General features: G+C 39.1%; 49 protein-coding genes (2 of these 49 running past the window's edge). 33 read left to right on the forward strand and 16 right to left on the reverse strand.

Annotated features, from left to right (window positions below):
* Window positions 1-185, reverse strand: the beginning of a protein-coding gene (locus CC99x_RS00725) for a YqgE/AlgH family protein (RefSeq protein WP_057625318.1). The gene continues 385 nt to the left of window position 1, outside the view; only the first 185 of its 570 coding nucleotides appear in the window; it begins with the start codon at window positions 183-185; its stop codon lies beyond the left edge, outside the window.
* Window positions 186-344: 159 nt separating this feature from the next.
* The gene (locus CC99x_RS00730; protein WP_057625319.1) at window positions 345-1,106 is read right to left on the reverse strand and encodes an energy transducer TonB; all 762 of its coding nucleotides are present in this window, start codon (window positions 1,104-1,106) and stop codon (window positions 345-347) included.
* 95 nt (window positions 1,107-1,201) lie between these two features.
* Here CC99x_RS00730 and CC99x_RS00735 point away from each other — a divergent pair, with 95 nt between their 5' ends.
* From CC99x_RS00735 to CC99x_RS00750, 4 genes are read left to right on the forward strand one after another with little or no spacing between them, the layout of a single operon-like run.
* Entirely contained in the window at window positions 1,202-1,831 is a 630-nt protein-coding gene (locus tag CC99x_RS00735; RefSeq protein WP_057625320.1) for a chemotaxis protein CheW, read from the forward strand.
* A gap of 5 nt (window positions 1,832-1,836) precedes the next feature.
* Window positions 1,837-3,141, forward strand: a complete 1,305-nt coding sequence (locus CC99x_RS00740) for a methyl-accepting chemotaxis protein (protein WP_057625321.1) — start codon at window positions 1,837-1,839, stop codon at window positions 3,139-3,141.
* A gap of 3 nt (window positions 3,142-3,144) precedes the next feature.
* Complete coding sequence (locus CC99x_RS00745; protein WP_057625322.1) at window positions 3,145-4,959, forward strand: chemotaxis protein CheA; 1,815 nt, start codon at window positions 3,145-3,147, stop codon at window positions 4,957-4,959.
* Window positions 4,956-5,354 carry a hypothetical protein gene (locus CC99x_RS00750; RefSeq protein WP_057625323.1) on the forward strand — a complete coding sequence of 133 codons (399 nt, stop codon included), beginning with the start codon at window positions 4,956-4,958 and terminating at the stop codon, window positions 5,352-5,354. Before CC99x_RS00745 ends, CC99x_RS00750 begins: the two co-directional genes overlap by 4 nt.
* Before the next feature lie 68 nt (window positions 5,355-5,422).
* Here the strand turns inward: CC99x_RS00750 and CC99x_RS00755 are convergent, their stop codons facing one another.
* The 4 genes from CC99x_RS00755 to metK all read right to left on the reverse strand — a co-directional run bounded on the left by CC99x_RS00755 (window position 5,423) and on the right by metK (window position 9,928).
* Window positions 5,423-6,145: a 16S rRNA (uracil(1498)-N(3))-methyltransferase gene (locus CC99x_RS00755; protein ID WP_057625324.1), complete on the reverse strand. Its 723-nt coding sequence runs from the start codon at window positions 6,143-6,145 to the stop codon at window positions 5,423-5,425.
* Window positions 6,146-6,192: 47 nt separating this feature from the next.
* Window positions 6,193-7,026: a methylenetetrahydrofolate reductase [NAD(P)H] gene (metF, locus tag CC99x_RS00760; RefSeq protein WP_057625325.1), complete on the reverse strand. Its 834-nt coding sequence runs from the start codon at window positions 7,024-7,026 to the stop codon at window positions 6,193-6,195.
* Window positions 7,027-7,422: 396 nt separating this feature from the next.
* Window positions 7,423-8,736 (reverse strand): adenosylhomocysteinase, encoded by a 1,314-nt coding sequence (gene ahcY, locus CC99x_RS00765; protein WP_235528095.1) that lies wholly within the window; start codon window positions 8,734-8,736, stop codon window positions 7,423-7,425.
* Between the two features lie 25 nt (window positions 8,737-8,761).
* Window positions 8,762-9,928, reverse strand: coding sequence for a methionine adenosyltransferase (metK, locus tag CC99x_RS00770; RefSeq protein WP_057625327.1), 1,167 nt, complete (start codon window positions 9,926-9,928; stop codon window positions 8,762-8,764).
* Window positions 9,929-10,053: 125 nt separating this feature from the next.
* Here metK and CC99x_RS00775 point away from each other — a divergent pair, with 125 nt between their 5' ends.
* The 6 genes from CC99x_RS00775 (at window position 10,054) to fba (ending at window position 17,650) form a co-directional block, all read left to right on the forward strand.
* Window positions 10,054-10,608, forward strand: coding sequence for a thioredoxin family protein (locus tag CC99x_RS00775; protein WP_057625328.1), 555 nt, complete (start codon window positions 10,054-10,056; stop codon window positions 10,606-10,608).
* Between the two features lie 283 nt (window positions 10,609-10,891).
* Entirely contained in the window at window positions 10,892-12,895 is a 2,004-nt protein-coding gene (gene tkt / locus CC99x_RS00780) for a transketolase (RefSeq protein WP_057625329.1), read from the forward strand.
* A gap of 15 nt (window positions 12,896-12,910) precedes the next feature.
* Window positions 12,911-13,924, forward strand: a complete 1,014-nt coding sequence (gene gap / locus CC99x_RS00785; RefSeq protein WP_057625330.1) for a type I glyceraldehyde-3-phosphate dehydrogenase — start codon at window positions 12,911-12,913, stop codon at window positions 13,922-13,924.
* A 15-nt stretch (window positions 13,925-13,939) separates the two neighbouring features.
* Window positions 13,940-15,130: a phosphoglycerate kinase gene (locus CC99x_RS00790; RefSeq protein ID WP_057625331.1), complete on the forward strand. Its 1,191-nt coding sequence runs from the start codon at window positions 13,940-13,942 to the stop codon at window positions 15,128-15,130.
* A 3-nt stretch (window positions 15,131-15,133) separates the two neighbouring features.
* On the forward strand, window positions 15,134-16,567 hold the full coding sequence (pyk, locus tag CC99x_RS00795) for a pyruvate kinase (RefSeq protein WP_057625332.1): 1,434 nt from the start codon (window positions 15,134-15,136) through the stop codon (window positions 16,565-16,567).
* Between the two features lie 18 nt (window positions 16,568-16,585).
* Window positions 16,586-17,650, forward strand: a complete 1,065-nt coding sequence (gene fba, locus CC99x_RS00800; RefSeq protein WP_057625333.1) for a class II fructose-bisphosphate aldolase — start codon at window positions 16,586-16,588, stop codon at window positions 17,648-17,650.
* A 305-nt stretch (window positions 17,651-17,955) separates the two neighbouring features.
* Here fba and CC99x_RS00805 read toward each other — a convergent pair whose 3' ends face one another.
* From CC99x_RS00805 to CC99x_RS00815, 3 genes are all read right to left on the reverse strand, one after another.
* Complete coding sequence (locus tag CC99x_RS00805) at window positions 17,956-18,444, reverse strand: hypothetical protein (protein WP_057625334.1); 489 nt, start codon at window positions 18,442-18,444, stop codon at window positions 17,956-17,958.
* Between the two features lie 208 nt (window positions 18,445-18,652).
* Window positions 18,653-23,719, reverse strand: a complete 5,067-nt coding sequence (locus CC99x_RS00810; RefSeq protein WP_259596538.1) for a hypothetical protein — start codon at window positions 23,717-23,719, stop codon at window positions 18,653-18,655.
* 161 nt (window positions 23,720-23,880) lie between these two features.
* A complete protein-coding gene (locus CC99x_RS00815; RefSeq protein ID WP_200953408.1) occupies window positions 23,881-24,549 on the reverse strand; it encodes an arylesterase in 669 nt (222 codons plus the stop codon).
* Between CC99x_RS00815 and CC99x_RS00820 the strand changes: the two genes are divergently transcribed.
* From CC99x_RS00820 to deoC, 8 genes are all read left to right on the forward strand, one after another.
* A complete protein-coding gene (locus CC99x_RS00820) occupies window positions 24,542-25,210 on the forward strand; it encodes an ABC transporter ATP-binding protein (protein ID WP_057623245.1) in 669 nt (222 codons plus the stop codon). The genes CC99x_RS00815 and CC99x_RS00820 overlap by 8 nt on opposite strands.
* A gap of 15 nt (window positions 25,211-25,225) precedes the next feature.
* Complete coding sequence (locus CC99x_RS00825; RefSeq protein ID WP_057623248.1) at window positions 25,226-27,697, forward strand: ABC transporter permease; 2,472 nt, start codon at window positions 25,226-25,228, stop codon at window positions 27,695-27,697.
* 4 nt (window positions 27,698-27,701) lie between these two features.
* On the forward strand, window positions 27,702-28,694 hold the full coding sequence (locus CC99x_RS00830) for a hypothetical protein (RefSeq protein ID WP_057623250.1): 993 nt from the start codon (window positions 27,702-27,704) through the stop codon (window positions 28,692-28,694).
* Window positions 28,691-29,284 (forward strand): DUF502 domain-containing protein, encoded by a 594-nt coding sequence (locus CC99x_RS00835; protein WP_057623251.1) that lies wholly within the window; start codon window positions 28,691-28,693, stop codon window positions 29,282-29,284. The genes CC99x_RS00830 and CC99x_RS00835 overlap by 4 nt, the downstream gene beginning before the upstream one ends.
* A 106-nt stretch (window positions 29,285-29,390) precedes the next feature.
* A complete protein-coding gene (coaBC, locus tag CC99x_RS00840) occupies window positions 29,391-30,605 on the forward strand; it encodes a bifunctional phosphopantothenoylcysteine decarboxylase/phosphopantothenate--cysteine ligase CoaBC (protein WP_057623253.1) in 1,215 nt (404 codons plus the stop codon).
* The gene (dut, locus tag CC99x_RS00845; RefSeq protein ID WP_057623255.1) at window positions 30,593-31,048 is read left to right on the forward strand and encodes a dUTP diphosphatase; all 456 of its coding nucleotides are present in this window, start codon (window positions 30,593-30,595) and stop codon (window positions 31,046-31,048) included. Before coaBC ends, dut begins: the two co-directional genes overlap by 13 nt.
* Window positions 31,049-31,237: 189 nt before the next feature.
* A complete protein-coding gene (locus tag CC99x_RS00850; protein WP_077065333.1) occupies window positions 31,238-32,653 on the forward strand; it encodes a phosphomannomutase/phosphoglucomutase in 1,416 nt (471 codons plus the stop codon).
* Between the two features lie 170 nt (window positions 32,654-32,823).
* Window positions 32,824-33,555 carry a deoxyribose-phosphate aldolase gene (gene deoC, locus CC99x_RS00855; protein ID WP_057623256.1) on the forward strand — a complete coding sequence of 244 codons (732 nt, stop codon included), beginning with the start codon at window positions 32,824-32,826 and terminating at the stop codon, window positions 33,553-33,555.
* A gap of 89 nt (window positions 33,556-33,644) precedes the next feature.
* Here the strand turns inward: deoC and CC99x_RS00860 are convergent, their stop codons facing one another.
* From CC99x_RS00860 to pyrE, 3 genes are all read right to left on the reverse strand, one after another.
* Window positions 33,645-33,884, reverse strand: coding sequence for a hypothetical protein (locus CC99x_RS00860; protein WP_057623259.1), 240 nt, complete (start codon window positions 33,882-33,884; stop codon window positions 33,645-33,647).
* A gap of 184 nt (window positions 33,885-34,068) precedes the next feature.
* Window positions 34,069-34,716 (reverse strand): hypothetical protein, encoded by a 648-nt coding sequence (locus tag CC99x_RS00865; protein WP_057623261.1) that lies wholly within the window; start codon window positions 34,714-34,716, stop codon window positions 34,069-34,071.
* Window positions 34,717-34,880: 164 nt separating this feature from the next.
* A complete protein-coding gene (gene pyrE / locus CC99x_RS00870) occupies window positions 34,881-35,531 on the reverse strand; it encodes an orotate phosphoribosyltransferase (RefSeq protein WP_057623263.1) in 651 nt (216 codons plus the stop codon).
* A gap of 150 nt (window positions 35,532-35,681) precedes the next feature.
* Between pyrE and CC99x_RS00875 the strand changes: the two genes are divergently transcribed.
* Window positions 35,682-36,458, forward strand: a complete 777-nt coding sequence (locus CC99x_RS00875; RefSeq protein ID WP_057623738.1) for an exodeoxyribonuclease III — start codon at window positions 35,682-35,684, stop codon at window positions 36,456-36,458.
* A gap of 391 nt (window positions 36,459-36,849) precedes the next feature.
* Here the strand turns inward: CC99x_RS00875 and rph are convergent, their stop codons facing one another.
* Window positions 36,850-37,566: a ribonuclease PH gene (rph, locus tag CC99x_RS00880; protein WP_057623264.1), complete on the reverse strand. Its 717-nt coding sequence runs from the start codon at window positions 37,564-37,566 to the stop codon at window positions 36,850-36,852.
* A gap of 231 nt (window positions 37,567-37,797) precedes the next feature.
* Between rph and CC99x_RS00885 the strand changes: the two genes are divergently transcribed.
* From CC99x_RS00885 to ubiA, 9 genes are all read left to right on the forward strand, one after another.
* On the forward strand, window positions 37,798-38,664 hold the full coding sequence (locus tag CC99x_RS00885; protein WP_057623265.1) for a YicC/YloC family endoribonuclease: 867 nt from the start codon (window positions 37,798-37,800) through the stop codon (window positions 38,662-38,664).
* A 3-nt stretch (window positions 38,665-38,667) separates the two neighbouring features.
* Window positions 38,668-39,279 carry a guanylate kinase gene (gene gmk, locus CC99x_RS00890; RefSeq protein ID WP_057623267.1) on the forward strand — a complete coding sequence of 204 codons (612 nt, stop codon included), beginning with the start codon at window positions 38,668-38,670 and terminating at the stop codon, window positions 39,277-39,279.
* Window positions 39,280-39,305: 26 nt separating this feature from the next.
* Window positions 39,306-39,515, forward strand: a complete 210-nt coding sequence (gene rpoZ, locus CC99x_RS00895; protein WP_057623269.1) for a DNA-directed RNA polymerase subunit omega — start codon at window positions 39,306-39,308, stop codon at window positions 39,513-39,515.
* 8 nt (window positions 39,516-39,523) lie between these two features.
* The gene (locus CC99x_RS00900) at window positions 39,524-41,641 is read left to right on the forward strand and encodes a RelA/SpoT family protein (RefSeq protein WP_057623271.1); all 2,118 of its coding nucleotides are present in this window, start codon (window positions 39,524-39,526) and stop codon (window positions 41,639-41,641) included.
* Window positions 41,641-43,746 (forward strand): ATP-dependent DNA helicase RecG, encoded by a 2,106-nt coding sequence (gene recG, locus CC99x_RS00905; RefSeq protein ID WP_057623273.1) that lies wholly within the window; start codon window positions 41,641-41,643, stop codon window positions 43,744-43,746. The genes CC99x_RS00900 and recG overlap by 1 nt, the downstream gene beginning before the upstream one ends.
* A 63-nt stretch (window positions 43,747-43,809) precedes the next feature.
* Window positions 43,810-44,712, forward strand: coding sequence for an arginase (locus tag CC99x_RS00910; protein WP_057623275.1), 903 nt, complete (start codon window positions 43,810-43,812; stop codon window positions 44,710-44,712).
* Window positions 44,713-44,729: 17 nt separating this feature from the next.
* Complete coding sequence (gene rocD / locus CC99x_RS00915; protein WP_057623277.1) at window positions 44,730-45,938, forward strand: ornithine--oxo-acid transaminase; 1,209 nt, start codon at window positions 44,730-44,732, stop codon at window positions 45,936-45,938.
* 88 nt (window positions 45,939-46,026) lie between these two features.
* On the forward strand, window positions 46,027-46,968 hold the full coding sequence (locus CC99x_RS00920; protein ID WP_158003187.1) for an EamA family transporter: 942 nt from the start codon (window positions 46,027-46,029) through the stop codon (window positions 46,966-46,968).
* Between the two features lies 1 nt (window position 46,969).
* Window positions 46,970-47,821, forward strand: a complete 852-nt coding sequence (ubiA, locus tag CC99x_RS00925) for a 4-hydroxybenzoate octaprenyltransferase (RefSeq protein WP_057623281.1) — start codon at window positions 46,970-46,972, stop codon at window positions 47,819-47,821.
* A 30-nt stretch (window positions 47,822-47,851) separates the two neighbouring features.
* Here ubiA and CC99x_RS00930 read toward each other — a convergent pair whose 3' ends face one another.
* Both CC99x_RS00930 and CC99x_RS00935 read right to left on the reverse strand, forming a co-directional pair.
* Window positions 47,852-49,591: a hypothetical protein gene (locus CC99x_RS00930; RefSeq protein WP_057623283.1), complete on the reverse strand. Its 1,740-nt coding sequence runs from the start codon at window positions 49,589-49,591 to the stop codon at window positions 47,852-47,854.
* A gap of 430 nt (window positions 49,592-50,021) precedes the next feature.
* Entirely contained in the window at window positions 50,022-50,999 is a 978-nt protein-coding gene (locus CC99x_RS00935) for a zinc ABC transporter substrate-binding protein (RefSeq protein WP_057623285.1), read from the reverse strand.
* Between the two features lie 78 nt (window positions 51,000-51,077).
* Here CC99x_RS00935 and CC99x_RS00940 point away from each other — a divergent pair, with 78 nt between their 5' ends.
* The 5 genes from CC99x_RS00940 (at window position 51,078) to CC99x_RS00960 (ending at window position 56,048) form a co-directional block, all read left to right on the forward strand.
* Window positions 51,078-51,839 carry an ATP-binding cassette domain-containing protein gene (locus tag CC99x_RS00940; protein ID WP_057623741.1) on the forward strand — a complete coding sequence of 254 codons (762 nt, stop codon included), beginning with the start codon at window positions 51,078-51,080 and terminating at the stop codon, window positions 51,837-51,839.
* Window positions 51,829-52,644: a metal ABC transporter permease gene (locus tag CC99x_RS00945; RefSeq protein ID WP_057623287.1), complete on the forward strand. Its 816-nt coding sequence runs from the start codon at window positions 51,829-51,831 to the stop codon at window positions 52,642-52,644. The genes CC99x_RS00940 and CC99x_RS00945 overlap by 11 nt, the downstream gene beginning before the upstream one ends.
* A 177-nt stretch (window positions 52,645-52,821) precedes the next feature.
* A complete protein-coding gene (locus CC99x_RS00950) occupies window positions 52,822-54,231 on the forward strand; it encodes a hypothetical protein (RefSeq protein WP_057623289.1) in 1,410 nt (469 codons plus the stop codon).
* Between the two features lie 439 nt (window positions 54,232-54,670).
* Window positions 54,671-55,396 (forward strand): hypothetical protein, encoded by a 726-nt coding sequence (locus CC99x_RS00955; protein ID WP_141651868.1) that lies wholly within the window; start codon window positions 54,671-54,673, stop codon window positions 55,394-55,396.
* 49 nt (window positions 55,397-55,445) lie between these two features.
* The gene (locus CC99x_RS00960) at window positions 55,446-56,048 is read left to right on the forward strand and encodes a synaptobrevin family protein (RefSeq protein ID WP_158003188.1); all 603 of its coding nucleotides are present in this window, start codon (window positions 55,446-55,448) and stop codon (window positions 56,046-56,048) included.
* Here the strand turns inward: CC99x_RS00960 and CC99x_RS00965 are convergent.
* Window positions 56,031-57,671, reverse strand: partial view of a coiled-coil domain-containing protein gene (locus CC99x_RS00965; RefSeq protein WP_057623295.1) — the 3' portion only. Its footprint extends 1,575 nt past the window's final position; 1,641 of the gene's 3,216 nt are visible here — the last part of the coding sequence; its start codon lies off the right edge, out of view — the gene reads right to left on this strand; it ends in the stop codon at window positions 56,031-56,033. The genes CC99x_RS00960 and CC99x_RS00965 overlap by 18 nt on opposite strands.

Here is a 57,671-nt window from a genome sequence, read left to right on the forward strand (position 1 = left end):
GTGCGAATGTTCATATTATCGAGCACATCGCCTAATTCTAAATGCAGCGGTGTATTGATAATGATACCCATTGCGCCTTCTGGAGAGTGTTCACAAATGTAGATCACTGTATGAGCAAAATTAGGATCTTGCATGGAAGGCATAGCAATGAGAAAGTGATTTTGAAGTGACGTATATACACCCATGCAATACTCATAATTTTTAATTAACTTATAATGTCATATTACTATGTTCTTGAACTAAGTTATAGAGGAAATATACTCATTAAGTGCCAATTATGCTTGGCTCACATTCTTTAGGTACTGTTAGGATAGGCATCATGCTAATTTTGGACTCTTTTCTCATTAGCTTGGTATTTTTAGGCTGCCTCTAAAATCCCAGGTTCGAATAATCTCTACTCTGTCATGTTCTTGCAACATGCTAATAGGAATTGGTTCAAAAGGTTGTGCTTTTTTGACGATTGCAAGTGCGGCAGCATCCAGTAATGTACTACCAGAAGATTGGCGCACTACCACTTCTTGTACCTGCCCTTCTTTATTTAATGCAACTAATAAGCGTACTTTGCCAGTAATATTTTTTTGTAATGCTTCTTGTGGATAGAATTCACTGCCTACGGCTTCTATGTATTGCTGCCAACGATATAAGTAAGCCGCATCTTCGTGTTGATGAGCTGCTGCAGATATTATTTTTCTGCGCAGCATATGTGGCTGCATAGGAGTGGCTTTATCTGTTTGAGTATAAGATAAGGTGAAGTCATCTCCTTGGAGTGCAATAATTTTATCCGTGTTTTCTATTGAGTACTTTACAACGGGTGTAAAAAAAAAGGTATGACTGCCTTGTGGCTCTGTATCCAGAGAGCCTGCATGATCAAAGAGACCTAAATAATTTGCATGTGTGGGTGGCGCGCTTTTTTCTAAACTGATACTGACTGCACGTTGAGAATGTTCTTTGATGTGTTTTATGGCTTTTATGATAGGTGCAAAATCAACCGTTAATAAAATGAAAACGTGCAACAAAGCAGCCACAATGAGTAAATAAATCAGTCTACGGCCTGGGTAATATAATATTGCTTCACTGTTACTTAAAGATAAAAGATGCTGATTCATGTGTAGTACTACGTTTTCCTTGTCTAGCTGACATTGTCCCTTGCTGGTAAAAATCATGTGCTGTGACTATGGCATGATTAGAACATGCTAAAATTATGTTAGATAGTTATACTAAAATGGTTGTGCCATGCACAAATATATCCAGTATGGGTAATCATTGTACCGCATTTGAATATTTACAGTCTCTAGCCGTCCCCATGATGACGGAGGTTAAGGACAAAGTATTGCCAACACAAGAATGGTCGGGACTGGCTTTTTATTCAGATTCGATTCTGTTTGCAAGCAAGACAAGTTTTGTGGAGGCTGTTATTCCCTTTGAATATCTTTATCCCTTGCCAATGCATTTAGAGGGATTCATTGGTATGGGTAGCTATAGAGATAAAATTTTTGCGGTTTTAGATTTGAAAGCATTATTTTGGAAAAAAAGCAGTGTCTATAATGCAGATTCTAGAATTATCATTTGCCGTTACCAAGAACAGAGAATTGGGGTTTTAGTTTGTCGTTGTTTAGGTTTGAGAAGATTTAATTTAAGTACTAAGACGCAAGTTGAATTAAGCCAACAAGTGCCCTATCAACGTTTTGTAAAACATTTATTTTATGCAGAGGGTGAACGTTTTGCTGTATTGGATATGGCAAAACTGTTTGGAGAAATTCAAATTGGAAATCTTATAAAAAAAGAAAAAAATACTGTGACCAAAAACATAAAAAATTATGATAATGAGTGAGTAGTATGATCAAAAAGAAACGTTTTTCCTTCTATCATATGGCCTCTTTGGGAACCATTTTATTTGAAATCGCATTTTTTGGATCCTTATGGGTTGCTAGTACCGATTGGACACTTACACAACTCATCAGCCAAATTGAATCTTTTTGGATGTTCTTTGCCATTGGTAATTTCTTCTTATTTCTTGCGTTTTTGATTTATGTGATTATTTATAAATTTCAAAAAGTGAATAAAACATTAAATGAAACAGTAGAGCAAAATAAAATAAACTCCGAAGCAGTTTGGCAGCTCTTAGAAGAATTGTCTAAATTATCAGAGGGTGATTTAACCATTTATTTATCAGAAGGGAATGATCTAACAGGTGCGATAGCAAAAACAGTTAATTATGCTTTAAAAGCACTGCGAGAATTAGTGTTGACCATTTATCATGCAACTGAGAATGTAAATCAACAGACAGTAATTGCGCAAAAAGTAATTGAATTGAATGCGCTCAAAAGCGAGCTGCAGCGTAAAGAAAATTATTCTGCAATGCAGGCCATTAATCGTATTATCAAATCTATTAATGTTGTATCAGAAGGTGCGCTCAAAAGTAAAGAAGTGGCAGATAATTCTGTGGATATTGCCAAGTCAGGTGCAACCATTGTACAAAACTCAGTGCAAAGTATGGAGAAAATTAAAGAGCATATACAAGAAACTCAAAGCCAAATTAAAAAACTGGGATTGAGTACACAAGTGATTGGTGACACCATTAGCTTGATTGATGATATTACAGAGCAAACGAATATTTTGGCAATTAATGCCGCTATTCAAGCAGCAATGGCAGGAGAGGCGGGACGAGGCTTTGCCGTTGTTGCGGAAGAAGTGCAGCGTTTGGCAGAGCGTTCAAATCATGCGACACGACAAATTAAAGCGATTGTGAATACCATTAAAGAAGATACCTATGAGTCTATTCGTTTAATGGATCAGAGTAATCTTGAGGTTGGTCAAGGTGTAAGACTTGCGCACGATGCGGGGCTTGCGCTAGAGAAAATCGAAAATGTTTCTGTGGAACTCTTTAAACTTATTGAGGGTATTTCTTTAGAAGCAAAAGATCAAGCCAAAACTTCTGAGACGATCGCAGATAATATGAACAGAATTGATACAAATGCGGATGAAGTGCATTCAGGCACACAAAAAACACAAGAGACGATTGAGAGACTCATTGAATTAGCCGCAGATTTAAATAAATCGATTGCAGGATTTAAGTTGCCAGCTCAGCGTGTTGAAGCGCCTTTTTCATCATTGACTCGAAAAGCAGTTGGGTCAGAGTAAGCTATGTCATCACATGATAATTTGCAGTCAGAGGGGGGCAATACCATATTGCCTGCTGTCGATGCAAATCTTTTGGCTATTTTTCAAGACGAGGCAACAGACTTAGCTTCGAATATTCTCATCAATTTTCAACAATTTATTGTTACGCCTGAAGCAAAGAAGTTATTATCCATTACAAGAGACTTGCATACTTTAAAAGGATGTGCACAGCTTATTGCTTATACTGGCTTGGTTGAGATTGTACATTTGCTAGAATCTGTCTTTAAAGACAAAGATGTGCAGAGTATAAAATTGGATTCATATAGTATCAGCGCAGTTGAATCAGCCATTTTTTTTATGACAGATGTGATTAGTCAAATTCATACCAGAAATGCACCCTTCCCCTCTGACTCAATTATGATGCCGTTGACTCAACTTAAAGAGAAGACAAGGATTAGGGCACAATTCAACAAAGATAATGTTGAGCTGACATATAACAATCCTCAAGCAGTGATTGATACATCACTGTTTAAATTAACATTGCAAGATATGGATTATATTAGTCAGCAAGCACAAGATATTAAAAAAGGATATTCAGAGTTAAAATGGGAATATTTGAATATTATTCCTAAAATTGAATCGCTTAAAAATAATATAAAAAAATTAGATTTGGTCTTAAATAAAATTGCTAAAGATATTCCAACCGATGAGCAGTTATTAAGCAAAGAAGCATTAGAGGGCTTGCATATAGACATGACTGATTTGACAGTTCTCTTGCATAATATGGATTTTATGGGAAAACATCAAAGAAAAGCATTTCAGCATCTGGAAGAAAAGCTGATGAGCGTGCGCCTCATTAGTTTTAGTGGCTATGTTCCGCGATTGAAGAAAACAACGGCGCAAGTTGCTGAAAAATTAAATAAGAAGATAGAGTTTGTTGCTGAGCAAGTAGATGCTGAAGTAGATAAACGTATTCTAGAAAAATTAATGCCTGCTTTTGAACATTTGATTCGAAATGCCATTGATCATGGTATTGAACCTGAATCCGATAGAATCAAAGCAAATAAAAATGCAATAGGACATATCTATTTTTCGGTAAAACGAGAAGGTAGTAACATTGTTTTTATGATTATGGATGATGGTAAAGGCATCGATATTCCGGCAATTCAAAAAAAAGCTATTGAAAATAAAATGATTGAACCGAATACAGTGTTAGATAAGCGAACTGTCATTCATTTATTGTTGCAGCAAGGTTTCACGACACGCTCAATTATCTCTGATATTTCAGGTAGAGGAATTGGTATGGATGTGGTGGATCACATTGTTAAAAGTTTGGGGGGCAGAATGGAAATCGACTTTAAAGCCGGAAGCTTTACGGTGATGAAGTTATACGTTCCTGCAGTGCAAAGCCAACATTTAAGTGTGCTGTTCCAAATTAATGATATACGATATGCAATTTTTGCATTGAATCTCATTGGTGTGGTCAGAATCAAGACAACAGAAAATATGGCGGTACCGTCACACATTCGTTATGCTAACAAGACATATCCGTTATTTCATATGCATAGTATATTTGAGCTTGATATCGATTCAGAAGCAGTGCATACAGAAAAGAAAGAATTCTATTTTGCAGTGATTGTTGATCATCCTGAGCAGCCATTTGCGATTTTAGTAGATAGAATGTTAGGCGCAAGAGAAATTGTTGTTCATTCCTTGCAGCATATTGTGCGTGCTTTTGCCAAATTTCAAGGCGCTGCTATTTTGTCCAATGGACAACTTGTTTATTGCTTAGAACCCAATGAAATGTATATGGCATTATTAGCACAAGGCCTTTTATGAATAATCTTGCAAGAATATTGATTTTTCAGCACAATACAATCAAATTCATTACACCATTGAGCACTTTTGATAGCATTCTTCCAAACATGCAAATTCGCAAAGATGAGCATCGTTTTTATATTGTACACAAAGAAGAAAAAATTCCTTTTTTGACCTATTATAAAAATGAGTCCATAGAAGATAAATATGCGTTGATCGTCTTGTTAAGAATGAGAGTAGATCAGGAAATTAGAAAAATTGCACTTGGTATCGATGCGGTGCCGATCTTTGCTGAAATAGATTGTAATCATATTGTGTGGAAAACAGAATCTGAATTGTTGGTTACAATAATAGTAAATGATCAACCACCCGTATTGGCAAACTTATTAGATATTAAATTGTTAAAAGGCTTATAAACGCTGCTATTATCTACCTCCTAAACTCTATAAGCTAAGGAGAGTGCTCTAGGATGAGGCGCGTGTTCTTACAAATCGCCAAAGATCCCCTGTAAAAGGCTTACTGCGGTAACACTGGCTGTTTCCGTGCGCAGTATTCTTGGCCCCAGACTTAATGCAATAAAGCCATGGCTCTTTAAGCACTGCACTTCATCATCACTCCAGCCACTTTCTGGGCCTACTGCAATTCTGAAATGGCTGTGTGGTTTTAGGGATTTGATAGAGGTGCTGCTCTTGGGATCAAAAAAAACAGAAATCCCTTCAAAATTTTGGAGGGCCCATGCGTTTAGCGGTTGAGGTTGATGTACCAAGGGTATACTTGTTCTGCCACTCTGTTCGCAAGCAGAGATTGCTATGCGTTCCCAATGCGTTTGTCGTTTTTCTTTCCGAGCATTTTCAAGTTTAATCATGCTTCTTTGTGTTTCAAGAGGTGTAATCGTTGTGACGCCTAATTCAGATGTTTTCTGTATGACCCAGTCCATTTTGTCTGTACGTGCCAAGCCATGTCCTAAATGTATCTGTAAACTTGATTCTCGATTGATTAATTGATAATCAATTAACTGAACCATGATGCTTTTTTTGAGATGTTTAATTTGAGCTAAATATTCTCCACCTTCACCATTGAAGAGAAAGATTTGATCATTTTCTTTTAGACGCAAGACTTTGCCAACATAATGACTGGCTTCGCTATCTAAAGAGAGCACTTGGTTTTTAGAGAGAGAAGTCGGATAGTAAATTCTGGGTATAAACATCGTAATGATTCACGCCAAATAAAAAAATATCTATAAAACTAGGTATTTTAACCTAGCTTTAGTTTATTGCAAATTTCAACTGTCGATTCTGACTTATTTAAAGTATAAAAATGTAACCCGGGCGCACCGCCTTGTATCAAGGTGTCACATAAATGCGTGACTACATCGACACCAAAACTCAGAATGCTTTGAGGATCATCAGAGATAGATTCAAGGTGCTTACGTATCCATCGTGGTATTTCTGCGCCACAAATAGAGGAAAAACGCGCCAGTTGATTATAATTAGTAATTGGCATTATACCAGGAACGATGGGAATATTAATATTTTCTTTCTGGCAGTGCTCTACAAAATAAAAATAACTGTCTGGGTTGTAGAAATATTGTGTGATTGCTTCATCTGCACCTGCTTCAACCTTGGCTTTAAAATAATTGAAGTCTTTCTTTGCATCAAAAGATTGTGGGTGTACTTCTGGGTAGCATGCAATGGCAATATGGAAATAATCACCATATTCTTTGCGGATCCAGCTGACCAATTCATTCGCGTAGGCAAAATCGCCCATTGCGACCATACCTGAGGGTAAATCACCTCTTAATACGACGAGATGCTTAATCTGATGGATTTTATATTGATTGAGTAGGCTGCGAATACTTTCTTTTTCAGTACCCACACAAGAAATATGAGGAGAAATATTGGTTTTTGTGGTTTCTAAGAGTGCAAGACAAGTCTCTAGCGTGCGTTCCTGCGTTGAGCCACCTGCACCAAAAGTCACAGAATAATACTCAGGGTGAAGCTTATTTAAATCTTGGCTTGTTTGAATGAGTTTTTCTAAACCCTGTTTGCTGTGAGGAGGGAAATATTCGAAACTTAAAGGTAATGACATGTTTCATCCTTAAAAATACAATCCTTTCTAAGCCAAGTTTAGCTTAGTTTTTGTTTTTAACTTAACCCTTACCCACCTTTCGGGCCCTTAAATATATAGCTGACGCTTAGTTACTTTTTAACAGAATTCCCGATGAGCGCAGCGAATCATTTCTCTCACTTTGTAAAGGGAGACGCTCGGTAACAGCGTAGCTGTACTGAGCAGAGGGATTTAGCTGCTTGATCTTAAATCCTCAGCATCAATCCCCCTTGCGCACTTATCAGTGCGCATCCCCCTTCAAAAAGTGGGATTTTTTATTCGCTTCGCGAATATTAAAAATCAACTTTATAGTGTACTAGACATATTTGTGTAGAAGAGTCAGCCCAAACTCAGGAGAGGGCTTAGACATTAGCTCTATCAATACCGATAATGCTCTGGCTTGAAAGGCCCTTCCACTTTTACGCCAATATATTTTGCTTGCTCTGGTGTAAGTTGGGTGAGCTTCACGCCAATTTTCTCTAAATGCAATCTTGCCACTTGTTCATCGAGATGTTTAGGCAATGTGTAAACTTTATTCGCATATTTTTCATGGTGCTGCCAAAGCTCTATTTGTGCCAACACTTGATTGGTAAATGAATTAGACATCACAAAGCTAGGGTGACCTGTTGCACATCCTAAGTTAACCAAGCGACCTTCTGCTAATAAAATAATCTTCTTCCCATTAGGTAAAACAATATGATCAACTTGAGGTTTGATGTTATCCCATTTATATTTTTTTAAAGAGGCAACGTCGATTTCATTATCAAAATGACCAATATTGGCAATAATGGCTTGGTCTTTCATTTTAAGTATATGTTCATGCGTGATCACATGATAGTTGCCAGTTGCGCTCACAAAAATATTTGCTTCACTTGCAGCTTCATCCATTGTCACTACGCGAAAGCCTTCCATTGCTGCCTGTAAGGCGCAGATAGGATCAACTTCAGTGACCCATACGGTAGCCCCTAAACCTTTGAATGCTTGCGCGCAACCTTTACCGACATCACCATAACCCAGTACAACGGCAATTTTTCCTGCAATCATGACATCTGTTGCACGTTTGATACCATCAACCAATGATTCTCGACAGCCATATAGATTGTCAAATTTTGACTTTGTGACAGAGTCATTAACATTAAAGGCAGGGATCTTAAGTGCTTCTTTGGCAGCCATCTCATAGAGACGGTGTACGCCGGTGGTTGTTTCTTCTGAAACACCTTTTACATTTTCGAGTAGCTCGGGATATTTCTCATGCATAAGGAGTGTTAAATCGCCACCATCATCGAGTAGCATGTTAGGATACCAGCCTTTTTTTCCATGAATGGTTTGCTCAATACACCACCAATATTCTTCTTCTGTTTCACCTTTTTTTGCAAAAACAGGTACACCAATTTCAGCCATACGAGCAGCTGCATGATCTTGGGTAGAAAAAATATTACAAGAAGACCAGCGCACTTCTGCGCCCAATTCAATAAGTGTTTCAATGAGAACTGCTGTTTGAATGGTCATGTGCAAGCAGCCAACAATTCGAGCGCCTTGCAAAGGCTTGTCTTTAGCATATTTTTTGCGAAGCGCCATTAAACCTGGCATTTCGGTTTGAGCAATTTCAATTTCTTTTCTGCCCCATTCGGCCAAAGAAAGATCGTGTACCCAAAAGTCATTGTTTTGTTCAGATGTTTTTGCTTGCATCATAAATAGCCTTTTACCTTGTGAATGATTATTTAAAAGCTTCTTCTCGTAGCATTTCTACTTTGTCCGTTTTTTCCCAAGGAAGATTAAGATCTTCTCTGCCAAAATGTCCATAAGAAGCGGTTTTGAGATAGATGGGTTGTAGCAGTTCTAATCCTGTAATGATTGCTTTAGGTCTCAAATCAAAATGACGACTGACTAAATCAACAATTTTGTCTTCAGGAATTTTATGTGTGCCAAAAGTTTCTATTGCAATTGAGGTAGGCTTTGCAACACCAATTGCATAAGAGACTTGAATTTCCACTTTGTCTGCAAGACCTGCTGCAACAATATTTTTAGCAACATAGCGCGCAGCGTAGGCAGCAGAACGATCAACCTTAGAGGGATCTTTTCCTGACATTGCACCACCACCGTGTCGTGCCATACCGCCGTAAGTATCAACAATAATTTTTCTGCCAGTGAGTCCGCAATCTCCTTGGGGGCCACCAATCACAAATCGCCCTGTGGGATTAATGTGATACTGTGTATTTCTGTCTAACCAAGCAGCTGGGATGATGGGTTTTATAATTTCTTCCATCACAGCTTCAATCAGTTGGCTGTGTTGAATTTCAGGATCATGTTGTGTTGATAAAACAACACTGTCAATACGTTTGGGAATGCCTTTGTCATCATATTGAATAGTGATTTGAGACTTTGCATCAGGTCTTAACCAAGGTAGTTGTTTTGATTTGCGTACTTTTGCTTGTTGTCTCATGAGATGGTGCGCATAAAAAATAGGCGCTGGCATATAAGAGGCTGTCTCATTGGTTGCAAAACCAAACATATGCCCTTGATCGCCTGCACCCATTTCATGATTGTCTGTTTCATCCACGCCGATAGCAATATCAGCAGATTGTTTGCCAATTGCATTTAATACAGCACAGGAATTACCATCAAAACCAAATTCAGGGTTATCATAACCAATGTCACGAATAACTTGGCGAGTGATGGCTTCGATATCGACCCATGCATTTGTTCTTACTTCACCACCAATCAGGGCCATGCCGGTTTTAACAAGTGTTTCACAAGCAACACGTGCGTTTGGATCTTGTTTTAATATTTCGTCTAGTACAGCATCTGAAATTTGATCGGCTATTTTGTCAGGATGCCCTTCCGAGACAGACTCTGAGGTGAATTGGCGATAAGTATTTGTCATGTTATTCCCTTTATGAATAGATATCTCTTCAGTGCGAAGGGTATCAGAAGCACAGAATGGATGCTAGTTGCAGCTCAAAATTACCTTAGATTGCAAGAAATAAACGATAAAAATGGGAGAAAATGATGGCGAGAGTGGAGACACCTATATGTAAGTTTGATGAGCCAGCTAAGCCTTTTTATTTATTGGGAATAGATGGAAAGTATCATAGCTTAGAAAGTTGCAAGGCTGAGGCAGGTTTGTTGGTGATGTTTATTTGTAATCATTGCCCCTATGTGCAGGCCATTTTGCCAAGATTACTGGTTCAAGTAAAAGAATTGCAGCAAGAAGGGATTGGCGTGGTTGCCATTTGTTCCAACGATGCAAACACTTATCCGGAAGATAGTTTCGAAAATATGCAATTGTTGGGAGAAAAATGGCAGTTGTCATTTCCTTATTTATGGGATGAAACACAAGCCGTTGCGAAAGAATATGGCGCTGTTTGTACCCCGGATTTCTTTGGTTACAACAATAACTTATTATTGCAATATCGGGGTAGATTGGATGCCAGTGGCCGCGAGCCTGCGTCTTTAGATGCAAAACCAGAGTTGGTTTTAGCTATGCGACAGATTGCCATGTCTGGTAAAGGGCCATTTGAGCAGATCCCCAGCATGGGGTGTTCGATTAAGTGGAAGTCTTAAGCTTTTGCCTTGAATGAAGAAGAGTTGCTGTTCCCTCATGTTAGAAGAGGTTCAGTTGTAGGGGACGACCATTGTGTCGTCCCGATATCTGTTGAGCGTGTTTATATGTTATTTCGGGACGACACAATGGTCGTCCCCTACAATACCTCTAATCTCCTCATAAAATACGGCTGAAATAGTTAGAAGTTTCATCTAATACCTTAAGCCAAGGCGCAAGCGGTGTTATAATTGGCGGGCAATCGCAAAAAATATGTTATCTAATTGAATAATTTATGAGGTCCGAATGCCTACCCCATCTCGCCGCCAACTCGCCAATGCCATTCGCGCACTCAGTATGGATGCTGTGCAAAAAGCCAAATCAGGTCACCCTGGTGCCCCTATGGGTATGGCAGATATAGCCGAAGTTTTATGGAATGATTATTTACAACATAACCCCAAAGATCCATATTGGCTCAATCGTGATCGATTCGTGCTTTCCAATGGCCACGGCTCTATGTTGCTGTATTCATTGTTGCACCTTACGGGCTATGATTTGCCGATGGAAGAGCTGCAAGCTTTCCGTCAGTTACATTCTAAAACACCTGGGCACCCTGAATATGGTTGTACACCTGGCGTTGAAACAACCACAGGCCCTTTAGGCCAAGGTTTAGGTCATGCAGTGGGTATGGCGCTTGCCGAGCAAATGATTGCCAATACTTTTAATCGTGATGGATTTCCGATTGTCGATCATTTTACCTATGCTTTTTGCGGTGATGGTTGTTTGATGGAAGGTATTTCTCATGAGGTATGTTCTTTAGCTGGTACTTTGGGCTTAGGTAAACTCGTTGTATTCTATGATGACAATGGCATTTCTATTGATGGTCGCGTAGATACGTGGTTTACAGACGATACTCCGGCGCGCTTCCGATCTTATGGTTGGCAAGTCATTGAAAATGTAGATGGCCATGATGCCAAACAGATTGCGCAAGCCATCGATCTTGCAAGAAGTGATCTGAGCAAACCCTCTTTGATCATTTGCAAAACCGTGATTGGTTTTGGTTCACCCAATAAAGCTGGTGATGAGAGTTGCCACGGTGCACCGCTAGGTGATGCTGAAATTGAGTTAGTGCGTAAAAATATTGACTGGCCTTATCCACCGTTTGTGATTCCTGAAGATTACAGACAGCAGTGGAATGCCCAAGAAAAAGGACAGGCTTTACAAAATGAGTGGAGCACTTTGTATACCGAATACAAGAAGCAATTCCCTGAGCTAGCGTCTGAATTTGAACGTCGTTTTGCCAAGTTATTACCAGCAGATTTTAAAGAAACTGTGCATAAGTTGATCGATAAAGCGCAAGCGGCTATGGCGCCTGTTGCAACTCGAAAAGCATCTGAAAATGTATTAAATGAACTCATTAAAATATTACCAGAAATGCTGGGTGGGTCTGCAGATCTAACAGGTTCAAATCTCACTATTACTCAGCAAGCAGAGATAGTGAAAAAAGGACATTTGCAAGGAAACTATTTACATTTCGGTGTGCGTGAATTTGGTATGTTTACCATTTTAAATGGTATGGCACTTTATGGTGGTTTGATTCCTTATGGTGGAACATTCCTAACTTTTGCAGATTATGGCCGTAATGCAATTCGTTTAAGCGCTTTAATGAAACAGCGTTGTATTTATGTGTTTTCTCATGATTCTATTGGTTTAGGTGAAGACGGCCCTACGCACCAACCGATTGAGCATTTAACCATGTTAAGAGCCACCCCTAATTTATACAATTGGCGTCCTTGTGATGAAGTTGAAACGATTGTGGCGTGGAGTGATGCTTTATCTCGTAGAGCGCCCAGTGCATTGATGTTAACCAGGCAAGCAGTGCCTACACAAATGCGTAACAACGCGCAATTAGAAAATATCCATTGCGGTGGTTATGTTCTATATGAAACACAAAAAGCACCTGAAATTATTTTAATTTCAACGGGATCTGAAGTTTCAATTTGTATCGATGTTGCCAAGCAATTAGAAGCACAACAACGAGGGGTGCGTGTTGTTTCTATGCCATGTATGGAAGTATTTGAATCGCAAGATAAAGCTTATCAAGAAGCTGTATTACCAAGTACGATATCAAAACGTATTGCGGTTGAGGCCGGTTCAACCATGCCATGGTATCGTTGGGTGGGTAGTAATGGACTTGTGATTGGACTCGATCATTATGGGGAATCAGCGCCTTATCAAGAATTATACAAAGCATTTGGATTGGATGTTGTGAGTATTACTCAAGCAGCCGAAAACTTACTAAAAAGATAATGGGAGAGGATTGACATGGCTATACGTGTTGCAATTAATGGCTACGGTAGAATAGGAAGAAATATTTTAAGAGCCATCTATGAAGCTAATCGTCAAAAGGATATCCAGATTGTTGCTATTAACGATTTGGGAGATGCTTCGATCAATGCTCATTTAACGCAATATGATACGGCACATGGCCGATTTAACTTCAAAGTTTCTGCGGGAAATGATGGTAGTTTGATCGTAAATGGTGATGAAATACAGGGTTTTTCTGAGAGAAATCCTGCAAATTTACCATGGGAAAAGCTTGGTGTTGATGTTGTGTTAGAGTGCACTGGCATGTTTACAACACGAGAAAAAGCACAAGCACATATTGATGCTGGCGCAAAAAAAGTTTTAATTTCTGCACCAGCTGGAAGCGATGTGGATGCAACCATTGTGTATGGTGTGAATCACCAAATGCTCAAAGCAACAGATAAAATTGTGTCAAATGCATCGTGTACTACCAATTGTTTAGCGCCATTGGTAAAGCCATTACATGAAAAATTAGGCATTATCAGTGGGTTAATGACAACCGTGCATGCCTATACCAACGATCAGGTTCTCACTGATGTGTATCATCAAGATTTAAGACGTGCGCGTGCAGCGGGCTATTCTATGATCCCAACCAGTACAGGTGCTGCTAAAGCTGTTGGATTGGTATTGCCTGCTTTAAAAGGCAAATTGGATGGCTTTGCAATACGTGTTCCAACCATTAATGTTTCTGTGGTTGATTTAACGATTACCGTAGAACGTCAAACAACGGTAGAAGAAGTCAATCAAATTTTACATGCAGAATCAGAGACACAGTTAAAAGGCATTTTATCTTACTCAGATGCACCGCTTGTTTCAGTTGATTTTAACCATAACCCTGCATCGTCTATTTTTGATGCAACCCAGACACGTGTGATTGGTAATTTGGTAAAAGTGCTTTCTTGGTATGACAATGAATGGGGATTTTCAAATCGAATGATTGATACTGCCATTGCAATGATGCAAGCAAAATAAACAAGAGGGAATTGTATGATTACATTGGACAAGATTGACATCAAAAATAAAATTGTGCTGTTAAGAGAAGACTTGAATGTGCCTTTTGATGAAAAAGGTATTTTAAGTACAGCACGTATTGATGCTGCTTTAGAAACAGTAAGACTCTTGCAAGAAAAAGAGGCTAAAATAATTTTGATGTCACATCTTGGCCGTCCCAAAGGGCGTGATGAGCAATATACCTTACAGCCGATTGCTGACTACCTATCAGAGCAATTAAAGCAAAAAGTAACTTTATTTAATTTGGGTGATCCACTACCGTCCTTAAAGTCACGTTCAGTGGCCTTATTAGAAAATGTTCGTTTTTATGCAGGCGAAACAGAAAACAAAGAGGCCTTAGCAAAGCAATATGCCGAATTGTGTGATGTATTTGTGATTGATGCTTTTGGTGTGAGCCATCGTGCCCAAGCTTCTACGACAGGGGTGATTCAATTTGCGGATGAAGTTTGTATGGGACCTTTGCTTGCCAAAGAAATCACAATGTTGAATCAAGCTCTGGATAATCCTCGTCGACCTACAGTCGCCATTGTGGGAGGTGGGAAGGTATCTACTAAATTAGATGTACTCCTTAATTTAATAGAGAAAGTAGATGTGATGATTGTCGGTGGTGCACTTGCAAATACATTTCTGCTGGCTCAAGGCAAAAATGTAGGTGCTTCGCTGGTTGAACCAGAATTAGTACCTATGGCCACTCAAATTTTAAATCGAGCCACGCAATTAGGCAGAACACTTTGGTTACCAGAAGATGTGGTTGTGGCAGATAGTATTGACAGTCCAAGTGCTCAAGTTAAAAATTTAGCAGAACTCGCAAATACAGATAAAATATTTGATATTGGTGCGAAGGCAATAGTCTCTCTTGAGCAAATTTTATTGTCTGCCCAAACGATTTTGTGGAATGGGCCTTTAGGTGTTTTTGAGCGAGAAGCTTTTCAAGCAGGTACACGTGCGCTTGCGCAATTGATTGCAAAATCAAAAGCTTTTTCAATTGCTGGTGGTGGCGAAACCATTGCTGCGATTGAGCAATTTGGTGTTGAAAAGCAAATATCTTATATCTCAACGGGTGGCGGTGCGTTCTTAGAGGTATTGGAAGGAAAAGTATTACCTGTTATCACCGCTTTACAAGAACGTGAAGCACAAATAAACGATATTAATACAGTGAAGTTATAATATATGAAACCACGTCGCACTAAGATTGTTGCAACACTCGGTCCAGCAACAGACAGTAAATCAAAAATAACAGACTTAATATTAGCGGGTGCTAATATTTTACGTATCAATTTATCTCATGGTACTTTTGAACAACAGAAAGAAAAGATTCTGTTGGCAAAGGAATGTGCCACAGAGCTTAATAAGATCGTTGGTATTTTAGTTGATTTACAAGGCCCCAAAATTCGTATCCAGGCCTTAGAAGAAAGATATTTGAATTTGCAGGAAAACGACAGCATTGTTTTAGATCCTACAATTACTTATCCAGGAAACACCGATGGTGTCGGTGTAAATCATCCAGAATTGCCTAAAGAAGTGGTTGTTGGCGATGAGTTGTTATTGGATGATGGTAGGATCACCTTGTCTGTTAAGGATATTCAAGGTTCTCGTGTTATTTGCCAAGTCATATCAGGTGGTAAATTGCTACCATTTAAAGGTCTGAACAAAAAAGGCGGTGGTCTTTCATTGCCGAGTCTTACAGAGAAAGACAAGCAAGACATTCGTTCCATTACAGGGTTACCCATTGATTTTGTCGCACTTTCTTTCCCCAAGACAGCCGATGATATTCGTTATGCAAGATCATTATTAAAAGAACAAAATAACCCTGCACATATTGTTGCGAAAATAGAGAGAGCTGAAGCCATTGAAAATATTGATGAGATCATTGAAGCCTCAGATGCTGTAATGGTGGCAAGAGGGGATTTAGGTGTTGAAATAGGCTATGCTGAATTACCTGGTATTCAGAAATATATTATCAACAGAGCCTCTTTATCTGATAAAGCAGTTATCACTGCTACGCAGATGATGGAATCGATGATTACGAATCCTATCCCCACACGCGCAGAAGTATCCGACGTGGCAAATGCGATTTTAGATGGAACAGATGCAGTCATGTTATCGGCAGAAACAGCTTCAGGTGAATTTCCCATCAAAGTAGTTGCTATCTTGCATGAAATTTGTAAAGCAGCAGAACGTCAGAGATTTGCAAGAGCTGCACGTAATCGTGTTGAGAGTTTATGTGAAAGAAGTGATGAGTCCATTGCAATGGCTGCAATGTATATTGCGAATCATCTTAAAATAAAAGCAATTGTGGCACTGACAGAATCTGGTTCAACGCCCTTGTTGATGTCGCGTATCCGTTCAACAATCCCTATCTATGCGATGAGTCGACATGCAGAAACTTGTAGAAGAATGACGCTTTTTAAAGGCGTGCACCCCGTCTACTTTGATGTAACGCAGTTTAATGCCTGGGATATTTCAAAATACGCATTGGATAAATTGATTCAGATGAAGATTTTAAAAGAAGGGGATAATGTTATTTTAACAAAAGGGAATATCATTGGTATTGGTGGCAATACGAATACCTTAAAAATTTTAGAAGCAAAGAACGTCACTTAATATTGTTGGGAGAATACGATGGCATTAATTACTATGCGCCAATTACTTGATCACGCAGCAGAACACAACTACGGTGTGCCAGCTTTTAACGTGAACAATCTGGAACAAATGCGGGCAATTATGGAAGCTGCTCACGAAACAAACAGCCCTGTGATTGTTCAAGCATCTGCTGGTGCAAGAAAGTATGCAGGCCCTCGTTTTTTAAAGCATTTAATTGAAGCGGCAATTGAAGAATTTCCTACCATTCCAGTTTGTATGCATCAAGATCATGGTGCATCACCTGCTGTATGTCAGCGCTCTATTCAAATGGGTTTTTCTTCTGTCATGATGGATGGTTCTTTGAAAGAAGATATGAAAACACCTGCTAGCTTTGAATATAATGTTGAAATTACAAAGCGTGCGGTTGAAATGGCACATGCCTGTGGTGTATCTGTTGAGGGCGAGTTGGGCTGCTTAGGCTCATTGGAAACCAAAACTGCCGGCAAAGAAGACGGTAGTGGGGCAGAAGGCGTATTAACGCATGACATGTTACTCACCGATCCGGAAGAAGCTGCTCGCTTTGTAAAAGCAACAAAAGTAGATGCTTTGGCCATTGCAATTGGTACAAGCCATGGTGCCTATAAATTTAGCCGTCCTCCTACAGGCGATATTTTAGCAATTGATCGCATTAAAGCCATTCATGCGCTTATTCCCGATACACACTTAGTAATGCATGGTTCTTCTTCTGTACCCCAAGAATGGCTAAAAATCATTAATGAATATGGTGGTGATTTAGGTGAGACTTATGGCGTACCCGTTGAAGAGATTCAAGAAGGTATTAAACATGGTGTGCGCAAAGTAAATATTGATACAGATTTACGTTTAGCGGTGACTGGCACCTTAAGACGCTTTTTTGGCACCAACGCAGTAGAATTTGATCCACGTAAATACTTAAGCGAAGCAACCAAAGCAATGAAAGAAATTTGTATTGCACGTTACCAAGCATTTGGTACCAGTGGTTGGGCTGATAAAATTAAGCCTATTATGTTAGAGAAAATGGCTGAGCGTTACTTGAAGGGTGAATTAGATCCTAGAGTGAAGTAAGTCTGTCGTTTTATACTTCGAACAACAGATATGTGTTTTTTCATCATGCATATTTGTTGTTCGTGCTACAAAACTCTGTTGTTGAGCACCTAGCAAAATAATCTATTTTTATTACTGCTTGTGGATTGCTTCGTCGCTGTGCTTCTCGCAATGACGATTTCAGCGGATAAGCCCTCTAAGACTCGTCATTGCGAGCGTTTCGCGAAGCAATCTATCTGAAAACATGCTATGGGAAGCAGAAAATTTATTGCATAAAATGAATAGATCGTTTCATTGCTACGAATAGTACTAGAAAACGTGGCACTTTAAGAATGCATAGGTCTTGGTTTTTGATTCACCAGTATGAAGGGTACAGTATAATGTTCAGATTTTGTATCAACCTTCAGGACGGCATGCCAAATCATTTCATCATGCACGCAGGTAGGTAAGATTGTTTGTGCAGTATATAAGCCACTTTTCTTGAGTTGCAATGCATATTTAAATTCACCCATATCCATTTCTTTGCCTTTAAAATGAATATTCATTTTTTTTATAGGTAATTCTTGTGTTTTGACTTCAAGCATGACCGAGGTTAAAACAGGCATATTGGTTGGGGTAATTTTAAGAGATAGCATTTCACCATTTGGCAGGGTTGTAACACAAGGACCCGCACGTAAATCACAGTTTGTAACAGGCAAATTAACAAGCTTGATATTTTTCCAGTGGTGATAGCAATAGGCTATCAGTAGCAAGGTGCTTAAAGATACAAACCAAAATCCTATTTTAAAATAGTGTCGAAAATTTGTTTGTTGCATTGATTTAAAAGGTTAGTAGGCTTTCTATTTATTATTAATATCTATTTGCGGACAGTTTACCAACTACAATTTGCAAAGTACAGGTTTTACAAAAAACTCATAAATTATAGAGTACTCAAAAAAAAGCCCGATCAAAGATCGGGCAAAAAAGCAATCCGAGGGGGGATTGCCAAAAGCCTATCCGTAGGCAAGGGGGAAAACTTAAAACCTACAAGCTGTCTAGTGAGCTAGATAGTAATAAAGGATCGTCCACTGGAGGCGTGTAGGTGCTACCACTAAAGAGAACGCTAAAATCAACTTGAGAAGCGTCGTCATCTGATGATGTATAAAGAGAATTAAAAGTGAAGCCCTCACCTAGAAGCGTTTCGATATCTGATGAGCTATCCATATCTTTTGCTGCTTTGCTGCTACCAAAGCTTGTATGATCTTCAGATGCAAATTGTCGTTCAAGTTGTTCGGCAAGTTCTGCCTCTTGTTGTTTAACAGCTTCTAAATGATTCTCTGCCATTTTGTATTCGCCATAAGCATCGACTAAAGCTGAATTTGCTAATTTCAGTATATCAATCTGCTCCAAATAAGTATCAATCGCTTGTAAGGCGGTGTCTGCCTGGTCTGCAACGTCTTTCCATAAATTTGCAATTTCAGCTTTATGATCAAGATCTTGCAAGTAGCCAATACACTTTTGTTGTTGAGCAAGGGTATCAGGATGTTCTGCCTTCATTGTTAACCAATCAATGACAGTTTTGCTGTTATCTGTAACATGAAATTCTTTCGCAATACTAGATATTTGAGCATTAAAATCTTGTTTTGCAAAATCAAATTGCTGTTGCGCTTTTTGCATACTTTCTTTAAGAAGTTGTATTTCTTGTTGGTGTGCATCTAAAGGCTCATTTTTGCTTAATATGCTATGCGCCAAGGTAGCAGGTTGAGTTAAAATAACTTTAGCCCAATCACCCCAGGTATCTGGTTTTTTATAAGGCAATGCTTTTTCAAGCTTATCAGCAACAGCTTGGGTTTGCTCTAAGTAATTAGCATGTGCTTTTTCAACTTTTATTTCAGCTTTACTTTGTTGGGCTTGTTTCTCAACAAAGGTATTAGATTTAATTTGAAATTGATTTTCAGCACTTTCTAAGGTAGAAGATTTTGGCTTAGAAGAAAGCACATCTTCTGTAGAAAGTATTGGCCCATTGAAAAATTTCTTTGCCAAATCATCTATGGTTAATTGTTGTACAACTCTTAGTTTTTCACCAATTAGAATTTTGTACTGTTCAGCTTGCTTTATGCCAGACTCAATAATCCCGCTTGCTTTTTCAAACCAAATTTGCAATGACATTAAAGGATTGTTTTCCTCAGAAAACTGAACTTTATTGCGTGAAGCATCTAGCATTACTTGTTCAATATAAGCATTTGTTTTATCAACGGCTTCAGCCATTACTTGTTGTAATGCTGAGTACATTTGGTTTGCACCATTGGTATTGACTACTTTAATTGATTCGTTGAGATAATCTAACACTGCACTCGTGTCGATTTTATCCCAGAGCGCAATAAGTTCTGCTATATTCTTGTATTCAGCAGATTGCTTTTCTAAGTCTGATGCCTGCAGTTTTAAGTAAGTAGTCATTTCCAATTTTACGCTGTTAAATTGCATTAAATTTTGATGAATTGCCTGGATTCCACTTTGATAACTACTTTTTTCTCCAGCAAGTTGTTCTTTTATGTAAGACAGCTCATGTGCATGCAAATCTCGACTAGAGAGCATTACACTAGGAAGCAGTGGCATATCCTCTTCAATGGGAGATTGAAGAGCACTTGAAGTAGATGCACTTTCTTTTTCAGTATTCATTTTTTCAAGTGCTAATAAAAGACCATGCACATTAATGGGGGATGGCATGCTGCTTGTTTTTGAGATATTTTCATAAAGAGAATTAAACGTCAGGCCATCAAACACGTCAGTATCAGCACTTGAGCTTGAATCTTTCTTCTTTGTATAGAAGTCATTAAAAGTAAAGCCATCTAGATCTAGGTGTTCAGTGCTGTCATCAAGTGCTTCTGTAGAAATAGGTCTTAATTGAGGTCTGTCAAAAGTATGCGGATCTACTTGCTCTTCAGATAAATCAGCATGAATGATAGGGTTCAGCTTAAGGCGAGATAATTCATCCGCATCTTCTCCACGATCACTTTCCAAAAGTGAAGTAGGTGCTTTAGCTTTAGCCTGTGTGCTGGTTGATAAAGTGGCATCAACGATATCTGGATGAACCATAAAGGTGTCATCGAGATCAGAGCTATAGCTGCTTTCATCGGTATCGACATCAGCACTTGAGCTTGAATCTTTCTTCTTTGTATGGAGGTCATTAAAAGTAAAGCCATCTAGATCTAGGTGTTCAGTGCTGTCATCAAGCGCTTCTGTAGAGACAGGTCTTAATTGAGGTCTGTCAAAAGTATGCGGATCTACTTGTTCTTCAGATAAATCAGCATGAATGATAGGGTTCAGCTTAAGGCGAGATAATTCATCCGCATCTTCTCCACGATCACTTTCCAAAAGTGAAGTAGGTGCTTTAGCTTTAGCCTGTGTGTTGGTTGATAAAGTGGCATCAACGATATCTGGATGAACCATAAAGGTGCCATCGAGATCAGAGCTATGGCTGCTTTCATCGGTATCGACATCAGCACTTGAGCTTGAATCTTTCTTCTTTGTATAGAGGTCATTAAAAGTAAAGCCATCTAGATCTAGGTGTTCAGTGCTGTCATCAAGCGCTTCTGTAGAGACAGGTCTTAATTGAGGTCTGTCAAAAGTATGCGGATCTACTTGTTCTTCAGATAAATCAGCATGAATGATAGGGTTCAGCTTAAGGCGAGATAATTCATCCGCATCTTCTCCACGATCACTTTCCAAAAGTGAAGTAGGTGCTTTAGCTTTAGCCTGTGTGTTGGTTGATAAAGTGGCATCAACGATATCTGGATGAACCATAAAGGTGCCATCGAGATCAGAGCTATGGCTGCTTTCATCGGTATCGACATCAGCACTTGAGCTTGAATCTTTCTTCTTTGTATAGAGGTCATTAAAAGTAAAGCCATCTAGATCTAGGTGTTCAGTGCTGTCATCAAGCGCTTCTGTAGAGACAGGTCTTAATTGAGGTCTGTCAAAAGTATGCGGATCTACTTGTTCTTCAGATAAATCAGCATGAATGATAGGGTTTAGCTTAAGGCGAGATAATTCATCCGCATCTTCTCCACGATCACTTTCCAAAAGTGAAGTAGGTGCTTTAGCTTTGGGGTGTGTACTGGTTGATAAAGTGGTATCAACAACATCATCTTGATCTGAACTGGCTATGAAAGTGTCATCAAAATCAGAGCTATGGCTGCGTTCATCGGCATTGATATCAGCACTTGAGCTTGAATCTTTCTTCTTTGTATAGAGGTCATTAAAAGTAAAGCCATCTAGATCTAGGTGTTCAGTGCTGTCATCAAGCGCTTCTGTAGAGACAGGTCTTAATTGAGGTCTGTCAAAAGTATGTGGATCTACTTGTTCTTCAGATAAATCAGCATGAATGGTAGGGTTCAGCTTAAGGCGAGATAATTCATCCGCATCTTCTCCACGATCACTTTCCAAAAGTGAAGTAGATGCTTTAGCTTTGGGGTGTGTACTGGTTGATAAAGTGGTATCAACAACATCATCTTGATCTGAACTGGCCATGAAAGTGTCATCAAAATCAGAGCTATGGCTGCGTTCATCGGTATCGACATCAGCACTTGAGCTTGAATCTTTCTTCTTTGTATAGAGGTCATTAAAAGTAAAGCCATCTAGATCTAAGTGTTCAGTGCTGTCATCAAGCGCTTCTGTAGAGACAGGTCTTAATTGAGGTCTGTCAAAAGTATGCGGATCTACTTGTTCTTCAGATAAATCAGCATGAATGGTAGGGTTCAGCTTAAGGCGAGATAATTCATCCGCATCTTCTCCACGATCACTTTCCAAAAGTGAAGTAGATGCTTTAGCTTTAGTGCTTGTTTTGGGGATTGTTGCTACAATGCGATCAAATTCCTCAAATGTATCATCAATAAGCTGCTGCGTATCTTTTATATTACCTGATGCTCGCAGGCTGCTGCCATCAGTAGAACCAAAGAGTTCATGCATTTCTTCTTCAGTAATGCGCTCATGATTTGGTGTTGAAAATAAATCATTCAATTCAGGTACAGGTGGTCTTTGGATATCTGCAAAAAGATCATTAAATACAAAGCTGCTTGTAGTTTCTATTGTTTTTGATGTATGCGATATTGTTTCAAATAAATCGCCAAATAAGTCGTCTGAGCTTGTAGAACTATGAGTGCTTTCTTTACTAGCAGAAAATTCTTCATAGAGGTCGTTAAAATCAACATCTAAAGAGGATAGGTCGCTTTCTGTGCTGCTGTGTACAGTATTGCTATTGCTGTGCGTCACTTCTTCTTCATATGCAGTAGGCTCTCTTAACTTAACTTTAAATCCACCTCTGTGGCCACCGCCAAACATATTAAGTACATCATCAATAGGTGGTTGAGGATTTGCATCAACCCCAGGTTCTTGAGCATCATCAAGATTGGCTCTTGCGTGCAAAAGTGGATCGAATCCGATATCAATGACCTCATTTTCTTCTAAATGAATATCATCATCGTTGCTTGCAGAATTTATATCTGCAAATAAATCATCAAAGATGCCTGCCATGTCATTATCAAGCTCTGCATCTATATCTGCGGAATTAGGATCAAGAACAGGTGCTATATGTGCAATATCAAGTGCGTGTGCATTAGGTTGTGCAAGAACAGGTGCATGCTTAGGTAAAAAGTCTTGAAAACTTATAGGGAATTCATAGCGAAGGGATTCGCTATTTCCGAGTTCTTTTTCTGAGAGTATTTCAAAGCCTTTTGTATTTTCTTTGCGTTCGATAAAGCCCGTTGTAAGATCAAAGACATCAAAGCCTTTAAATAAGGTATTATCAAGACCTAAAAATGCGAGCGTGTCTTCAAAATGGGCTGTTGCTTGACCAAAATACTCTCTATGTATTGGCATGGTGGAACCTTGTGACATGAGAGGTTCAATACCTTTGCTTGCGGGGGGCGCAAAAACAGGTAAGGGAAAAGAATCTTCAAACATCTCTTCATGTGAAGCACTGTGTGTACTTTGTTGTTTGGCTTGAGGATTGAACAGATCTTCAATTGCTTTAGCAATATTTTGCCCCATTTGCTCAAGCTTGTTGTTTAGACTTGCTGCTTGTAACTCTTTTTTAATTTTAGAACTGCTCATGAATCACCTTCAGGGAGTTAATAGTATGATAACTAGATTACGGGTTATGGTAAAAGATAGCATGGGTTTATGTCAAATAATTTATAGCTAAGCAATTGATATATATTAACTTATTCGACAAAGAGTATGGTTTAATAGACAAAAGGTTTGATAAAAATCGTCTATTGAGCGGCATCAGAGAGTAAGGGCAATAACACCGGCCTTACCGACTCAAGTAAAATAGGTTGTGCATCTGCAGTGGGATGAATGCGATCTGATTGCATAAGTGCGTTGTCGAGTGCCACGTTCTCGAGTAGAAAAGGTAGTAGCGGAATGTCGAATCGCTTGCTTAAGCGACGATATATATTTTCGAACTGTTGGGTATATTTTTCACTATAGTTTGGTGGTAATTTCATACCAATGAGCAAAACCTGACTGTCTGCTTTTTTACACATTTCAATCATTGATTCAAGGTTTTTGGAGATCATTAAGATAGGTAAACCTCTTAAGCCATCATTGCCTCCGAGTTCTATAATGACAATTTTGGGTTGATGCTCTTTTAACAGGTGAGGTAGTCGTTGTCTACCGCCTGCCGTTGTTTCTCCTGAAATACTATGGTTGAGTACCTGCCAATTGGGGTGGGTGATTTTTAGTTCCTCCGCTAAGAGTGCAACCCAGCCTTGTTCTTCAGGAATTTGATAGGCAGCGCTTAAGCTATCACCTAATATAAGGATAGGATTAGAGTTAGCATATGTGCTAAATGAAAATATGCACGCTAATAGGCAGATGAGCCATTTTACGTTAGAGTGTATTTTAGTCACTTGAGAAAGGTTATGCATAATAATGGCCATATTGAATGTTGCTGCTGTATCAAAACAAATCAAAATTCATAATAAGACACTGGACATATTAAAGGCAGTAGACTTGCGCGTCAATCAATCTGAAACAATTGCTATACTTGGAAGTTCCGGATCTGGCAAAACAACATTGCTAGGATTGTTAGCAGGTCTTGATCAGCCTTCCGCAGGAAGCATTTCTTTGCTTGGCAAAGAGATGACCATGCTGAATGAAGATGAAAGAGCTTTATTGCGTTTGGGGCAAGTTGGGTTTGTCTTTCAAAGTTTTGATTTATTACCTCATTTAACAGCACTTGAAAATGTGATGTTACCACTTGAGCTTGCCAAATATAAAAAACCAAAGATCAAGGCACAAGAAATGCTATGCCAGGTAGGACTTGAAAAAAGATTGAATCATTATCCTGTGCAGCTTTCGGGGGGCGAGCAGCAACGTGTTGCAATTGCTCGTGCATTTGCGATTGAGCCTAAAATATTGTTTGCAGACGAGCCTACAGGTAGTTTAGATGAAAATGCGGGTAGTATGATTTTAGACAAACTGTTTGATATGAATGCACAATTCAAGACCACGCTTGTGTTTGTGACACATGATCTTTCTGTTGCAAAGCGTTGCGGTGCTGTTTACAGACTTGAACATGGAATATTACACCTACAATAAGATATCTTCAGAATCATGATTTTAAATTTTATAAAAAGAGAATGTTATCAATTTGAGCTTAAAATATTATCAGTCGCCGCCATGATTGGCTTGATGATAGTATTTTTAATTGCAAATCTTTTGCAAGGATTGTCTTCTGATTTGCACGATCGTGCGGAGAACTTAATGGGGGGCAGTGTGATTTTAGAGTCGCCAATGCCTATACAACCTGCAGTAATAGAAAATGCAAAAGCACAGCAGCTTGATTGGTCTCAGAATACAGAATTTTTTACCATGATGAATGTGCAGGATAAATTCTTGTTGACGCAAATATCTGCATTTGATCGCCCCTTTCCCTTGATTGGAGAGATTATACTTACCACGCAGGATAATAAAAAACGCTCGGTACGCGCGCCACCCGCTGTGGGAGAAATATGGGTGACGGATAGAATTTTATCAGAATTTAATCTTAAGATGGGTGATAAGGTTTCCGTTGGCAATAGTGAACTGATGGTTACAGGTATATTGCAGAGCTATCCCTTACTATTGTCTCGTGGCACTTTTTTATCACCGCTGGCCTATGCCAATCAGGTTGATATTGCAAAGATGGGCGTTGTTCGTGATGGCAGCCAGATCAACTATAGAATGATTATTAAGGGCGCTGCGCCTCAAATAGAAGCCTTTCTTAATTCGCAGCTTATCAGCGAATCAGCCTTTAAATTGGTAACGGTGGATAAGGGGCGTGATACGCTTGAAAGACCCTTTGTGATTGCCAATAAATATTTATCCGTGGTTTTAATTATTCAACTTTTATTAAGTAGTATCGCTATTGCTATTTGTGCTCATGTCTATGCGAAAAAGCAATTCAAAGCTGTGGCAATTATGCGTACACTGGGTGCCAGCTTTAATAAAGTACTCTGTTTGTATTTATCTGTTCTATTTGTGATTGTTTTGGCTGTTGTGGGTTTAACAGCATTAATTGGTACAGGCATCTTAAGCATCATTCCCTATTTTTCACCCTTGCCGATTTCTTTGATGGCAGGATGGGGCTCTGTTTTTGGATTAACATTGTGCTTGGGTGTACTCCTGGTCGTTGGTTTTTCACTGCCTTCTTTACTTGCATTGAAACAGGTATCTGCCATACAAATAAAGCAACAAGCCTATATTCCCATTAAAAAATCTATTTTTCTCTACTATAGTGTCATTGTCTTTATCATGATTGCGGTTATTCTTTCTCTTTTTGATGAATATGAAGTTCCTTTGAGAATTTTATCGCAATTATTCATCATCACGGCGATAAGTTTTTCCATCGCTTGGGCAATGTGGCGTGCTTTGGCGTGGGTGAAGCCCTTTTGTAGCTATACACTCAAAATGGCTGTGCAGGGATTATTGCGTCTGCAATGGCTTGGACATACGCAGTGGATTATTTATAGCTTAATTTTTACTTTTTTACTTTTTATTGAAATTGTTCAACATGATATTTTGGCAAAATGGCAACAACAATTACCGGAAAATACACCGAATTATTTTCTTATTAATATACAAGAGGATGATGTAACGCAATTAGAGAATTGGTTTTTGCAAAATAATTTAGAGGCAATACATTTGTATCCTGTTATTAGAGCTACTTTTACGCATATTAATGGCAACGCTGTCAATACATGGGGAGAGGGGCGTTCAGATGAGGCTGCACCTGTTGGTTTAAATCGAGCTATCAATTTGACCTGGATGACAAAATTACCTTCAGACAATCAAGTGATTGCTGGTGTTGAATGGGAGAGTGTTGCGCCCAACAGCCCTGTGATTTCTATTGAAGAAAATTTTGCATCGCGACGCAATATAAAATTAGGAGATGAATTATCTTTTCTGATTGATTCAAAGAGTGTGTCGGCTAAAGTGACACAACTGCGTACACTGCATTGGCAAAGTTTTAATCCAAATTTCTTTGTTGTCTTTCCGCCCGGCATACTGGAAGATTTTCCACACAGTTATATTGGTAGTTTTCATTTGCCTAAAGAAAAACGATCCTTATTAAATACATTGACAGCAGAATTTGTTGAAGCCTCGTTGATTGATTTGGACGCAATGGTAGATATGATGCGAAGTCTCGTCAGACAATTCTCATATGCGCTTGATATTGTATTAATGCTTATGTTATTCACAGGGTTATTACTGATGCAAATTATTATTCGCTCGCTGTTAAAAGCGCGGATGCATGAAAGCGCATTGTTAAAAATACTAGGTGTTCCCAAGGGATTGATACAAAAAACGGTTTTAATTGAATATGGCCTTTTGGGCGGGCTGTGTGGGTTATCTGCAGGGCTTTTTGCACAATTAATTGCGCATGATATTGCTTATGATTATTTCAATATTTATTACTCATTCAGTGCTAAATGGTTTGTGTTTGGTGCTTTATTTGGATTTTTATTATTAACAACGATGGGGTGGTTAGGATTTAGAAAAGTCTTTAAAGTTTCGCCTTTATTTATCTTAAGACAGACAGGGTAATGCAATGATAAAAAGCGCTGAGCCTACGCAAACGCCGCCATACACACGTGTTGAAGCTTTTAACTCTTGGATAATCGCAGGATTTAATATTGGCTGGGATTTAGGTGAGGGTTTAAGTCTTTTCATTCCAAAAGGATTATTGCAACCCTTTACAAAGCTTTCACCTCGTGCTTCTACAAGATCTCATCGCGAAAATATTGCTACACGCTTAAAAATGAATCAACATGGTTTGCTGACCCCTGCGATATGGCTTGCGCATTATGTGCTTAGTCCATTATTGGGTGCCGGCATAGCGCTACTTGCGTTGATGCCAGGAATATTGGGCGGCTTATTTTTTAATCAAAAGATTCGTAACCTTGAATACCATTATGCTATGGATGTCGTCAATCAATACAGTGGTACTGCTGTATGGGGGGCGCTTGCAATGAGTGCGTTGCTGACTTACGCTTGGCTAAGTGGTAGTTTTAGCTTACCAGGCTTTACAGTGCCAAGCATTAGCTTTTATTATTTTGCAACGCCCGCATTGGCGATTAGCCCGTTATTAGCAACGTGGTTATTACCCTTAGCAGCGGCGTATGGGATGATGGTATTGCTCAGTATTGGGCAAAGCGTGAACAGAATCTATGATATTACAACTAAGTTTTCAGTGTACCAAGGGAAAACGCATCAGTGGCCTTATACACTGAGAAGTACGGTTGATTATGAATTAAAAAATGAATATCTGAAACAAGAAATACACACACTTTTTCAAAATGAGTTAGAAAAAATGGCAACTTATCATGATAAGTGTCATGATGAGTTGCGCCAAAAATTAGAACGTGATCCTACACTTTCAGAGCTTTCGCAAAAAGGCGTATTAACGCAATATCAACTCATGCGAGAGCAAAAAGATCTCCTCACACAATTAAAAGTGGCTTTTGATAAGCCAACGCAGCAATCCATCATGCAAGGCAGAAAAATGAAATTTAACAAACGTATTCACGAGGAAGTAACATGATTAAAAGAATATTTTGGAGTGGCTTACAGGCTTTTGTACCTATTGTCGTGACTTTTGCTGTTGTTGTATGGGTTTTTAGAAGCATTGAGGTTTTTTTTGGAAGGTTTATTCAATATATTATTCCACCACAGTACTATTTTGATGGTTTGGGTATTATTGTTGGTGTTTTATTAGTTTTTGTCATCGGCATCTTGGTGAATGCTTGGTTGATTAAGACAATTTATCATTTTGCAGAATCCATTGTTAATAAAATACCTGGCATTAAGGTGATTTATAACGCAGTCAAAGACTTTGTGAATTTCTTTGATAAATCAAAACAAACTCAAGCACAATACGCTGTCTTAGTGAATACTGCTTTAGGGCAAGCAATCGGCTTTGTGACCAGAGATAATTTGACAGATTTGCCACAGGACTTGGGTGGAGAGGCAAATTGTTTGGTTTATATCCCCTTAAGTTATCAGATTGGTGGTCTTATGGTTTCCATACCTAAGAAGGATTTGATTAAAATTGATTGGGAGATTAATCAGGCAATGAGTTTCGTCATTACAGCTGGCATGTCTAGTACTCCAACAACAATAACTAAGCCATAATTAAGGCTTTCCCTTCACTATGTCGCTTGCTTCAAGTAGTTAGGAAGAGAAAAGCATGATATCTTACTTCAGCTTGAGGCCTTGCAATTTATTAGGTTAGTTAAATATGTCATTTTCTCAGAATTGGTTATTAGGTGTAGCAGGGGGTATTGCTGCTTATAAAGCACCTGAAATCGTGCGATTGCTGAAGCAAAAAGGCGCAGATGTGCGCGTTGTATTGTCTGGTAACGCAAGTGAATTTGTAACCAAAATGACCTTACAAGCCCTTTCGGGGCATCCTGTGCATGATGAATTATTTGACTCCGTATTCGAAGCCGCAATGGGGCATATTGAGCTAGCCAAGTGGGCAGATCAGATTTTAATTGCGCCCTTGTCTGCAAATCGATTAGCTGCATTAGCACATGGTTTTGCGGATGACTTATTAAGTACTTTATGCTTGGCCAGCAATGCGCCAGTTTGGGTTGCGCCCGCCATGAATAAGCAAATGTGGTCTCATACTGCGACACAGGAAAATTTGGCAATATTGCAACGACGAGGTGTGCATTGTGTTGGACCTGATTTTGGTATTCAAGCCTGTGGTGATATCGGATGGGGTAGAATGTTAGAGCCTGGTGACATTCTTGAGCAGATCCAGGTAAAAATGAATGCACATAAAGAAGACAAAGATATTTTAGCGGGATTAAGTTTATTAATCACTGCTGGCCCGACACGAGAATATCTGGATCCGGTGCGTTTTATCAGTAATAAAAGTTCTGGCAAAATGGGGTATGCGCTTGCAAGTGCAGCGCGGGATATGGGCGCCAACGTAACGCTGATCAGTGGCCCTGTGTCTCTAGTAGTGCCAGAAGGTATTACAGTGATTTCTGTGGAAAGCGCACAACAAATGTATAAAGCAGTGATGGATGCAAGCCGTGGGGTTGATATTGTTATTGGCTGTGCTGCTGTTGCTGATTTTGGCTTCCAAGAACAATTTAAGCAAAAAATTAAAAAACACCCTGATCATGATGAATATCCTGTTGTGTTGCTTAAAAATCCTGACATCATGAGCGCTGTTGCGCATCAAGAAAATCGGCCATTTTGTGTTGGTTTTGCCGCAGAAACTGAAAACTTTCGCCACAATGCAAAAGAGAAATTACAGCGAAAAAAATTAGATATGATTGCTCTAAATGATATCAGTCAGAGCGCGATTGGTTTTGATGCTGATGACAATCAACTTACTGTCTTTAGTGCAACAGAAGAATACGTTATTCCCAGAGCCTCCAAATATGAGGTTGCTCGTTTATTACTTAAAAAAATAAGAGAAGTAGCATGCAAAAAATAAAATTGAAGATTTTGGATTCACGTCTTGGTGACAGCATTCCTATGCCTAGTTATGCTACAGAAGGATCGGCTGGCTTAGATCTGCGTGCTTGCATCAAAGAGCCTACAGTCGTACAGCCCAATGAGTCAATTCTCATTCCCTCTGGAATAGCGGTTCATATTGAAGATCCAAATCTTGCAGCCTTTATTTTGCCTCGTTCAGGGCTGGGACATAAAAATGGGATTGTCTTAGGGAACTTAGTAGGCTTGATTGATTCTGATTATCAGGGTGAAATTATGATCTCTTGTTGGAACAGAAGCAATGAACCTTTTGAAATTGAAGTAGGTTTACGGATTGCACAAATTGTGATTATGCCTGTGACACAAGTTGCTTTTCAGTTAGTGGAAGATTTTGCAATTTCAAAGAGAGCGGAAGGGGGCTTTGGTCACACAGGCCGCCATTAAGTCTTCGCAACTGGGTTTTGGGCGTTGTTGACTTCGCTCTTTCGCAACAGTCATGTATTTTGTATACACTCCTGTGTGCTCAAGACCTCGTCGCCTAGCCCAAAAAGCCATTTGCTGTGACTTAACATATACTGTGAGCATATTACCCTCGCGTAGCGAACAAATAAAAATGATGGAGAAGAAATATAAATGACACAGGTAGTAGCCGCCAGAGCAGCAGAAAACATGCATATCGATAAGAGTGTTTTTCGCGCTTATGATATACGTGGTGTTGTGGATAAAAATTTGACTGAGCATTTAGCCTTTCAATTAGGTTTAAGTTTTGGTTCAGCGGCACATGATAAAAATGTGAAACAAGTGGTTGTAGCACGTGATGGTCGTTTAACGGGTGAAAGATTGATGGCAAACCTAAAAAAAGGTTTGGCACAAACAGGTATGGAAGTCATTGATATTGGTATGGTTCCAACGCCCGTTTTATATTTTGCTTGCGAACATTTTAAAACGCATACAGGCATTATGATTACAGGAAGCCATAACCCAGCGGATTATAATGGCTTTAAGATGGTTTTAGATGGATTACCCTTAGCGGAGCAATCCATTGAAGAACTGTATGACAGAATAAAAAACGAACAATATGTTTTTGGTAACGGCAGTATGCGTACAGAGGATATTACAGATGCGTACATGCAAGTCGTTTGTAATGAAATACAGATCACAAAACCCTTGAAAGTTGTGGTTGACTGTGGCAATGGTGTTGTGGGTGCAATTGCTGAGAAATTCTTTACAAAGCTAGGCGTTGATTTCGTTGGATTATATTGTGATGTTGACGGAAATTTTCCAAATCACCATCCCGATCCAGGGCAGCCTGCCAATTTGCAAGATTTAATGCAAGCAGTAAAGCAGCACAAAGCCGATCTTGGGTTTGCTTTTGATGGAGATGGCGATAGACTCGGCATTGTTACCAATCAAGGTGAGATTGTATGGCCAGACAGATTAATGATGCTCTTTGTCAAAGCGGTGCTTGAAGCAGAGCCGAATAGCAAAATTATCTATGATATAAAATGTAGCCATCATTTGGGGCATTATATTAAAAAATTGGGTGGCGATCCTGTCATGTACAAAACAGGACACTCTTTGATTAAGCGTAAAATGAAAGAATTATCAGCGCCACTCGCCGGTGAAATGAGCGGTCATTTCTTTTTTAAGCATCGCTGGTTTGGTTTTGATGATGCTTGCTTTTCTGCTGCTATGTTGCTTGAAATTCTAAGTAATGATGCACTATCGCGAGATTTATCAGAAATGGTTGCAAACTTAGCAACAGGTGTGTGCACGCCTGAAATTAATGTTGCTATTTTGGATAGCAAAAAGTTCACTTTCATTGAGCAGCTCAAAGCGTTACAGCACTTTAATAATGCCAAGATCATTTCGATAGATGGTTTGCGGGTTGAATTTGATTATGGCTGGGGATTGGTGCGTGCTTCAAATACCACGCCTAACTTGGTGCTACGTTTTGAAGGGGATTCAGAGGCTGATCTCATTGCGATTCAGCAAGCCTTTAAAGCAGCGATGCTGGAAGTAGATCCTAGTTTAAGCATCCCTTTTTAGTCTTCGCTTTTGGCCTCTAGACGTTGTTGCCTGCGTTCTCTCGCAATCTTCATGTACTTATGTGTACATTCCGGTTGCTTGGAACTTGGCGCCTAGCCTAGAAGACCAAATGCTGTGACTACAATGATTTGCCTTTGGTCTTTAGGTGTTGTTGCAAGGGAGTATTAGCTATGAATTCATTGGTTGCTTTATTAGATGCGACTTTATTAGAAGACCATATAGATGATCATGCGATTAAAATCTGGTGTAATCGCATTCGATCTTTAAAACCCTTGCCTGCAGCTATTTGCACTTATTTACATAATATAGAAACTATTCAAAAACATCTTTCAGACTACGCTATTCCTATTGCGACTGTCATTAATTTTCCACATGGGCTTTATGAAGCAGAAGATATCCAAAGCGAAATACGACAAGCACTGTCCTTAGGGGTTTCAGAGCTAGATATTGTGATCCCTTATGGTAAGTGGTTACAAAAGAAAGATCCTCTTATGATCATCGATTTTATTTTACAGTGTCGCAGTTGGGCTGGTGATAAAATTATTTTAAAATTCATTCTTGAAACTGGCGCGATTCAATCGATGGAAGACATTGGTGTGCTCACAGAATTGCTTTGTCAATATGGTGTACATTTTATTAAAACTTCAACAGGCAAAATGGTTCCGGGTGCTACAGATATGGCTGTAGAAGCGATTGCCGCTGCGGTGAAGCGATATTATGATTTAACGACACATAAAGTAGGGATCAAGGTGGCAGGTGGCGTGCGTACGCTTGAGCAAGCAAATCATTATGTTAATATTATCAGAGAACAATTAGGAGATGCCTGGATAGAGCCGCGTTATTTGCGTTTAGGCGCAAGTCGTCTGCTGGATGAAATTATACGGAATAGGTGTGGTGGTTAGAAATTAGGCAAAAAGATCTCCAGTAAAAGAATAACGCATAAAAAAGCCCTTGTAGATACAGGGGCTTTTTAGGTGTTTTGTGATTGATTTTAGTCCATTGGCTCTTCTTTTTCATCTGTATTTTCATCGACAATTGCTTCATCTGTGTCTGGTGCCATGTCTTTTTTCACATCTACTTCAGGCTCAGCAGGTTTATCACCCTTTAAGATGTCTTGTGCATCGTTTACAGTTTCATCCACAGGGTCTGTAACGGTATTATGATCATCTGCCAATACTGAACCGGCAAATAAAAATGGCATCATCATCAATAGTGCTTTGATCAGTTTCATAAATAGCTCCTCATTAATAGGCTCATCGTAGTTACAAAGATTGTTAGTCTAATTTGTCGGTTATGTAGTTATCATAGTTTAATTTTTGCTGTTTTTGTTAGTGTTTTGAATAAAAAATAATTAAAAACCATGCATATTCACCTATATGCTGTAGTTTTTTACCTAGATCAAATATGGTATCTAGTTATTGTTCTATATGTTTTTTCTGTTCCATTAAATATTCAAAGCGCTCAATTTGGCTCTGATATTGATTGTGTACGTCAACGATTTCTAGCTTTTTCTGTTTTAGAAATGCTTTGCTTTCTTTAATATTTTCTCTTGTATCATTAAGTAAATTTTGAAGATGGGGTGGAAGTGGTTGCCCTGTCTGTTGAAGCTCAAGCATTTTCTTTTTTGCATCTTTGAGCACGTTTATTTGGCGATTAATATTCTCTTTGGTGATACTTACTAAAACTTCAATGGAAGAAATTTTCTCATCACGAGAGCGTATAATATCTTCTTTACATGAAAAGAGTTTGAGCAAAACTTCATCTTTACGAGATTGAACTAATGCTTGTTGAGCTTTTTCTTCAGAAAGTTTTTTTTCAATTTCTTTTTGCTTTTCTAATTCTGCTTCTTTTGCTAAATCGGCAGCAGATTTTTTTGGCGCAATATGTTCAATCACATTACCACGCGATGTTACAATATCGTAACCCAGGGCCGCTGCTTCTGGTGGCAGTGTATTAGAAATGATATAAGAGCCATTTTCGTCTTTATAGCGATAGAATTGCGGTGTTTGTGCAAAACTGGTAACTAAGTAAACAGAAAGCAGAGTCGCAAATAGATACTTCATACATTTCCTTATGTATAACAAAGTAGAGTTATTGTTTGTAATCCTATACTACAAGACTGCGATTTTAGATATTTGAGAATTTAAATCCACAACAGATGATTATTAGCTGTAAAGGGTATATCCCGTACTGAATACGGGATTTTGAGATGATTGCCTGTAGATTATTAGTTTGTGCCATACTGTTTTTGATAAGCCAATAAATTTTCTACAACCGATTGATAGCTTGGAATCGTTTTTAAATAAGCAATCACATCTTTGAGCGTGACAATGGAGAGTACTGGAATGTGATGCGCTTGTTCTAGTAGTTGCACAGCTGAAAACTGACTGTCTTGTGCTTTTTCTTGTCTATCCAGTGCAATTATAATGCCAGCAGCGGTACCACCGTTATTTTGTATAAAATGGATAGCTTCTTTTTTGGCATCTCCAGCGGTAATCACATCGTCGATAATCCAGGCTTTTTGATGTTCAAGTGCAGCACCAACAATCAGTCCACCTTCGCCATGTGCCTTAGCTTCTTTTCGATTGAAGCTATAAGGGATATTGATTTGATATTGTTCTGTCAGTTGTATTGCCGTTGCAACCGCAAGTGGAATACCCTTATATGCAGGTCCAAATAAGACATCAAATTGGCAGCGGTTATGTGTTAGTGTGAGAGCATAGTATTGGCCTAATTTTGCTAAGGCATCGCCAGAGTATAAATGACCAATATTGAAAAAATAGGGGCTTTTTCTGCCAGATTTTAAAGTAAAATCTCCAAATCGAAGTGCGTTTTCTTGTATAATAAATTCAATAAAATTATGTTGATAATTTTCCATAGCGGCACACAAAATTGATCACGAATGGGGTGAATTAATAGCATAAATTCCTTGGAAAAGTCAAGACATAACTAAAAATACTTGCCTTAAAAGTATATTGTGAATGTGTGTAGCTCTAAAGGGAAACTGAAGTTTAAGAGGAAAAAAGTGTTGCGTATTATTAGTTTGAATGTAAATGGTATTCGAGCCGCACAGAAGAAAGGTATGTTTGAATGGTTGAGCCGTCAAGATGCCGATGTCATTTGTCTACAAGAAGTGAGAGCAGATGCTTCTATTCTTGAGAATGCTTTGTATCAGTTGCCGAAATACCATGCTTATTATCAATCTGCCGAGAAAAAGGGTTATAGTGGTGTAGGCATATTAAGCAAGAAAAAACCAGATAAAGTAATACGTTCATTAGGGTTTCCGCTTGCAGATACAGAGGGTAGATATATTCATGCTGAATTTGGCAATCTGGTTGTTGCTTCTTTGTATCTGCCTTCGGGAACCAGTGGTGAAGCGCGTCAAGATCAAAAATATGTCTTTTTAGATGCATATCTTGCTATCTTAAAAAAACAAATTACGAGCAAGCGTTCTTATATCATTTGTGGCGATTGGAATATTGCGCATAAGGAAATTGATCTTAAAAATTGGAAGACGAATCAAAAAAACTCAGGATTTTTGCCACAAGAGCGAGCATGGTTAGATAAATTATTTGATAAAGTGGGTTTTGTTGATGCTTTTCGCATGGTGAATCTTGAACCCAATAATTATACGTGGTGGTCTAGTAGAAGCCGTGTTGCTTTTGAGAATAATGTAGGATGGAGAATCGATTATCAAATTGTAACACCCGATCTTAGAGAGAAAGTAAAAACCGCCTCAATCTATAAGGCTGAGCGCTTTTCTGATCATGCGCCATTAGTGATGGATTATGATTTGAGTATTTAGGACTTCTTAATTGTAGCCTTTGTACACTGATGGTTCTCCTAAAAATTCTTATGCTGAAAAAAACTGATAATATGTCATGCCAGCGAAGGCTCATATGCGTCAACTTAAGTAATTTCTGGGATTCAATTATATATTGCCACCTATTCTTCGTTCGCAAAGCGAACATTTTCTCACTTTGTAAAGAGAGACGCTTGGCAACAGCGTAGCTGCGCCGAGCAGAGGGATTTAGCTTTTTGAACTTAGCCCCCAGCATAAATCCCCCTTGCGCACTTGTCAGTGCGCGTCCCCCTTCAAAAAGTGGGAGCCTGATTCGCAATGCTCATCGATAAGCATGTCAGCTCTTGCAACACAAAATGTGTGTGTCTCGTGGCTAGTGTTGAGTTGCTAGTTTCTAGAGATTCAACACTCTTTTTTGTTTGAAAATAAGTTCTTGAATACCTTTTTGAGCGAGTTCAAGCATGCCATTTAAATCTTGATGTTTAAAAGGATGCCCTTCCGCAGTGCCTTGTAGCTCAATAAAATCACCTTTTTCTGTCATGACGACATTCATATCAGTTTCTGCATTAGAATCTTCTTGATAATCTAGATCAAGCACAGGAAAACCTTTATAAACACCTACAGATACAGAAGCGATTAAAAATTTCAAGGGGAGTTCTTTGATCATTTGACGTGTTTGCATCCAGCGTAATGCTTCCACTAAGGCAACACATGCGCCTGTAATGCTAGCTGTGCGTGTGCCACCATCTGCTTGTAAGACATCACAGTCAATAGTGATGGTATTCTCGCTCAAGCCTTTCATGTTGACGCAAGCGCGCAGCGCCCTACCAATCAAGCGTTGGATTTCTTGTGAGCGGCCGTGTGGTTTACCAACCTGTGATTCACGCATCATTCGATCATTGGTAGAACGAGGTAGCATTGCATATTCAGCAGTAATCCATCCTTGTCCGGTACCTTTTAAGAATCTGGGTACGCCACTCATGACAGAGGCATTACAGACTACTTTGGTATCGCCATAAGAAACAAGCACCGATCCTTCTGGATGTTTGATAAAATTTCTAACAAATGAGATTTCACGCATTTCATCATTTTTTCGGGCACTGGGACGCATATTTTTGCCTACCTTAAAACCGTATTACTGCATCTTCAAAGAGGTGCATTATAGCGTTTTTTTTGACTAAATAGCGAACTTAGCACGGCGTGTAATACGCATAAATAGGGCGCCGTATTGCTTGAGCGGTGTTGACCTATACGCAATATCTTTGCTTGGAGTTAGATTTCAGGCTACCATATGAGATCTAGTGTCTATTATTGGTCGACTAACTTTTTTGGGGATCGCCTTATGTTACAAAGTATGACGGCATTTGCCAGTGCTGCCAAGCGTGCGGATTGGGGAAGTGCGACTTGGGAAGTGCGTTCGGTAAATCATCGTTATCTTGATGTGCATTTTCGTTTGCCTGAAGGGCTGCATGAGGCGGAGTTTAGTTGGCGTAAGACCATTAATCGATGGATTCAGCGCGGAAAAGTAGATTGCCAGCTTACATTTGTACCTGACGCAAGTTTTGTGCCTACACTTCATGTTAATAAGGAGCTTACAAGCCAGCTTGTTGACTGTGTTGCTCAAGTACACAGCCAAAATGAGGGTATTTCCCCGAAGATATCAGCGCTTAGCTTACTAAAGTGGCCTGGTGTTATTACTATCCATCCACAAGATCTCTCAAAATTAATCCCTGAATTTACGACGTTGCTAGAAAAAGCCTTAGATGATTTTGTCATGATGCGTCAACGAGAAGGCACTGAGATTGCCGATATTCTACTTTGCAAGTTAAATGACATTTTTGATATTGTACATAAAGCCAGAAGTAATGTTGCTCTTTCATTTGAAAAACAAAAGCAAAAATTAATGAGTCGGCTTGAAGCGCTGGGTTCTTTTGAAAAGGATAGAGTGGCTCAAGAAATGGTGATTTTTGCGAGCAAGTGGGATGTTGCGGAAGAATTAGATAGATTACAATGTCACTATGAAGAAGTAAAAAACTGTTTGGCCACAAAAGAGCCGACAGGCAGACGCTTAGATTTTTTAATGCAAGAAATGAATCGTGAAGCCAATACATTGGCATCAAAATCTCAAGACGCCACATTAAGTAAGTTAGCAGTAGATTTAAAAGTAATCATTGAGCAGATGCGCGAGCAGGTTCAGAATGTGGAGTAAGATATGAAGCTAGGTGAGTTATACATTATTTCTGCCCCTTCAGGTGCAGGCAAGACAACACTGGTAAATGCGTTACTAGCAAGTCTTGATAACATACAGATTTCTGTTTCGTATACGACTCGCCCTCCTCGCGCAAAAGAAGTGAATCACAGAGATTATGTGTTTTTAGATGAGGAAACCTTCGAGCAGTACCAACAGCAGAATAGATTTTTAGAAAGTGCCAAAGTTTTTAAGTATTCATACGGCACTTCCAAAGATTGGGTAGAGGAAAAGCTTAAAGCAGGCATAGATGTTGTATTGGAGATTGATTGGCAAGGTGCACGTATCGTCAAGTCTATTACGGATTGCGTGAGTATCTTTTTGCTCCCACCTTCCAAACAAGATCTAAAGAAACGATTAGAATTGCGAAATCAAGACAAAAAAGAAGTCATTGAATATCGTATGGAACAGGCAAATGAGGAGATCTCTCATTATGCTGAATATGATTATGTGGTTGTGAATGATGACTTTGAAAAAGCCGCTCAAGAGTTAATTGCAATTATAAGAGCACGGCGTTTAGTGACTGCCAGACAAAAAGTGCAGTATCAAGAGTTAATATCAGAATTATTGGCGTAATTTTTAGTATTGAGGAGTTTTAGTAGATGGCACGTATAACAGTAGAAGATTGCTTGGAGAATGTTGATAATCGCTTTGAATTGGTTATCGTTGCTACCAAAAGAGCAAGACAGCTCTCTTTGACAGGTGTTGAGCCAACCCTTCCTTGGGAAAATGATAAAGCAACCGTTGTTGCTTTAAGAGAAATTGCTTCTGGCAATATCACGAGTGCGTTCTTGGATGAGGATGATCATTAAGGAACTTTGTGTTTGCTTTTACAGACTTACGAGATCTACTGGCAGTATACCTTACTGATGCAGAAGTAGAAAAAATTACCAAGGCCTACATTACTGCTGATAAAGCGCATGAAGGTCAGAAAAGGTACACTGGCGAGCCTTATATTACGCACCCCATTGAGGTGGCGAGAATATTAGGGCAGCTTAAAATGGATGCAGAATGCATCTGTGCTGCTATTTTGCATGATGTTATTGAAGACACGCGCTTAGATAAAAAAACAATACAAGCGAATTTCGGTGAAAAAGTAGCAGAATTGGTAGATGGCGTAAGTAAATTGACGCAAATCTCTTGTGAAACAAGAGAGCTGCAACAAGCTGAAAACTTTCGAAAAATGATGATGGCTATGGCGCAGGATATCCGTGTCATCATTATCAAATTAGCTGATAGATTACACAATATGCGCACCTTAGGCGCATTACCTTATCCCAAGAAACGTCGTATTGCTCAAGAAACTTTAGAAATTTATGCGCCTATTGCCCATCGATTGGGCATGAATAATATGCGTATCGAGTTTGAAGATCTGGGCTTTGCTGCGCTTTATCCGATACGTTATCGTGTACTGAAAGAGTCTGTACGTAAAGCGCGCGGCAACCGCCATGCCCTAATTCATAAGATTGAGCAAAAGCTTGTTAAGCAATTAGAAGTCCTGGGCATGACTGATTGCAAAGTATGGGGGCGTGAGAAGCACCTATATAGTCTCTATCAAAAAATGCAAGCAAAGCGTTTAAGTTTTACAGAGGTCATGGATGTTTATGCCTTTAGAATTATTGTTAAGAAAAAAGAAGACTGTTATACCGCTTTAGGCTGTGTGCACAGTTTGTATCGCCCTATTACCAAACGCTTCAAAGACTACATTGCTGTCCCTAAACCTAATGGTTATCAATCATTACATACTTCCTTAATTGGACCTCATGGTGTGCCTATAGAAGCACAAATTCGCACTTTTGAAATGGAGCAAATTGCTGAGCATGGTATTGCCTCACATTGGCTCTATAAATCCGGCGAACAAAACGATGCGATTTCCAAACACTTTAATACCAACCAATGGTTAAAAGGCTTGATGGATATACAAAAGCATACAGGCAACCCATTAGAATTTATTGAAAATGTGAAGATTGATCTCTATCCCAATGAGGTTTATGTTTTTACACCGAAGGGCAGTATTTTCTCATTGCCACAAGGTGCAACGTCTGTAGATTTTGCTTATTTAATTCACACAGACATTGGTAATACTTGTGTTGCGTGTAAAATTAATCGTCGTTTGGCACCTTTGAGCACACGCTTGAAAAATGGTCAAATGGTAGAAATCATCAATGCAGAAGGGACTTATCCCAATCCTGCATGGCTGAGCTTTGTTGTTACTGGTAAAGCAAAAAGTAATATTCGGCATTGGCTAAAGAATCAGCAGAGAACAGAATCTGTGCAATTAGGGCGCAGACTCATTAACGGCATATTGGCTGAAACAGGTTTGAATATCAGCGCATTTGAGCAAGAAGAACTAGATGCCATTCTACAAAGACTCAGTGTAACAAGCTTAGATAATGTTTTAGAAGAAGTTGGGCTTGGTAAACGCATGGCGGCTTTGGTTGCGCAGGTCTTTTTAGATGCACAGCATGATTCAACACCTGTACATGATAAAACCAAAGAATGTTTGGTGATTCAAGGTACAGAAGGTTTGGTTGTCACCTATGCAAGCTGTTGCTACCCTATTCCGGGTGATTTAATTATGGGATATCTGAAGCCAGGGCAAGGCATTGTCATACACACAGAAAATTGTTCAAAGATTAAAAAATATAAGAGCAAACCCAATCGTTGCATCAATGTGAAATGGGAGCGAGAAATTAAAGGTGAGTTTCAAGTACCGATTATCGTAGATGTGATTAATGATAGAGGTGTTTTAGCTCAACTTGCGAATGCTATCAGTGAAGCCAATGCAAATATCTTAAATGTAAATGTTGATCAAAGAGACACACGTGTGAATACAGTCCGATTTGTCGTCTCTGTGCGTGATAGACCACATTTAGCACGCATTATGAGAAGATTAAGAGCCGTTGGTGAAGTGACAAGGATCAAGCGTGGAAAATAATGAACAATATCCCCCAAAGAGATGTGATACAGTCCTATACATGGTTTGACTCTGTTCTAACGCTTAAGGGGGTTGGTGAGTCGATCTCTGAAAAATTAGCCAAACTCGATATTGTCACCTTAGGTGATGTCTTATTGCATTTTCCTTATCGATACCAAGATCGCACTCGCTTAGTGCCCATTCGAGATACATTGCTTGAAAACGAAGCATTAATCCAAGGCAGCATTATTAGTTACCAAGAAGTGACTAACAAACGTAAGCAATTGATTGTTACCCTAGAAGATGGTTCTGGGATTATACGGCTTGTTTTCTTCCATTATTATGCAAATATGCTTAAATCTTTCAAACTAGGCGCGTTATTGCGTTGCTTTGGTGAAGTAAAGCTTTTTCAAAAAGGCAAAACAATGGTTCATCCAGAATATCAGTTGGTAACAGAAGATAGTTTGGTTGATAGCCATTTATGTCCCGTTTATGCCAGCGTATCAGGCATTTCGCAGAATTGGTGGCGTAAAATTATCCGTTCACTGTTAGCTTATCGTGGTGATTTGTTTGCACAGGATCCTGTTTGGGAAAAAATAATTGATGAGCGTTTTGGTATTGATTTTCTTGCTGCTCTTGAGAAAATCCATCTTCCCTCGCCTGATTGCGATAAGCTTTTATTGCTTGAAAGAAAAGATAATGCTTATCAGCGGCTTATTTTTGAAGAGCTACTAGCGCATCGTACGAGCCTTGCACGTGTCAGAGAAATCAATCATCAACATTGCGCTACGCCACTTTTGATTGAAAAAGAGAAAATAGATGCTTTGAAAGCACAATTGCCTTTCACTTTAACCGCTGGACAAGCGCAAGCTTTTGCTGAGATACAAAGCGACCTCGCCAAAGATAAGCCTATGCTGCGATTATTACAAGGTGATGTAGGCTCGGGTAAAACAGTGATTGCTTTGCTCTCCGCCAGTATTGCGATAGAAAATAATAAACAAGTTGCAATTATGGCACCTACGGAAGTATTGGCAGGGCAGTTGTTTCAGCAGTTTCAGCATTATTTTGTGGCATCTGAAGTTAAAGTTGTTTTATTGGTAGGTAGTTTAAAAGAAAAGCAAAAAAAACAGATCTGTGATGAGATAAAAGAACATCATGCTCATATTATCGTTGGTACACATGCTTTGTTTCAAGATCGTATTCATTTTGCTGATTTAGGTTTGGTGGTGATTGATGAGCAGCATCGTTTTGGTGTGCATCAGCGCTTAAGCTTAAATCAAAAAGGTGGGCAAGAAACAGCGATGACAGTGCCTCATCAGTTGATTATGACAGCGACACCGATTCCTCGCACGCTCTGCATGAGTTATTACACACATCTAGATACCTCGCAGATATTAACTTTGCCTCAAGGGCGTAAATCAATACAAACGGTAGCTGTTTCAAATCAAAAAAGAGACGAGATTATTGCGCGTATAGAAAGACATTGTGAGCAGAATGAACAAGTTTATTGGGTCTGTGCTTTAGTCGATGAGTCAGAGCATTTAGAAGCACAAGCTGCCAATGACACTTATTTGGCATTAAAACAGCGATTGCCAAATTTATCGATTGGATTGGTGCATGGCAAATTAAAAGCCAATGAAAAAGAAGCCATTATGAATGCTTTTTATGCAGGTGAAATTCATTTGCTGGTAGCCACAACAGTGATTGAAGTGGGGGTAAACGTTCCCAATGCAACCCTCATGGTGATTGAAAATGCTGAACGTTTTGGGTTATCTCAACTACATCAGTTAAGAGGACGGGTTGGGCGAGGCGCACAACAAAGTTACTGTGTGTTACTCTATCAAACACCCTTATCGCATTTTGCAAAAGAAAGATTAATGACGATGCGTAGCACAACCGATGGTTTTGAAATTGCAGAAAAGGATCTTCAGTTACGAGGGCCAGGGGAAGTGCTTGGTACACGTCAATCTGGTTTGCAACAACTGAAAGTTGCGCATTTTGCAAGAGATTTTGCGCAGATTCCTAAAGTGAACCAATTTTTGTCAGAACACCCATTGGGTATTGCCTCGCAGCAATTATTGATGGAGCGGTGGTTTAAGAGGAAAACAGAATACGCAAAGGTATGATAAGCAGGTGGCATTAATATTCTAGAAAAATTTGCTCTAAAGAGTATGAAACAAGGATGAAGCATGACTGAGAGAAAAATAGCGCTGCTTGGTGCCCAAATGGGATGGGGCGCGCAGAAACATGAGACAGAATGGGGGTCAGCGCAGCTACAAGCACAAAAATTAGATCATGCATTGCGCGCACAAGGCTTGAATATACAGTCGTTTAGTCAGATTAAAGCGTTGCAGCCATACAGCGCAAATGAGCCAGCCTTAGAAATAAATGCTAAGCTAAAGTATATTATTGATTTCAATGAACGCTTGGCATATAGCCTTGCGCAGATGATGGCTACCGATGTTTTTCCCGTTGTAATCGGGGGCGATCATTCTATTGCCATGGGTACATGGAGCGGTGTGGTTGATGCCTTGGACGCATATGAGGATTTTGCTTTGATTTGGGTGGATGCACATCTAGATGCACACACACCTGATACTTCCCTTTCTCAGGCGATTCATGGTATGCCGGTTGCACATTTGCTTGGCTTTGGCGAGCGAAAATTAGCTGAGCTTTTAGATGCACGCCCTAAAATAAAACCTGAGCATTTTATTTATTTTGGTATTAGAAGCTTTGAACAAGCAGAAATAGATCTTGTTCGTTCTTTAGGGATACGCATCTATGATATAAAGGAAATAAATGCCAAGGGATTTGAGACGTTGTTTAAAGAAGTCATAGAGCGTCTATCAAAGCAAGTATCGCATTTTGGTTTGACGATTGATTTGGATGCTTTTGATCCAAGCGATGCGCCCGGTGTTGGCAGTCCAGAAAAAAATGGCTTATTCAAAAAAGATGTATTGCCGGCCTTAAAGGGGTTGGCAAAAAATACTAAATTAGCGGCTGTAGAAATAGCAGAATTTAACCCTACATTGGATGAGCAAAATAAAACACAGCTGCTGATACATGAAATTCTCATAGAAATTTTTAAATAAAAACGATAGGTGAAAGTATGGATACAAACGCATTTATTGAACTAGAAAAAAAAGTGGGCGCACATAATTATGCGCCACTTCCCGTTGTGCTTGAGCGTGGTAAAGGTGTTTGGTTATGGGATATTGAGGGTAAAAAATATCTTGATCTCATGTCTGCTTATTCAGCTGTGAGTTTTGGTCATTGTCATCCTCGCATTGTTGCGGCAATGACGGGACAAATCAACGCATTGTGTGTGACTTCACGCGCCTTCCATAACAATAGGCTGATGCCATTTTTAGAAAAACTATGTCATGTTGCACATTTAGATATGGCGCTGCCAATGAACTCTGGGGCTGAGGCTGTTGAAACCGCTATCAAAGCAGCACGCAAATGGGGTTATGAAAAGAAAGGCATTCCTGATAACAAAGCTGAAATTATTGTCGCGGAACAAAATTTCCATGGCAGAACCACAACCATTACAGGTTTTTCTTCTGAGCCTTCTTATAAAAAACATTTTGGCCCCTTTACACCTGGTTTTGTGAAAATTCCTTTTGCAGATATGACTGCTTTGAAAAAAGCAATTACAGCCAATACCTGCGCAGTATTATTTGAGCCGATTCAGGGAGAATCTGGTATTCATTTGGGGCAGCAAGGTTGGCTGACAGAATGTAGAAAGATTTGTGATGAAAACAATGTGCTGATGATTTTAGATGAAATTCAATCTGGTTTAGGGCGAACGGGCAAGATGTTTGCTTTTGAGCATGAAGCAGTGCAACCGGATGGTGTGATTGTTGGTAAGGCATTAGGCGGCGGTGTATTAGCGGTCTCTGCCTTTGTGGCAAAGCGTTCTGTGATGGATGTATATACGCCAGGCATACATGGCTCAACTTTTGGGGGCAATGCGCTTGCAGCAAGAGTGGGTTTAGAAGCGCTTAATATTTTGGAAGATGAGCATCTTTTAGAGAGGAGTCGTGATTTGGGTGAGGTATTGATGACTGCACTTAAAAAAATCAAAAGCCCCTTGATTCATGATATTCGTGGCAAAGGCTTATGGGTGGGCGTAGAAATAGCGGCGAAAGTTCCTGCCTCTAAAGTCTGTTATGAATTAATGAAAAAAGGGGTATTGACCAAAGAGGCACATGATACCGTGATACGTTTTGCGCCACCATTGATCATTGAAAAAGCAGATATTTTATGGGGCATAGAACAGTTTGAAGCCGCTTTGGCTGCTTTAAGCAGTCATTAAGTAATCATTCTGATTTTGTGCAAAGCACATAAACGTGTACACTATGGGCTGATTTTGAGCGCCATTATTGTGGGGACTAACTTTGAATGTGACACTATTTTTAGCCTATTGTTTATTGGCAATTGGGCAAGCGGCAATAGGCGTCAATGTTGTTGCTGGTAAGTTTCTCATCGATGATGGTGTGCCCATACACGTCTATCTCTGTGGCCGATTCATGGCCAGCACTGTCTTAATGATGATTTTAATGTATCTCTTAAAAGAATCCTTGCTTGTTAAAGAGCGTAATATTAGCCATTTATCCAAAAGAGACTGGTTTTTCTTGAGTATGCAAGCTTTGACCGGAGGTTTCTTATTTAATGTTTTATTTTATTGGGGCATTCAATATACCACTGCTATTTCAGCAGGCATTATTAGTAGTGCTTTGCCGGCAATCATGGCGCTATGCGCTTTTTTCTTTTTAGGAGAAAAGCTTAACAAAGCCAAATATCTAGGTATTATGTTGGCAATGGTAGGTATTTTGGTTATTAATCTTGATAATACCAATCATTCTACTCATGTCACTGGTAGCTTTTTGGGTGATTTTGTGATTTTAATTTCTATGGTGCCAGAAGCATTGTATTCAATTTTTAATAAATTCACGAATCAAAAAGTGACACCCTTAGGTGGTGCTACAGTCGTTAATTTTATGATCTTTCTTATGTTGCTTCCCCTTGGTGCTTATGAGTTTGTGAGCAATGATTTAAGTGGCATTGTTTTGAGTAGCTGGGTTTTGCTACTGTTAACGGGTTTTGCGAGTATGTTTTTCTTTTGGTTTTGGTCGCGTGGTTTGTTGCATGTGCCTGCAAGTTCTGCCGCTATCTTTACCAGTGTCTTACCTGTTTCAACAACAGTGATGGCATGGGCATTTTTGCACGAACAATTTGGTTTGTATGATGCTATTGGGATGTGTTTGGTATTATTTTCGATTGCAATTGGTACGGGCTGGCTGTCAGGTTTATTGAGCAAGAAAAATAATCGAGCGATATCTTAAGATGCATGCTTTAGAACACTATTGGCAGTTAATGCGTTTTCATCGACCGATTGGTACCTTGCTATTGTTGTGGCCAACCTTAAGCGCTTTGTGGCTTGCCAATGATGGGATGCCTTCCTTCAAGCTGACTATTATTTTTTGCTTGGGTGTGATTATTACGCGGGCAGCTGGATGTATCGTCAATGATGTTGCTGATAGAAATTTTGATGGTCATGTGAACCGTACTCAAGATAGGCCTTTGGCACGTCGCATTATTTCTGTGCAATCTGCATTGCTATTAGCAGGCAGTCTTTGCTTGATTGCTTTTCTCTTGGTTTGTCTCACTAATGTGAATACGGTGTTATTATCGGTAGTAGCTGTTGCATTATTGGTCATTTACCCATTCATGAAGCGTATTACACATTGGCCACAAGTGGTCTTGGGCGCTGCCTTTTCATGGGGCATTCCCATGGCATATATGGCCAGTATCAATGAATGCAACAGCATTTGTTGGTTATTATTTGGTGCCTCTGTCATATGGGCATTGGCTTACGATACGTTGTATGCAATGGTTGATAGAGAGGATGATATTAAAATTGGCATAAAATCAACGGCTGTCTTGTGCGCGCCCTATGATAGGTTGCTTGTCTTTGTTTGTCATTGTCTTGTACTTGCCTTGTATTGTGTGATTGGTGTGCTGCTAGCATTAAATGTTTATTTCTTTATGGCCGTCTTTGTCGGACTATTGATAGCGTTTTATCAACAATGGTTGATTCGAGATGGACTGCCTCAGCATTATTTTAAAGCCTTCCTTCATAATAATTGGTTTGGCTTATTACTATTTGTCGGCATCCTCTTGGGTATTCGCCTATAATCACTTCTTATAGAGTTAGTAGCAGTATTACTACATTCTTGATCTTGATTTCTTTTTCGGTTCCTTTTCTAAAAATTTTTCTACTTTATCATTGATCTCTATAGTTTTTGTTTGGCTCACAATGCGTGATGCGCCTTCCCCAAAAGCTTTATTTAATAACTGATGTGCCTTGTCTCTTTCTGCATCGCTTGTAAATTCCATATAGAATTTTCCAGGATATTCATTAAATTTTTTTAATGTGCCTTTGTCTAGGCCAAAATCTGCTGGGGTTGATGTAGCTTTTACTTGGCTACTTAAAGTAGGTGCTACACCGATAAGATTCTGAACTTCCCGATAGATTTGTATGGTATTCGCGTTGCTAGCCATTCTAAATGAGTTTTCCCCGAATACCTTGCTAAGATTGTTGCAAGCAGCCTGCATATCTTCTGCTGTTTTAAAGACTAGGTAGATATTGCCAGGTCTATTTGCAAAAGCTTCTGGCTTGCCTTTGTTAAGACCTAAACTGGTTGGTGTGATGTCAGGGGTTGGCACGCCAAGGAGATTCTGAATCTCTCGATAAATTTGTATTGTATTTTCTTGAGCCGCTACTCTAAAAGCCTTTTCTCCAAATACTTGGTTTAAGTTTCTTTGCGCAGCTTGCATCTCTCCTGCTGTTTTAAAGACCAAATACACATTGCCGGGTTTTTCTGGATATGTGTGTAATGCTCCCTTGTCAATAGCAAGGCTAGCAGGAGTTACAACAGGTGGAGTTACTTCCATGATTGCTTGTATGCTAGAGTATATTTGAATGGTATTTTCTTGGTTTGCAATTCGAAAAGTGTTGGATCCCAAGATTCTTTCCAAATTTATACAAGCTGCTTGCATATCTGTTGGATTATCAAATTTTATATAAATATTACCTGGTTTTTCAGGATAAGTTGTGACATTGCCTTTATCTAAGCCTAATTTCTTGGGTGTCATAGGGGCAAATGGACTTACATCTGTTTGTATGAGCGATGATAAAGATGATGAGGTCACTTTATGAGAACCTGAGAATGAAATGGGCTTAGATAAAGACTTTCTTTCTAGTATAGAGACCATTGCTTCAAGTTCAAGTGGTAATTTTTCAACTGTAGGCTTTTCCATCGTGGTACTGAGTGCTTTGCTCACAAAGCTTTTTATTGTTTCAAAATAGGTTGGTGTTAGATTCTGATATTTAGGTACTGCAACATTTGTTGTGCCTGGAGGTGCTTTATCTAAATTATTAGTAGTGTCATCTACCAGCATTGCATCTATTCTTGTTAAGCCTGCACCTTGATTGTTAAAATGTTGTATTGCTGCTGCAATATGCTGCTCTTTACCATCCGGTGAATTGTCTGGCGTGTTGTGGTCAGGAAATCCACCTACAATACAGATTTGCTGGATGTATTTATCTTCAAGACCTAATTTTTGCAATGTAGGCAGCACAACTTCGGGATAGAGTGTAAAAGAAGTAATCGCAACCTTATGGCCATTATCGATTGCGTAGCGAATCGTGTCTGCCACCTCTTTGCTGTTTTTAAGTCCATCGGGGCTGTCTAATAATTCAGTTGTTGTCTGTAATGATGCGCCGCCATTATTTGGCACATCTTTGCCAGTATGCATATTTTTGAAGGTACCATCTTGCTGTAATACTTGTACGCCTGGATTTTCATCGTTGGGTTTAATACGACGACCCATCATGGCGGAGTGAAAATGGCCATTCACGATAGTTTGGTCAAAGCCAAAGCAAACTAATTTAGTATTCGGCATAAAAATTCCTAAAATACTTTTTTGAATTAATACAAATATGGGTTTTTTAAAAATATATTACAGCAGTATAGTCGCATCTAATTATCAGATTGCTTTAATAGCAAAAAGTTCAACAGGGAACAGAAAAAATAAGCAGCTATATACTCATAACAGTCGATTTTTACCCACAAGGAGCACAATCTAGGTGGGGCGGCAAAGGAGCGAATCCTCAGGCGTGCACAAATAGTGCAGACTCGCAGCCAACAAAACCTAAAATTCGAATGTGAAGAGTATATGCATGTGCTAAACCGAAGACTGCATAATCGATTGAATATTCTATGAATTATAGGGAGGCATGATAATAACAGTATGAGCTTACAGGATGGATATCTGGTGGTAGAGCCTATGTTATTAAACGAGAGGCTCTACTTTTAGAGCAAGAGAAAGCGCGCTAAGAATGGGAGTTTTTACAGGCGATTAATTGCGTTGAGAGTGCCAGCATCATTTTCTCATAGCATCCTAATCCTTTGGCTTGTCTTACGCCCAGATGATCCAGTTCAAGCAGCTGTAATCCTTGTTTGCTTAAAATAGGCTTTAAAGCTTGATAGCTATATTCTGGCTCGTAGTAGATACAATGTACATGGTATTTTTCAATTAAGGATTGAATATGGCTTAAAGCACGTGCTGTAAGTGGCACATGCGGGTTAATGAGAATACTACCAATGCTGGATATCCCAAATTCTGTTTCAAAATATTGGTAGGCATCATGAAAAACTAAAAAAGGTGCGGGCTTTGTTTGAGCGAAGCGTTGTGCCAAGGTTTCTTTGAGTGTATCAAGTTGTTTTTGGTATTGTTCCGCATTGTGACGATATTCTTTTTCGTGTGCGGGATCGAGCTGTATTAAGCGCTCTAAGATAGCAGTGGTAATAAGCTTGGCATTTTCAACACTGAGCCATATATGGGCGTCTTCATTGCTTGCATGGCTGTGATCATGATGTTCATGCGCGTGCTCGTGCTCGTGTTCATGTCTATGTTTGGGTTGGGGTATTGGGTTGTGAATCAAAGAAAAATCGCGATCTTTTCTGAGCGTTAATATCTTTAAGGTTGGGTAAGACATAAGCGTGAGTGCTTTGCTCTTATTTTGTGCAATGATTTTTTCTAAATGTGTTTCGCAGTTTTCACCTACCCAAATCAATAAATCGGCTTCTTGGATTAATTTACGATGAGAAGGTTTGAGTAAGAAGGTGTGAGGCGAAGCGCCATCGGGTAATAAGAGAGTGGGCTCTGTAATGCCTTCAGTAATGTGTGTCGTTATGCTGTGTATGGGTTTAATGCTAACAACAATCTTGGGCGCTGTTGCATTTGCAATGTTTAGAGGCAAGCAAAGCAATATGGAAAGTAATATGAGTAACTTTTTTGTGGTGCGCATAATCGTTTGAACTTCATCTGATGGCGAATAGCTTAAAAGGTGTTAAAATTTAGCACACTTACCGTTAAAGCAAAAGTTATGGTTCAAAAATCACAAAGAAATATCATTTCTATTGAAGGTCTAGGGCTTTCTTTGGGTGGGAAACAGATCTTACAAAATATTAGTTTTGCTCTTGCTGCGGGTGAAATTGTTTCTTTAATTGGTCCAAATGGAGCGGGAAAATCAAGTTTAGTAAAGTGCATTGTGGGGCTTTTGCCGCCTACCACAGGCACGATTCATCGGCATCAGCCACTTAGAATGGGATATATGCCTCAATCACTTAAATTAGATCCCTCTTTGCCCATTTCTGTAAAGCGCTTTTTAACCTTAGGGCAATCTAAGGTAAATATTGATCCTGTTTTAGCAGAAGTGGGGGTTCAATCTGTTGTGAATACACAATTAACCGCGCTTTCAGGAGGGGAATGGCAACGCGTTTTATTGGCACGAGCCTTATTACGTCAACCTAATTTCTTGGTATTGGATGAGCCTGCACAAGGCGTAGATTTGGTTGGGCAAGATGAGCTTTATCAATTGATCGCGCAGATTCGCGATCGTTATCATTGCGCGGTGTTATTAGTCTCGCATGATTTAAATTTGGTGATGGCTAAAACCGATAAAGTACTTTGTTTGAATCAACATATCTGTTGCTTTGGCACACCTCAAACGGTGGGTCAAGATCCTTCCTTTCTTAAATTATTTGGTAAAGTACCTGAAGTCGCCTTGTATGCACATAAGCATGATCATCAACATGATGTGCATGGTGAGGTGGTTTGTAGGCAAGGACATAAACATGATGAATGAGTGGGCTTCTTTATTGCAACAAGATTATTTATGGCGTGCTTTATTCGCAGGCTTAGGATTGAGCTTGGCAAGCGGGCCTTTGGGCGTATTTGTTATTTGGAAGCGTATGGCTTTTTTTGGTGACACGCTTGCGCATTCCGGTTTATTAGGGATTACCCTTGCGCTTGCATTTGAGCTTGATTTAACCTTTGGCGTTGGGCTTGTTGCTGTCGCTATCGCCTTTTTACTATTTTATTTGAAGAATAAATTGGTATTTTCTCATGATGCCATTTTAGGCATCTTGTCCCCCGCTATCTTGGCCATTGGGCTTATCTGTTTGAGTTTTTTCAAAAATATTAACATGGATGTCCTTGGGTTCTTAGTAGGTGATATTTTAGCCATTAGTTGGCAAGAAGTTGTGATCATCTATGTCACCGTGTGTGTATCATTATGCATATTGTGTCGTATTTGGTCATCTTTGCTGAGAATCACCATTGATAGAGAGCTCGCGCACGTTGAAGGGGTCGCAACTCAGAGAATAGAAATGCTGTTTATTCTGCTTTTAGCATTGATTGTTGCCATTGCTGTTAAATTGGTGGGGGTGCTCTTAATTTCTGCTTTGTTGATTATTCCGGCTGCGACAGCGAGGTTCTTTGCAAATACGCCAGAAAAAATGGCTTTTCTGTCTTGTCTATTTGGCATGTTAGCAACGCTACTTGGCATAGCAATAGCTTTTGTGATTGATTTGCCTGTTGGTCCTGCAATTGTGGTTGCGCTATTAGGCGTTTTTGTCATGCTATCTGTTGTTTATAAGTTGAGCAACTAATGCGTTTTTCATTGATATACCCAGCCATTTATACAGATATTTAAGCAGCACTATATATTTTTGCAATGTATCAATTTCCATGATAGTGTCGGTAGTTCTGTAGATAGCAAAGTTATCTACGAGTAAACGCACACTATTATGTGCCATTATTAGCTTTATATTGATAGGGGTAACATCATGTCGGGCAACGAAGCTGCACAATCTGAATCCACGCAATCAAATTGGCTCTCATTAAAAGCAAAAGGCCTAGGGAAGTATCTTTGGGATCGTTACATTGAAGAAGCAGCGCCAACAGAACGTCATATTGATATTGCCTATGTTCCTATTCAACGCAAAGAAAATGATACAGTTGTCGATGTTGGTGTTGTTGTACCAGAGCTTTATATGATTGCTCAAGCGGGTATTTTGCCTGCACAAGTGAAGGCGAAGCAGTATCTTGCGAAAGACTTAGATAAGTTAAATGATGTAGATAAGCAGAAATTACTTGCAGAGAAACCTGCGCTTTATAAAGCCTTATTTTTAACGAATGGGCAAATGAAATCAGCTTTTGAGCTTTCTGTGATTAGCTCATACCATCGCGCCTATATTCAAGCCTCTTTATCTCATACTTATTTTTGGCTAAGAAAGAATGGTTTCAATTGGCCTAATACACTTTCTAAAGTACGCGCTGTGCCAGATTATCTTGCTGGTTTAGAGAAAGCAGGTTTGTGTGTTAAAGATGATGGCTCTAGTGCGACAAAACCTGTTCAAGAACCCACTTCCGGTGAATATTGCTTTGGTGCACATTCTGTACGTTTAAGTATTAAAAACCCTCCTGAAGTTGCAAGTAAACGCGAAAAAATTATGCATTTCTTAGGGCCATGGTTTGCATGGTTTGTAACAGTCAGTGCTGCGGTTGCCGTAACGGGTGCAACCAGTCCCTTGTTGTTATTAGCCTATGGGCTGGGTACTTACATCGCAATGGAATGTGCCAATGAATTTGGTATGTTTGATACGGCAGAAAGTTTGTATCGTGATATTGGCTGGATGATTTCCAAAGAATACTCAGGCTTTGGCAAATTTAGTTTTAAGAATGCATTGCATGCTTTGGTGCAAATTTCAGCGATTGGTCTTATGGCATATGGTGCTGCAATCGCAGCATTCTATGGTATTTTAGCATTACCGTTTTTACAACTAGTACCTCAAGTAGCCATTGGTGTTGCAGGCTTTTTTGCAAGTGTTGCTGCGCTTGGGGCTTCCGTTGGTTTAGCTGGGGCGACACGATATATTCGCGGTATCAGTATTTATGATAATCAGATCCCATTAAGTGCTGAAGAAGCTGTTCGCCTTAGAGTTGTCACCAAAGACAGTGAAAAAGCGAAGAAACATGCAATGGCAGAAGATGGTGAGAATTTAATTGTTCGCTTGGAGCAGGCATTGGATTGCTTTGCAAAATCACAAGATGTTTCTGCTGGTGTATTGTTGAGTAAAAAAGGCAAGAGCATATTGCAGCAGGCAATGACGGCTGCTCTTAAATCTAAACCTGTCGCTGCAAATGATGCTGAGTCAGATCTTAAGGCGACGGTTAAACCTTGCTGTAAACGATAATAAAAAATACCATTTATCATTGAAACACCACCGCTTGTCGGTGGTGTTTTGCTATATATCCCTTCTTTCCGCTAACGTTCCTATTATTCTTTTCACTTTATTTTAAATGCTTTCTTAAGCTTATTATTTGGGCAAATTTAAGCTTTTTCTGGTCTTCATTTTTTGAACTATCAGCAAAGTCTGCAACAACAAAAATAAAAAACATTGATTCGCAACATAGAATTGTCAAGGGTGAGGGCATCCATCCATGAAGCATTGGGGGCCAAAATTATACCGTTATCTACTGGATAATGTTGATAGACGAGGTGTACCCACCCTTCGATACGATGAGCATAAAAAAAAGTTATCTAACGCGCTCTTTTATGCGGCAAGATATATTCCCTTTTATAAAGCCTATAAAAATGCACCCTTTGCGCTATGGCCTACGGTGGATGAAAACATGATGCGTGAAAATAAGGAGTCGTTTTTATTAAGAAAAAAGATATGGTCATATTTCTCTTTATCACGAAGTGCTGAAAATATTTCTCTGAAAGAAGCTAAATTTCTACATAAGGGAAATAAGAAAGGGGCAGCAAAGCCAATTCTGCATTTTAATAATCTTGTAGGCTATACTTGCATTCATCAACGATTATGCTTTCCAAAAAATTTATACTGGATAGAAAAGGCGTGGGTTGATGATGAAAAAAAGAGATTTATACCTGTAGTTACTACGTTAACGCGTCGTAAACATATCTTAATTCGATTTCGATTAAATCAAATTTTCATGGATGGTGATGCATTATGTGAATGTTCTGAAAATATGTGGGTTATTGAAAAAAATATTAGTACTGCGGATGAGATACTGTATTTACCTCATCTTTATGAAAAGCAATCACTACCTATTTTTTTGGATCAAATAGAAAGTTTTTTTAAGAAACTTCCTAGTATTCAAGCTTTTCAAATTGTGCAGCAATCATTACACAAATGGTTATTAAAGATAAAAGCTAAAGATGCCGAGCTTATCTCTTTAAAGAGATTGAAAAAAACAATCAATAAAGAGTTAGAAAAATTTTTAATGCAAAATCAGGTGAGATGTCCTGAGATAAAGTTTGTTTTTTTAGATAAAGGTCAAGAATTTACAGGGAAAAATAAGGTTGTAAAAGAATATAATGCCTTGGATTCATAGCATTATATGTGCTGTATTGATTTTTTCTGTTAAATTAAAGAGGTGTGTTATGACCGATCCTACAATAAAACCACTCACAGCAGATGATATTAAAATCCAAGATATGACAGAGACGATTGATAGAACGAAAAGAATTATGGTTGATAATATTGATCAGTTGTTACAACGAGGTGAAAAATTAGAGCAACTGCTTGATAAAACGGCTCAAACAGAAGAGAAAGCACAAATTTTTACACAACAAGCGAGACAAATACAAATTAAAGCACGATTTGAAAACATTGCTATGACAGCAGCAATGATTGGCTTTATTCTGGGTGGTTTTTATGGTCTGAGCGCAGGCATTGGTTTGCCAATGGTGGCTATTTGTGGGGGTATTGGTGGCGTTGTTTTTTATAGTGTTGTGTGGATGTTTTCAGGCGCTATTCAAAGTATATTGAAATTACCTTTTTTTAATTTAGGCTTTAGTCCAAATATTGAAAAAATAGAGGATGAGTCTATTTCTGTAACAAAAAATTTTCATCCAAGTTTGGATTATGTTAAACCAAATCTCATATATAGCAATAAGCATACCGTAAGGTGTCAATTGCCTGCTGTGAGTCAAGCAATTGACCTTGAAGCTCAAAGCATGAAGAAGCTAACTTCTAGGCTTTGATGCGCTAGACTGATACGTGTGCGTTAGAAAATAGTCTCTGTCAGCTTTGTATTTTTCATAGAGATGCTTGCAAAATGCATCATTACGAGGATCATTTTTTAAAACATCATAAGCATCGCCTGCCTGCTTATCAATTTCATTTAGAATGTGCTCACAAGTTGCACCAAAATTATCCTTCATATAATGTCTTTCATATTTATAATATTCTAATCTTTCTAAGATCATTCCTTTAATAATCGCAAGCTTGTTTAGCCCCATTCGATCGGGGTGTTGTTGATTGGCATGTAGAAAATCAGCGATACCTTGGCTTTGTGTAATTTCTTCTAACAAGATTGTTTCAATAGGGTTTATGGGATTTCGAAAGGATGCATTGCTGGTCGCTTGTTGGAGAAATTTATTTACTTTAGTAGCGTCTTCAGGTATTGATAAATTTAATTCAATAATAAGTGATTGAATTGCATTGAGTTCAGGAAGCGTAGAGGATAGCTTGGTTGAGGATTGGACTTTATTCGTAATACTTTGCCATTTTCTTGTCCAACTTCTAAAATCAGTTGTGGCATTTTGCAGCATATTATTCATGTCTATGCTTACAGGGTTTAATAGTAAGGTGGCAGCATAATATTGGCCTTTTAGCTTTCTTGATTCTACATTTGTCTCAACATCTGCTTGCCATTGAGTAGGCTTTGCTGCTTCACGACTTTCATTTAATTTTCGGATAGAAAGCCCTAAGGCATTGGTTGTGGAGACTTTAGGCTCTACAACCTCATCTTTTGCTTTTTGAGGTGGATGTTCGGGCTGAACATCGACTTGTTGGGGGGGAGGAGAAAATAACACAGGACTTCTCATTGGAGGCTGCATGACGACTGGCGTGTTATCATTATCGTCAGGGTTTGGCAAATCAAGAACAGTGGGATCGGGACGCAATGTGAGTAAATGTTCTTGTAAGTGTTCATCTACCATTTCTTTGAGTGTTGCATCTTCAATTTGCGCTATTTCTGCTTTGAGATAAAGCTCAAAAGTATTGACAATTTTGGGGTTGCTAAAATCTGCATTGGGGATTATTTCACCGAAACCTTCAATGATTGTGCGAGCCGTTTCTTGTGCTTGTTCTATCAGGGCTTGTTTCTTTTGCTGCTTTTCTTCATCGGCTAAGCGCTTTGCCTCTGCTCGCGCCTCTTGTTCTTGTTGGCGACGCGTAGCTTCTTCTTCTATTTTACGTTGTATATCAGCTTTGCGTTGTTGCACGATGGATTCATAATGAGGAGGATTGCCAACAGTGCGAACAGCGGTTTCCAAGCATGCATAATTATCTTGAGGTGCAAAATTACCAGGCGTTCGTTCTAAATGCCCTTCAATAATATCGCAAAATTTTTCAAAAGAGAGATTGGTGTCATTGAGTACTGTGTTCAGGTGTGTTGATAGAGCTTCTATATCTACACCACCCTCTTTTATAAATTCATTTTCGCTTTTGCTTAAAAATCTAGCCAATCTATCTGTTTGTGATTCTGTTAAATAAGAAATGTCGATTTTGCGCTTAAAGTCATAGGGTTTTTTGCCTTTGACAATAGGCTCTGCGATAAAGGTGATGCCGCGTTCTTTATTGGCTTCAATAAAAGCATTCTT

This window comes from Candidatus Berkiella cookevillensis, assembly GCF_001431315.2.
GTDB classification, from domain to species: Bacteria; Pseudomonadota; Gammaproteobacteria; order Berkiellales; family Berkiellaceae; genus Berkiella_A; species Berkiella_A cookevillensis.

Coding starts and splice junctions, on each gene's coding strand:
- CC99x_RS00730 (WP_057625319.1), bottom strand. CDS start 1,106: ATGAATCAGCATCTTTTATCTTTAAGTAACAGTGAAGCAATATTATAT.
- CC99x_RS00735 (WP_057625320.1), top strand. CDS start 1,202: ATGTTAGATAGTTATACTAAAATGGTTGTGCCATGCACAAATATATCC.
- CC99x_RS00740 (WP_057625321.1), top strand. CDS start 1,837: ATGATCAAAAAGAAACGTTTTTCCTTCTATCATATGGCCTCTTTGGGA.
- CC99x_RS00745 (WP_057625322.1), top strand. CDS start 3,145: ATGTCATCACATGATAATTTGCAGTCAGAGGGGGGCAATACCATATTG.
- CC99x_RS00750 (WP_057625323.1), top strand. CDS start 4,956: ATGAATAATCTTGCAAGAATATTGATTTTTCAGCACAATACAATCAAA.
- CC99x_RS00755 (WP_057625324.1), bottom strand. CDS start 6,145: ATGTTTATACCCAGAATTTACTATCCGACTTCTCTCTCTAAAAACCAA.
- metF (WP_057625325.1), bottom strand. CDS start 7,026: ATGTCATTACCTTTAAGTTTCGAATATTTCCCTCCTCACAGCAAACAG.
- ahcY (WP_235528095.1), bottom strand. CDS start 8,736: ATGATGCAAGCAAAAACATCTGAACAAAACAATGACTTTTGGGTACAC.
- metK (WP_057625327.1), bottom strand. CDS start 9,928: ATGACAAATACTTATCGCCAATTCACCTCAGAGTCTGTCTCGGAAGGG.
- CC99x_RS00775 (WP_057625328.1), top strand. CDS start 10,054: ATGGCGAGAGTGGAGACACCTATATGTAAGTTTGATGAGCCAGCTAAG.
- tkt (WP_057625329.1), top strand. CDS start 10,892: ATGCCTACCCCATCTCGCCGCCAACTCGCCAATGCCATTCGCGCACTC.
- gap (WP_057625330.1), top strand. CDS start 12,911: ATGGCTATACGTGTTGCAATTAATGGCTACGGTAGAATAGGAAGAAAT.
- CC99x_RS00790 (WP_057625331.1), top strand. CDS start 13,940: ATGATTACATTGGACAAGATTGACATCAAAAATAAAATTGTGCTGTTA.
- pyk (WP_057625332.1), top strand. CDS start 15,134: ATGAAACCACGTCGCACTAAGATTGTTGCAACACTCGGTCCAGCAACA.
- fba (WP_057625333.1), top strand. CDS start 16,586: ATGGCATTAATTACTATGCGCCAATTACTTGATCACGCAGCAGAACAC.
- CC99x_RS00805 (WP_057625334.1), bottom strand. CDS start 18,444: ATGCAACAAACAAATTTTCGACACTATTTTAAAATAGGATTTTGGTTT.
- CC99x_RS00810 (WP_259596538.1), bottom strand. CDS start 23,719: ATGAGCAGTTCTAAAATTAAAAAAGAGTTACAAGCAGCAAGTCTAAAC.
- CC99x_RS00820 (WP_057623245.1), top strand. CDS start 24,542: ATGGCCATATTGAATGTTGCTGCTGTATCAAAACAAATCAAAATTCAT.
- CC99x_RS00815 (WP_200953408.1), bottom strand. CDS start 24,549: ATGGCCATTATTATGCATAACCTTTCTCAAGTGACTAAAATACACTCT.
- CC99x_RS00825 (WP_057623248.1), top strand. CDS start 25,226: ATGATTTTAAATTTTATAAAAAGAGAATGTTATCAATTTGAGCTTAAA.
- CC99x_RS00830 (WP_057623250.1), top strand. CDS start 27,702: ATGATAAAAAGCGCTGAGCCTACGCAAACGCCGCCATACACACGTGTT.
- CC99x_RS00835 (WP_057623251.1), top strand. CDS start 28,691: ATGATTAAAAGAATATTTTGGAGTGGCTTACAGGCTTTTGTACCTATT.
- coaBC (WP_057623253.1), top strand. CDS start 29,391: ATGTCATTTTCTCAGAATTGGTTATTAGGTGTAGCAGGGGGTATTGCT.
- dut (WP_057623255.1), top strand. CDS start 30,593: ATGCAAAAAATAAAATTGAAGATTTTGGATTCACGTCTTGGTGACAGC.
- CC99x_RS00850 (WP_077065333.1), top strand. CDS start 31,238: ATGACACAGGTAGTAGCCGCCAGAGCAGCAGAAAACATGCATATCGAT.
- deoC (WP_057623256.1), top strand. CDS start 32,824: ATGAATTCATTGGTTGCTTTATTAGATGCGACTTTATTAGAAGACCAT.
- CC99x_RS00860 (WP_057623259.1), bottom strand. CDS start 33,884: ATGAAACTGATCAAAGCACTATTGATGATGATGCCATTTTTATTTGCC.
- CC99x_RS00865 (WP_057623261.1), bottom strand. CDS start 34,716: ATGAAGTATCTATTTGCGACTCTGCTTTCTGTTTACTTAGTTACCAGT.
- pyrE (WP_057623263.1), bottom strand. CDS start 35,531: ATGGAAAATTATCAACATAATTTTATTGAATTTATTATACAAGAAAAC.
- rph (WP_057623264.1), bottom strand. CDS start 37,566: ATGCGTCCCAGTGCCCGAAAAAATGATGAAATGCGTGAAATCTCATTT.
- CC99x_RS00885 (WP_057623265.1), top strand. CDS start 37,798: ATGTTACAAAGTATGACGGCATTTGCCAGTGCTGCCAAGCGTGCGGAT.
- gmk (WP_057623267.1), top strand. CDS start 38,668: ATGAAGCTAGGTGAGTTATACATTATTTCTGCCCCTTCAGGTGCAGGC.
- rpoZ (WP_057623269.1), top strand. CDS start 39,306: ATGGCACGTATAACAGTAGAAGATTGCTTGGAGAATGTTGATAATCGC.
- recG (WP_057623273.1), top strand. CDS start 41,641: ATGAACAATATCCCCCAAAGAGATGTGATACAGTCCTATACATGGTTT.
- CC99x_RS00910 (WP_057623275.1), top strand. CDS start 43,810: ATGACTGAGAGAAAAATAGCGCTGCTTGGTGCCCAAATGGGATGGGGC.
- rocD (WP_057623277.1), top strand. CDS start 44,730: ATGGATACAAACGCATTTATTGAACTAGAAAAAAAAGTGGGCGCACAT.
- ubiA (WP_057623281.1), top strand. CDS start 46,970: ATGCATGCTTTAGAACACTATTGGCAGTTAATGCGTTTTCATCGACCG.
- CC99x_RS00930 (WP_057623283.1), bottom strand. CDS start 49,591: ATGCCGAATACTAAATTAGTTTGCTTTGGCTTTGACCAAACTATCGTG.
- CC99x_RS00935 (WP_057623285.1), bottom strand. CDS start 50,999: ATGCGCACCACAAAAAAGTTACTCATATTACTTTCCATATTGCTTTGC.
- CC99x_RS00940 (WP_057623741.1), top strand. CDS start 51,078: ATGGTTCAAAAATCACAAAGAAATATCATTTCTATTGAAGGTCTAGGG.
- CC99x_RS00945 (WP_057623287.1), top strand. CDS start 51,829: ATGATGAATGAGTGGGCTTCTTTATTGCAACAAGATTATTTATGGCGT.
- CC99x_RS00950 (WP_057623289.1), top strand. CDS start 52,822: ATGTCGGGCAACGAAGCTGCACAATCTGAATCCACGCAATCAAATTGG.
- CC99x_RS00955 (WP_141651868.1), top strand. CDS start 54,671: ATGATGCGTGAAAATAAGGAGTCGTTTTTATTAAGAAAAAAGATATGG.
- CC99x_RS00960 (WP_158003188.1), top strand. CDS start 55,446: ATGACCGATCCTACAATAAAACCACTCACAGCAGATGATATTAAAATC.